The organism is Vibrio sp. F13, assembly GCF_020806305.2.
Lineage (GTDB): Bacteria > Pseudomonadota > Gammaproteobacteria > Enterobacterales > Vibrionaceae > Vibrio > Vibrio crassostreae_C.
The window spans coordinates 2,995,248-3,052,918 of record NZ_CP170175.1; the positions used below are offsets into that span (position 1 = coordinate 2,995,248).

Below are 57,671 nucleotides of genomic sequence, written 5' to 3' on the forward strand. Positions count from 1 at the left end.
TTGTAGAAAGGGATACAGCCTGTGTGGAACGCTTCACCATTACGGATTTCAGAACCAAGCGCACGGATACGACCTGCGTTGATACCAATACCAGCACGTTGAGATACGTAACGAACAATTGAGCTTGCTGTCGCGTTGATTGAATCAAGGCTGTCACCACACTCGATCAGTACACAAGAACTGAATTGACGAGTAGGCGTACGTACACCAGACATGATCGGTGTAGGTAGAGAAATCTTAAACGTAGACGATGCGTCGTAAAAACGTTTGATGTAGTCAAGACGAGTCGATTTCGGGTATTTAGCGAATAGACACGCAGCAACTAAAATGTAAAGGAACTGAGCACTCTCGTAGATTTCTTTCGTTACACGGTTTTGCACGAAGTATTTACCTTCGAGCTGCTTAACCGCTGCGTAAGAGAAGTCTAAGTCACGTTTGTGGTCGATGTACTCGTCAAGCTCTTCGAATTCAGCTTTCGTGTAATCTTCCATAAGGTGGCTATCGTATTTACCCATATCAACCAGTTTTGCAACGTGGTCATACAGTGCAGGCGGCTCGTATTCGCCGTACGCTTTTTTACGTAGGTGGAATACAGACAGACGTGCTGCTAGATATTGGTAATCAGGAGTCTCTTCAGAGATTAAATCCGCTGCTGACTTGATGATAGTTTCATGAATGTCAGTAGTGGTGATGCCATCGTAAAACTGAATGTGAGCTTTCAATTCTACTTGTGATACAGAAACATTGTGCAAGCCTTCAGCTGCCCATGTAATCACGCGATGGATCTTCTCTAGATCGATCGTTTCTTTGCGCCCGTTACGCTTGGTAACAGTAAGTTGTTGGTTCATTCTGCTTAATTTCCCTAACAAAACTGAACAAGGCCGTGTTTTTGTGTATTTCTGTGTAATTTTTGTAAATTACGTTTCGGCTTTGTGATCTTGGTCTACCCATACATTGTAGTTCAAACACAACATATAGGGGTCATTTGTTTGTTGGGTTACAAGATAGTGCTACAACTGATATTTTTCAAGGTAAAGAAATGGGGTTGCTTGTGGATAAGTGGTGGATTGAAAAAAAACTGTAAGTGACCACTAACTGATGAGGTTATATGTGACTTGATTGTATAAAAGTCGGCTTTTAATGATGCTTTATTTTTGCACGCCCATAAAAAAAAATTCCTTGATCTTTGGCCAAAATGGGCGATTGATTTTAGGCGATTAAATTTAAATCGAGGTGGTCAAAATGGAAGCTAGCGCACGAAATTTAGACTGAAAAAAGTCGCAAAGTTATGGTAATTGCAACTCTTTTCATTCGTCTTTTTTACAAAAGGTTTTACGGTAGGGCTACCGATATTTTTTAGCCAAAGTTTTGCGTGTGGACGATGTAGTTTACGTCTACATTTGTGCCTAAACGATAAGTGTCCGTAAGAGGATTGTAGTGCAGCCCTGTAATCCCTAGTTCTTGCAGCGGAGTGTTATCGACCATCTTGATAAGTTCTGCAGGGCGAATGAACTTCTCGTGCTCATGAGTGCCCTCAGGAACAATCTTAAGTAGCTTTTCTGCACCAACAATAGCGAACAGGTAAGATTTGAAGTTACGGTTCAAGGTAGAGAAGAACACGTGGCCGCCCGGTTTCACCAATTTCGAACAGGCAGTGATAACAGATTGTGGGTCAGGAACGTGTTCAAGCATTTCCATGCACGTTACCACATCGTACGTCTGTGGGTTCTGTTCTGCGTGGTCTTCGATAGTGCTCTGGATGTAATCGAGCTTGGTGCCCGTTTCTAATGCGTGAAGGCGCGCGACTTCTAGCGGTTCTTTACCCATGTCTAGGCCTGTCACTATCGCACCTTCAACCGCCATGCTTTCTGCAAGAATACCGCCGCCGCAGCCAACATCGAGGACTTTCTTACCAAATAGGCCTTCAGTCTTCTCTAATACGTAATTTAGTCGCAGTGGGTTGATTTGATGTAGTGGCTTAAATTCGCCTTCTAGATCCCACCAGCGTGACGCCATGTCTTCGAATTTCTTGATTTCTGCTGGGTCTACGTTCTGTGATTTAGTCATAATCGGCATTTCCAAGTTAAATAATGCATCCATGAAATTGCAGGCATTATAACTTGCCTTTTCGCGCTGACCAGAAGATCTACAATTTTGCTAGTTTATTGGATGTAAAGTGACCATGTTTCAGCAAGATATGATGCGGAGGTGCAATTTCTCATCAATTGATTGGCTACAAGGGTCACAAGATGGTAAAAGGAGAGGGAAAGTGATGCCTCCGTAGGTAAATTTGTGTTATATTTTTCGGTCTTATACGTATTCAAAAATACGATCTGACTATAGAGGGAAAATGGCTCTATGAGCGATCTAGCGAAAGAGATCACGCCCGTAAATATTGAAGATGAGCTTAGAGGTTCATACCTAGACTACGCGATGTCCGTCATCGTTGGTCGTGCCCTTCCAGATGTGCGTGATGGCCTAAAACCTGTACACCGCCGCGTTTTGTTCGCGATGAATGTACTAGGTAATGATTGGAACAAACCATATAAAAAGTCTGCTCGTGTAGTAGGTGATGTAATCGGTAAATACCACCCACATGGTGATAGTGCTGTATACGATACTATTGTTCGTATGGCGCAACCGTTCTCACTGCGTTACATGCTAGTTGATGGCCAAGGTAACTTTGGTTCTATCGATGGCGACTCCGCGGCTGCAATGCGTTATACCGAAGTTCGTATGGCGAAAATTGCTCACGAGCTCCTGGCTGACCTTGATAAGGAAACTGTGGATTACGTACCGAACTACGATGGTACAGAACAAATTCCAGCAGTACTTCCTACAAAAATTCCTAACCTATTGGTAAACGGTGCTTCTGGTATCGCAGTAGGTATGGCTACCAACATCCCACCACATAACCTTGGTGAAGTTGTTGATGGCTGTTTAGCATTTATCAATAATGAAGATATCACTATTGATGAGCTAATGGACTATATCCCTGGTCCTGACTTCCCAACAGCAGCACTTATCAGTGGTCGTAAAGGCATCGTAGATGCTTACAAGACTGGCCGCGGTAAGGTTTACATGCGTTCAAAAGCGGATATCGAAGTAGAGAAGAATGGTAAAGAAACCATTATCGTTACTGAGATCCCTTACCAAGTAAACAAAGCTCGTTTGATCGAGAAGATTGCTGAACTGGTTAAAGATAAGAAAGTAGAAGGCATCAGTGCACTGCGTGACGAGTCTGATAAAGACGGTATGCGTATTGTTATTGAATGTAAGCGTGATGCAGTAGGCGAAGTGGTTCTTAACAACCTATACGCTCAAACTCAACTGCAAACGACTTTCGGTATCAACATGGTTGCGTTGAATAACGGTCAACCACAGTTGTTCAACATCAAAGACATGCTTAAGTGCTTCGTAGACCACCGTCGCGAAGTTGTGACTCGTCGTACTATCTTCGAATTGAAGAAAGCACGCGACCGTGCACACATCCTTGAAGCATTGTCTCTAGCACTTGCTAACATTGATGAAATCATTGAACTGATCAAGAGCGCGCCAACACCAGCAGAAGCTAAAGTTGGTTTAGTGTCTCGTGGTTGGGATCTTGGTAACGTTGCTTCAATGCTTGAGCGTGCAGGTACTGACGCAGCTCGTCCTGATTGGTTAGAAGACCAATACGGCATCCGCGATGGTCAATACTTCCTAACGGAAACACAAGCACAAGCTATTCTAGAACTTCGTCTTCACCGCCTAACAGGCCTTGAGCACGAGAAGATTCTAGACGAGTACAAAGCCCTTCTAGAAGAAATCGCTGAGCTAATGCACATTCTTGCAAGCACTGAGCGTTTGATGGAAGTTATCCGTGAAGAACTTGAAGCAGTACGTGAAATCTATGGCGACGAGCGTCGTACAGAAATCACAGCGGCAGTTCATGACATCGACATGGAAGAGCTGATTGCTCAAGAAGACGTTGTAGTAACGCTTTCTAACGCAGGTTACGTTAAGTACCAAATCCTAAGCGACTACGAAGCTCAGCGTCGTGGTGGTAAAGGTAAGAGTGCAACTAAGATGAAAGATGAGGATTACATTGAGCGTCTGCTTGTTGCTAATACTCACGATAACATCCTATGTTTCTCTACTCGTGGTAAGACATACCGTCTGAAAGTTTACCAACTGCCATTAGCAAGTCGTACTGCTCGTGGTAAGCCTATCGTTAACATTCTTCCTCTAGAAGAAGGTGAGCGTATCACGGCTATCCTGCCTGTTTCTGAGTTCTCTAACGAGAAATTCATCTTCATGGCAACGGGTGACGGTACTGTTAAGAAGACATCACTGGATCAGTTCGCAAACGTACGTGCTAACGGCCTAATTGCAGTTAACCTACGTGACGATGATTCACTGATTGGCGTTGACATCACTAACGGTGATAGCGACATCATGCTGTTCTCTAAATCGGGCAAAGTTGTTCGTTTTAACGAGGACAAAGTACGTGCAATGGGCCGTACTGCCTCTGGTGTTCGTGGTATGAAGCTTCCAGAAGACGATCAAGTAGTATCGTTGATTGTTCCTTCTAACGAAGGCGATATCCTAACTGTGACTCAAAACGGTTACGGTAAGCGTACTGAACTAGCTGAATACCCAACGAAAGGCCGTGCAACGCAAGGTGTGGTTTCTATCAAAGTCTCTGAACGTAATGGCCCAGTTGTTGGCGCTGTTCAAGTTGAAGAAGGCGACGAAATGATGATGATCACCGACGCAGGTACGCTAGTACGTACTCGCGTTGCGGAAGTGAGCCAAGTTGGTCGTAACACTCAAGGTGTAACACTGATTCGTACTTCTGACGACGAGAACGTTGTAGGTCTACAACGTATCGACGAAGTAGAAGAAGCTGAGGTTGTTGAAGGCGAAGCTGAAGTAGCAAACGCTGAAGCAGCAGTCGTTTCTGAATCAAGTGAAGAGCAAGCATCAGACGCTTCTGATAGCGAGCAAGACACTGAGTAATCTTTCACTTCTATAAATAGAAGTTGAGACAAAAAGCCGAGCCATTGTGCTCGGTTTTTTATTACCTAGAATTTGGCTGTGACTTGTTTAAAAGCCAATAGCTAAACCTCGATCAATATTGTTTTAGTGAGAAAAAGGTACAGTAAAGCGTCAATGAAAGGAGAATGGAATGGATATCTGGTTACTGATTGCTTTGCTGCTAATGAGCCTATTTCTAGTGGCAATCGTGATCGCATCAAACAGAAAAACCAGTCATCTTAAAGGCAACCTCCTTATTTCATGTGTGGCGATATTAGCCAGCATTCTGGTTTGGTCTCAGATGAAACAAGAAGCCCCTCAACTTACTTCAAGTGACGACAGCAGCTATACAGCAACAGATTTCCAAAATGAACTTCAGCAGAGCCTGGAGGAGGACCCTAATCAATCAGACCTTTGGTTTAAGCTTGGTGGTGTTTATATGCAGAAAGGGGAGTTTGACGCTGCATTTACCTGTTACGACTATGCGATTCGTTTAGACCCACAGGCGCCTTCAGGGCTTTATGCAGCTAAAGCGAGCGCCTTGTATTACCTAAGTTCACAGGCGATGAGTGATGATGTGAAAGTGCTCTTAAATCAATCCATGGAGCTTGATCCCAACGATCGTACGGCATTGATGTTGATAGCGACCGATCACTTCATCAGTATGCGCTACCAACAAGCGATCGATGCTTGGACTCAAATTCTCGATTCTAACCAGAAAGGCATTGATCGTGTCTCTATTATCCATTCGATCAACCAAGCTAAGCAAATGATCCGTTAAACGGGCACTATCTGTAATTTCGAGATTATTTGCTTTCTTGCATCTCAATTAAACCGCCAGCGTTGTGGATCTGTGTAAACCCTTGAGCTTTCAAATACTGGTAAGCTTGTCCTGAGCGGTTACCACTGCGGCAATACAAAACGATAGGTTGAGCTTTGTCTATGCTGGCAAAGTGCGTAGCGACTTCAGAAAGAGGGTAGTTAATCGCATTGTCCAGATGACCTTGCTTGAACTCTCCTGGTGTCCTGACATCAACGACCAGCGCACCTTCCTCAATCATTTCCCACCCAGTTTCTGCTCGTTCTGAGGCGTGAAGTCCTGAACTTGTTAATGCGATGCATAATGCCGAAAGCGAAAGTAAGTGCTTCATTCTTTGTTCCTTGAATTAGCTAAAAGGTAATGTGAAATTGGGACGGTTGAGTGCGCCCAAATCTAAAAAACCAGCCACACCTTTACAGTGTGACTGGTTTTATCTTATTGGTCTATTTGAAGGAACTAGTATTCGTAGTTAGCTTCACGCTTTTCAGCTTGCTCTTCCCACTTAGGAACCACGGTGTCTAAGAAGTGTTGCTTCTCAGCATTCATCTTATCCATGTCCATTCCAAGCGCTTTTTGAGCCGCTTCTTTGGTCGAAATATCTGGAATCTCGATTGGATCAGTGATGCCTTTCTTCGCCAGTAGACGAACAATCTTAGTTCGAGCATCGGCTGCGCGGTCAACGGCAGTACCTAGTACTTCTAGAGCGATTTCAGGGGCGTGCATATGAACACCATGAGATGCAATAGCGTAGTCCCAGCGCCATTGAGCATGACGAATATCCAGTAGGATAGGTTCCATCTCTTGCTCGGTCGCACCCGCTTCCCATGCTGCGCCAGCTTCAAAGTGAGCGGCTACGATTTGTTTCTCAGCAGTCAGCTTCATGTTCAGCACTTGCGCTTTACGGCTTGAAACGATGTTACGCATGGTCTCTTTAGATTGAGTGTGACAGTTTGCACAGGTATCTTCGAAGCGGTCGAATGGGTTACCCACTTTATGGTCGGTATAAACGGTGCCATCTTCTTTGGTCACTTTCGGCATATGACAGTCAGCACAAACGACTTTGTTCTTACCGTGGATGCCTTCGCGCCATGTTTCGAAGCCTGGGTGCTGTGCTTTCAGCATTGGCGCTTTCGATACTTTGTGCGTCCAATCTTTAAAGCCGATTCCATCGTAATACTCTTCCATTTGCTCAACACGAGTCCCTTTGTCCCAAGGGAACTTCACGCCTTTAGTTGGCCCTGTGAAGTAGTATTCCACGTGGCACTGAGCACAAACAGAAGCTTGTTGGTCTAAACGGCTTTGCTCATCAAACTTTTTACCAATCGCTTCAAATGCACGTTCAACATAAGGGCGTGTCACCTTCAGTGCTGGCTCACCATTTTTAAAGCCTTCGCTTTGGGTATCGTGACAATCTGCACAGCCAATAGGATTCACAATCTCGTTGCCAAGACGTGCCCATTTACCTTCAAAATAACCGTCTTCACCACGCTCTTCGATAACACGTGCTACGTCTGGGCTTTTACAACTCCAACACGCCATTGGCATAGGGCCTGAGCTTTCGTCGGTCGGACCGCCAGTACGCAAGGTTTGTCTTACATCGTCAATCGCATAGAAGTGGCCGCGCGCTTTGTTGTAGTCTTTTGCGAACCCGTAGCCAGCCCACATGATCACCATATTTGGATCTTCTTTTAGCGCATCTTCAATAGTTTCACTTTCTGACGTTTGTCTCCATGAGTGGTATTGATCAGGGTGGTTTTGCTCGAACTGGTCGTTACGAGGATCACCAATTTCTTTTTGTTCAGACGCAGCAAAACTGGTCGCGCTTACTAGTGATGCGCTAACCATTAATAATGCTGTGACGGAATTACGTATCCAATGCTTTTTCACAGTGATATCTCCAATATACTGATTTTTATACCAAGCGTTGTGAGTTTGCTATTCAAATTAAGAACTGGAGAATTGCTGTTTATATTAATTCATAAATAAACACATTTTGTTACGTGTCGGATGTTTGCTTGTTTTAGATCAATTAATGACAGTGACTTCAATCACGTTGAAGTTTATATAACCCTAAAGGGGTATGTGGACATCAAGTTAGACTGGTCTTATTGAGAATTATTATCATATATAACAAATAATTACCCGACATGCCCTCACTATAAATAGGGTGATTGTGTTCACATATTACCCTTTGTATATTTCGCTTTACCTAATTAGGGGTATATTCTAAATATAGAAAGCGTTGTGGCTTATCCAAAATAAGAATTGATATCATTTAAGCGGTAATAATATCGTTTAAGGGTACTTTTGTTTAACCGGAATATTATTTAGTTGAGAGTTAAATAATGCCGGTATAAGGAAAGGATAAAATGGGCAATATTAAATTGGCCATAGTCATAATGCTTAAATCCCTTCTAGCATTCTGCCTCTATGGTTATTCCATTCATGCTGTTGCAGAGCCTGCTGTTACGCCAGTAGGAGAGTCAACAAGACATGAAGTCGAATTAATACGTGACAAAGATTACAAGTGTGTCCAATGCCATAAAGATTCTAAAGAAACGGTATTTGGTTCACATGGTGAGAGTGCGCACGCTTTGCTTGGCCGTGAAGTGAATTGCACAGATTGTCATAGTTCTATTGGCCCCGATCACCGTGATGGTGCACCTGAGGTGGTGAAGTATCGCGCGGCTCAATCACAACCCGGAACCGAAAAGGTTTTCCTCGATCCTAGCTTAATCCTAGATGCCAACAGCCAATGTATAGATTGTCATAAGCCTGATGATCTGCGCGAAGCGAGCTGGACCCACGACGTTCATGCGCAAAACTTAACGTGTTCAAACTGTCACGATGTGCATGCGAGTGAAGCGAAGGTGCTTGGCTTAGATAAGAAGCAAACCATCAAGCTGTGTGTGGATTGCCATTCAGACTTCAACCAGAAGAAAGAAGGGGAGTAATCTATGAGCTGCTCAAGAAGAAACTTTTTAGCTGGCGCGGGTGCCGTTATTTTTACTACAGGTGTTGCGGGAACCGCAGCGGTGACAAGTCGTAAAACGTTGGCCAATGTTCAAGAGGATGGGGCTAAACGTTATGGAATGATTCATGACGAAACCGCGTGTATTGGTTGCACAGCTTGTACAGAAGCTTGTCGTGAAGTAAACAAAGTACCTGAAGGTGTATCGCGCTTAGAAATTATTAAGAGTGAGCCCCAAGGCGAATATCCCAATGTTGATTACCGTTTTACTCGTAACTCTTGCCAGCATTGTGATAACGCACCTTGTGTGATGGTTTGCCCAACAGGCGCGGCCTACAAAGATGAAAAAACCGGCATTGTCGACGTTCATCAAGAGAAGTGTGTCGGTTGTGGTTATTGTCTATTGGCTTGCCCATATCAAGTGCGCTTTTTCCATCCTGAGAACAAATCCGCAGATAAATGTAACTTCTGTCGTGATACCAATCTTGCACAAGGGAAGTTGCCTGCTTGTGTCGAATCTTGCCCGACCAATGCGCTGGTCTTTGGCGATCTAAATGACCCTGAGAGTGAGATAAACCAGGTGCTTCAATCTGAGGTGGTTTACAGAGATAAAGCTTATCTAGGTACTCAGCCAAAACTCTATAAAGTGCCACACCAAAAAGGGGAGATTTGATTATGAGTGCATGGGACGCAGCTTTTCAGTCTGGTACCGTGGTATGGGACTGGATTATAGCAATCTATCTATTTCTCGCGGGGATGTCGGCGGGTGCCGTAATGATCTCCATTTACCTAAAGCGTAAGGTTATTGAAGGCGATCCTGCTCATAATGGTGTGCTAAAGGCCACGGCTTTTCTTGCGCCATTTGGGATCATTTCAGGTCTGCTTATCTTGGTTTTCCACCTGACAAAACCGTTATCCTTTTGGAAGATCATGATCTTCTATAATCCAACGTCTGTGATGTCGATGGGTGTGATCTTATTCCAAGTATATATGGTGATCTTATTCCTTTGGATCGGTATTATATTTAGAGATCAAATAGTCGTGTTCTTGAATGATCAAGCATGGCTAAAAGGGCGACTTGATTTTGTCGGTAATTGGATTGGCAAATTAGAAGTGTTTGAGAATGCTCTGGAAATATTCTTAGCTGTTCTTGCTCTTATGCTTGCCGCTTATACCGGATTCTTGCTTTCAGCTTTAAATACTTTCCCACTATTGAATAACCCAGTACTGCCGATTTTGTTCTTGTTCTCGAGTTTATCTTCGGGTGCGGCGGCGTGTATTTTATTTGGTGTGTTGGTCTTTAAAGAATCACCTCATAGCCCGAGTATTTCATGGATCCACGGATTTGAACGTCCGGTAGTGATGTTTGAATTGTTTGTTCTGATTACTTTCTTTACTGGGCTGATCTTTGCTGGTGGTCAAAGTGAGCAAGCAGTATGGAATGCAATTGGCAGTGGCTTCTGGGCAAGTTGGTTCTGGTATGGCGTCATCGGTGTTGGGATGGTTTTACCGTTGTTGCTGAATGCCGTTACGCCGACTTCAATTCGCCATAGCTCGGTGTATATTTTCTCCGTGACTTCGCTAAGTCTAATGGGCGTATTAATGCTGCGAACTTTTGTCCTTTATGCAGGGCAGTTAACGATAGCTTAATTTTGCTCAAGTTTATTAGTGAGCAGATGTTGGATACTAAATATCTGCTTATTAATGAACATGCTTTAAATAAACATGAGATGCGTGTTCAGATCGGCTCTGCTCAAGCGGAGCCTTATTGAGGTGATATGGTCGGTTCTTTGGGGCTGTTTAGTTTAGTGTTGGTTGCTGTACTCAGTAGCATTATTGGTGTGCATTCGTTTTATCAAATGCTAAACAAACGGACGCAAAATATAGGTTTAATCCGCAGTTTCTCTCTTTCAAGTGCATTGTTTTCTCTCACTTCTGTCACATTGCTTGGCTATGCTTTTGTCAGTGATGACTTCTCTATTCTCTATGTCGCTGAACATTCAAATACTCAATTACCCTCATTTTTTAAGCTCGCAGCCGTATGGGCTGGCCATGAAGGTTCCTTGTTATTTTGGGTGCTGACGATCAGCGTCTGGTCTGGCGTGATCGCCTTACAAAAACACTATTCGAATGAATACCAAAGCCGAGTGCTGTGGGTGATGAACCTACTGCTCGCGATATTTGCTTGGTTCACGTTATTCGCATCAAATCCGTTTGAAATGAACTCGATCTTGCCGCTAGAAGGGCGTGACCTTAACCCAATGTTGCAAGATGTCGGTCTGATCTTTCACCCGCCATTACTTTACCTTGGCTATGTCGGCTTTTCTGTGGTGCTGGCATTTGCAGTTGCCGCTTTGCTGGTTGATCCAATTGAATTTGATTGGGTTGCTCATTGTCGCAGTTGGTGTCTAGCCGCTTGGATCTTTTTAACTGCAGGGATCATTCTTGGTTCTTGGTGGGCGTATTACGAATTAGGCTGGGGCGGCTGGTGGTTCTGGGATCCTGTTGAAAATGCCAGCTTGTTGCCGTGGCTTACTTCAACAGCTTTACTGCACAGTCTAGGCGTTGCTAAGGGCAAACAACAGCTCTTGAAATGGTCTCTCAGCCTTGCTTTCATTACGTTTTGTTTGAGTATCTTAGGCACCTTTATTGTTCGTTCTGGCGTATTAACGTCGGTGCATGCTTTTGCTGTTGACCCAACCAAAGGTATCGCACTGCTACTTATATTAGTGTTGGTACTGGTGAGCTCATTTTCTCTGCTTATCATCAGAGGAGAGTCTTTTGAATCTAACCCGATTACTAGCTTCGCGAGTAAGAGCTTTTTAAGTTTAGTCGCGGTGCTCATCTTTGTCCTGGCGACCGCTGTTGTGGTGTTTGGTACGTTTTATCCAATGGTCTTTGAACTGCTTGGGTTGGGGAACATATCGGTAGGTGCGCCTTACTTTAATCTGTTGATTGCTCCTTTGGCTTTGCTTGCGTTAGCCGTCGTCGGCTTAGCCCCTTTACTGAGTATTAAACCTCAAGCGACTAAAGGTGTTATTTCATCGCTAGCTGTGGCGTCATCGGTACTTGGTTATGCTTGTTATTCTTGGCAAGTAGAACAGGTACAACTACAAGTGATGGCACTGCTGACTTGGGGCCTCGCATTCTGGGTGTTACTCACTCATGTTTACGGCTTAGTGGTTACCCGAAGTTCTAAGTTCCAACGCAAAGTCTGGGTGATGACCTTTGCCCATGTTGGGGTTTCAGTGTTAGCGGTAGGTGCCGCGATGAATAGCTACCACTCGTTTGAGCGCAGCTATAAGTTAAGCCCGGGTGTAGAACAGGTGGAATTCATGGACTGGACGCTTTCTCATCGTGATACCGAGCTCTATGTCGCCTCCAACTTTACTGCAGAAAAAGCGATACTCGAATTAGATGCTAGCGAGCAAAGCTTTTCCATCGCGCCAGAAAGAAGACACTACCAAGTTCGTGTTATGAACATGAGTGAGCCTGCAATGAAGTGGTTCTGGCATGGCGATGTTTATATCACCATGGGCGAGAAAGTCGATTCCACCGCTTACGCATTTCGTGTTCAGTATAAGGCGTATGCGCGCTGGATCTGGTTTGGTGGGCTGTTCTCCATTATCGGCGCTTTGCTCTCATTGACTCATCGTAAAAAGAAAACCGTTAAGGCGTCACAGTATGCATACCAGCGTTCGTAACAAGCTAATTACTCTAATTGCCTTAGCATTGATTGTGGTGCTGGGATTTGTCTTTGCGCTTGATAATAAGCAGCAGTCGACCATTGTGTCTGAACAACAAAGGGCATTTCCAGAATTTACATCGACTGCGTTAGTGAATAGTGAAGGCGTCAATGGTCAGCAGAAAATTACGCTTACTGATGTCACGCAGCACCCTTATCAACTGGTTAATGTATGGGCATCTTGGTGCGGGATATGTAAAACCGAACATTCATTTTTGCTTCAACTTCACGATAAAAGCATTCCCATCGTTGGGCTCAATTATCGAGATAACTCTGGGGCTGCGATTAACGTGTTATCGAACGATGGCAACCCGTACTCAACCGTGATCAGTGACCCTCAAGGCAAGTTAGCATTAGAGTTGGGCGTAATCGGCACACCTGAAACGTATTTGGTTGATGCCAATGGCCAGATCATTAAAAAGCTATTGGGCGTGATTAATGAAATGGTATGGAAAGATGAGCTTGCGATGTATTTTGATGGTGTGAATGGATGATGAAGTCTCTAGTACAAACCTTGTTTATGCTGTCAGCTCTTTTAGTGATTAGCCTTTCAACCATGGCTGAAGATCTGTTTACTGCCAGTAATAAAGAGACGAGTATTCAAGTTGAACTGTTTGAGTTTGAAAACCCAGAACAACAGCAACGTGCTATTAGCTTGGCGAAAACGTTACGCTGCCCACAATGTCAAAACCAAAATCTGATTGAATCCAACTCACCAATAGCAAAAGACTTACGCTTTGTTGTGTTCAATATGGTGAAAGCAGGGAAGAGTAATAATGAGATTACTCGATATATGACGGAAAGATTTGGTGAATTTGTACTTTATAAGCCGGCGATGAAGGTTTCAAATCTATTACTTTGGTTGCTACCGAGCCTATTATTTCTCTTATTTATATATTTATCAGTAAAAAGTGTTAGGAAGAGCTCATAAAAATTGTGTATTACTGTTTACCAATTGACCTGTATTTTGTAACATTGACCGATTATAAAGGCTAAGCACTGCTATATAAGGATGTATCTGTGGATAACGTAATCTCAAATTTAAAGAAAGAGTTCCATACTCATGTCCGATCTGATAAATGGGCAGAAAAATACAGTGCAAAGTCGAGCATTTCTACGCTTACTCAAGAAGAGTTAACCGAATTAGAGAACGCTTGGGTTCAGCTTGTCATCTGGAAGCAAACTCAAGTAAGTTGATCGTTCTGTAAAAAATCGTAGTCTTAGTCGCAACTGATTAATTTATAACCCCATGTTGGTCATCCCAATGTGGGGTTTTTTCTTATGTGAAAAATAATTGTTATATTATAACAATTTGTACGAGGTCGACCTTGAAAAAAATTGTTAACAGCCTCATAGTGTCTATCATTAGATAGTTAGCTACAAAATATTGCCTAGACATATAATGTAGTGTTGTTAAATACATCGAATTTTCAAGTGAGTATAGCTATGGCGGAAGTGCGTGCCAGAATAGATTTCAAAGTAGGAGTAACAAGCAGTATAGATGCTGAACTTCTGTCTTTTCATGGATTGAAAACAGATAAAGAGCATGTTGCTGTGATATTTAAATCAGCAGACAAGACACAAGACATACCTCTTGTTCGTATGCACTCTGAGTGCCTGACTGGTGATGTTTTCCATTCTTCTCGCTGTGACTGTGGCGAGCAGTTAGACGAAACCATTAGAATTATGGGTGAGACGGGTGGGGTGATCCTTTATCTTCGCCAAGAAGGTCGTGGTATTGGCTTGTACAACAAAATCGATGCGTACCGTCTGCAAAGCGAAGGCATGAACACCTATGAAGCCAACAACCACCTAGGTTTTGGCGATGACCTACGCGATTTTACTGAAGCTGCTGAAATGCTACGCGCCTTAGGTACTACAAAAATCCGCTTAGTCACCAACAACCCTAAGAAGATCAATGAGCTAAAATCTTTTGGTATTGAGATTGAAGAAGTGGTGAATACCTCTGCTCATATCAAATCGGGTAATGAAAGCTACCTGAAGGCAAAAGTCTCACACGGTAAGCATAATCTGGATATCTGATTAGCCTCTTTGTTACGCTTAACATAAAAATGTTTAAAGACCTCACATATGTGAGGTTTTTTTGTATTTATCTTGCAATAAAATTGTAAGTTTGTATTATTCCAATCCGTAGTGCAAATGATAATGGTTTGCACTATTACTACGAATAATAATTTAAAGCTCAACAAGGATGCTTCATGACCATTAAATCTTTAGTGACAAAAGCCGTAACTTCGTCACTCATTTTTGCCTCTGCTTCTTCTTTCGCAGCAGTAACTCAAGATCAAGTTGTAGAACATTACGCAGATATTGCGCATGCAGTGTTTGCAGATTCAGTAATTACAGCAAAAGCGTTGAACTCTTCTATTGATACCTTCTTAGCTTCCCCTTCTGCTGGCAACTTCGAACAAGTAAAACAAGCTTGGCTTGAGTCTCGCGTACCATACCAACAGTCAGAAGTTTTCCGCTTCGGCAACGCTGTTGTTGATGATTGGGAAGGCCAACTGAACGCATGGCCACTTGATGAAGGCCTGATTGATTATGTTTCGACTGATTACCAATATGAACTTGGTAACGAAGGCGCTAGCGCAAACATCGTGGCTAACAAGACTTTCCAAATTGGTCAGACTACCGTTGATGCAACCAACATCACCCCTGAGCTAATCGCAGACTTGAACGAGATCGGTGGTTCTGAAGCGAACGTAGCGTCTGGCTACCACGCAATTGAATTCCTACTTTGGGGCCAAGATTTAAACGGTACAAACAGCGGTGCAGGTGAGCGTGCTTACACTGATTTCGTTGTTGGCGCTGAGTGTACTAACGGCAACTGTGACCGTCGTGGCGCATACCTAAAAGCATCTGCTGAGCTACTTATCCAAGACCTAGAGTGGATGGAAAAGCAGTGGGCTGAAGGCGAGAAAGGTAACTACCGTCAAGAACTGCTTTCTGAATCTAGCGAAAACGGCCTACGTAAAATGTTATTCGGCATGGGTTCACTGTCTCTTGGTGAGCTTGCTGGTGAGCGTATGAAGGTGGCTTTAGAAGCTAACTCTACTGAAGATGAGCACGACTGCTTCTCTGATAACACGCACAACTCTCACTACTACAACGAGCAAGGCATCTACAACGTTTACACGGGTCTATACAAGCGTGAAGACGGTACTCTGCTTTCCGGCCCAAGCCTGTTCGACCTAGTAGAGCAAAAAGATGAGCAAGCTGCGAAAGAGATTCAAAAGCAGTTTGACCTAGCACGTGCACAAGTAGGCGAATTAGTAACGTCTGCAGAGAAAAACAACCAGCACTTCGATCAGCTAATCGCTGCTGACAACGCTGCGGGTAATGCACTAGTAAACAAAACAATTGTTGCGCTAGTGTCTCAAACAGCGGCTATTGAGCGTGCTGCGGGTGTGATTGGCATTGATAGCCTAAACCCAGACACAGCGGATCACGAGTTCTAAGAACCCGAGCCGACACAAATGTAAGGGCTCTGATTGAGCCCTTAATTGTTTGATCCTCAAGAAAGCCACACCCACATAAAAACTAAAATCAAAAACACAGCAAGGCAATGTATGAAGTCGTATCTCTCAGCCTCACTATTAACCGCACTGTTTTTAGTATCTCCATTACACGCTCATGAAACCTACTCTGGCGGCAAAACGACCGTGAAGAAAGAAGGAGCGAACGCTTTTTCCCTTCCCGCAGCCAATCTACCAATGAGTAAGCGCTTGGATTTCAGCGTAGGTAATAGCTTCTTTAGAAACCCTTGGGTTCCTGCACCGTCATCAACCGATGCTCGTGATGGGTTAGGACCACTATTTAATACTAACGGCTGTCAAAACTGCCACATCAAAGATGGTCGTGGTCACGCGCCAGAAGAAGGAGATGAGAACGCAGTATCCATGTTGGTTCGTTTAAGCATTCCGGCTGAAACGCCTGAGCAGCGACAAGCCTTCATTCGAGATGGTGGAATTCCAGAGCCGACGTACGGCGGTCAGCTACAAGATTTTGCGCTTCAAGGTGTAAAACCAGAGGGCAAAGTGAACATTAGCTACACGGATGTTCCTGCTGAATTCAAAGACGGCACCGTCGTTACTCTGCGTAAACCCACTTTAAATATTACTGAACTTGCTTTCGGCGAGATGCATCCTAAGACCGAGTTTTCAGCTCGAGTGGCGCCGCCAATGATTGGTCTTGGTCTGCTTGAAAGTATCCCACAAGAAACGATTCTAGGATTTGCAGAGCAGCAATTTGCTGACAAGCAAGGTGTGTCGGGTAAAGCTAACTATGTTCTTGATGTTCAAACCAATGAAATGGCGCTAGGTCGTTTTGGTTGGAAAGCCGGGCAGCCAAACTTAATGCAGCAAAACGCGGCGGCATTTAACGGTGACTTAGGCCTGACAAGCCGCTTATTTCCGAATGAAAACTGCACATCAGCGCAATCAACCTGTGATGATTTTCCAAATGGTGGCGAGCCAGAAGTCAGTGACAACATCTTAGATTTTGTTGAGTTCTATTCGCAGCATCTCGCGGTACCTGTTCGTCGTAATGTCGATAACCCAGCGGTTGTTCAAGGTAAAAATCTGTTCAAAGAGATTGGTTGTCAAAGCTGTCACCAAGCTGAAATTCGCACGGCAGAGCGAGAAGGTCTGTCTGCATTATCTAATCAATTAATTAGCCCATATACCGATATGTTACTGCACGATATGGGAGAAGGCTTAGCCGACAATCGCCCAGAGTATCTAGCAAACGGTCAAGAGTGGCGTACCACACCACTTTGGGGATTAGGTTATACCAAAGAAGTGAACGGTCATACGTTCTTACTTCATGACGGTCGCGCAAGAAACGTTATGGAAGCGGTACTTTGGCATGGTGGTGAAGCAGAAATGGCAAAACAAAAAGTATTAGCTTTGAGTAGCAGTGAACGCGAAGCACTACTAGCGTTTTTGGACTCATTATAGGCTGTCTTGAATTCAGTTAAGCCAACGGCTTAGTTACTTAAGAAAACCGCTAAAAAGACTGACTACCGCTGAACTTGTAGGAATACGAGGCCAGCGGTCGTTTCATATTTATTGAACTCATATAATTAAAAGAAAAACTAGGAAGTAAGGTAACAGCATGGCACATAAATTTTTGTTAATGCCCTTGTCGGTATTAATCATGGCAGGCTGCCAGTCATCGGGTGAGCAAACGGCTTCATCTGAGGTTAACGGTGTCTCTTATCAAGCAGACACGACTGCTCATATCAGCCGTAGCGTGTATCAACAAGAGTTTGATTCAGCCGTGCTATTCGCTAAGCAAGCCGGTGAGCTGGAAGTCTTGATGCAGGGTTACTGTGAAACCAACAATATTGAGCTGGATGCGTTGGAAAATCAGTGGCAGCTCACCATGAACAGCTGGATGGCACTGCAAGGACAAGAAAGAGGCCCAACAGCGGCATTGGAACAGAGCTGGAATGTTCAGTTTTGGCCAGACAAAAAGAACACCACAGGTCTAAAAATGCGTCAACTGACTCAGCAAGATAAAGCTTGGTCACAAGATGAAATCGCACAGCAGAGTGTGACTGTTCAAGGGCTTGGCGCCTTGGAGTGGTCTCTGTACGACGAGCAATCTCCATTGCTTCAAGACAAAGCTTCAGGTTGTCTATCTTCACAAGCTATCGCACAAAACCTGGCGATGAAATCGGCCTCTATTGCTGAAGCTTGGCAGGTTAACCCGTGGTTAGCACTGGACGAGATGCGTTGGGAATCGGAGTACATCGCTTTGTTGACCAATCAACTTGATTACAGCATGAAAAAACTGAGTCGTCCGATGGCTAAAATTGGTCATCCACGCCCTTACTTCTCGGAATCATGGCGCGCTCAAACCTCAATGACTCAGCTGAAATCGAACGTAGCGGCGCTAGAGAAATTGTACTTAGCAGATGGTAATGGTCTTGATGGTTTATTGAGAGAAAAGGGCTTAAATGACCTTGCCGATCGTGTAGCTGCCCAGTTCACGCTAACCTTAGATACTTGGCCTACAGACTCTAGCTTGTTTACTCTATTACAGAGCAAAGAGGGCTACCGAGAGGTGCTGACTCAATACAACAAACTAGAACGTTTGAAGTACCTGATTCATGAAGAAGTAGCGATAGAGCTTGGCGTGGTAATAGGATTTAATGCTACCGATGGTGACTGATAATACGCGAAGATCGTTACTCAAGGCTGCACTGGGTTGTGCAGCTGTTCCATTGCTTCCGTTTGGGTGTGCGACTCGAAAGGATGGGGTGAGTGCGTCGAACGATCCCCAACTGATTGGCTGTGCGCTTAATGGTCGTGGTCAATATTCTGCAGTTGTGGCTGACGAATTTGGCATGCCACTGAGCCAACTTCCCATCCCCAATCGTGGCCATGGCGTCGCGATTTGCCCAACCTCATCGCATGCGGTGGTTTTTGCCCGTCGTCCTGGTGACTATTTTATGGTGTTTGACTACAAAAACGGTCAGCAGATCAAAATGGTGGTGAAAGGTAACAACCGCCACTTCTATGGTCATGGCGTTTACTCATTAGACGGCACACTATTGTATGCCACTGAAGGGAAAACCGACACCAGTCAAGGCGTGATTGGCGTTTACGATGTCGCGCAAGGCTATCGTAAGGTCGAAGAGTTCAGCGGTTTTGGTATTGGGCCTCATGAAGTGATCATCATGCCGGATGGTAATCTCGCGATCGGCGTTGGTGGCGTTCATACTGATGGTAGAACACCGAAAAACCTCGATTCGATGCAGCCGAGCTTGAGTTATGTTTCTCCTGAAGGTGTGTTACTTGATCAGGTTGAATTGTTGGATAAGAAGCTGAGCATTCGACACTTAGCCCATGATGGTGCTGAAACCGTGCTTTGTGGCCAGCAATATCGTGGTGAACCAGATGAGTATCCTTCGCTATTGGCGATGCATACTAAAGGAGGCCAGTTTGAATCACTTAACGCAGAGCCAGAGCAATGGGCAAGGTTCAATCACTATATCGCCAGTATTGCGGCGTCAGACGATTGGATTATTGCGACTTCGCCAAGAGGCAACTGCTACGGTATTTGGTCTAAAGAAACCAAAGAATTAGTAGAACTGTCTGCATTATCTGACGCTTCTGGTGCTGTGCTGCTTGATGGTGAGTTTCGATTAAGCTCTGGGGCGGGAAGTGTGGTAAGCCAGAGCAAGCCTTATGAGAAATCAACTCAGCAATCATCGGTCCAGTGGGATAACCATTGGAGTTCAATCTGATTTATAAAGCCTCTTAAAAATAACATGCTTACTCCGATTTCTTTGCCATACTTATGAGATGGTTGGTGATGGAGTTAAGCATGTTCGCAAAATACTTCTGTGGATTATTAGTTCTAGTTTCTGTGCACGCATGGAGCTATACGAGTTCTGACGAGAGCCGATTTCTTCCGGCTGATTCGGAGCTCTCTTTTATGCTGATTTATCCAGAGCTTACCCAGAGTATTTATCAAGACTCATCTCTGCCTATTCTTTGGGATTCACCTGAACTTGTTAAGGCGTTTGAATTTCAATTGTCGCTTCTCGAACAAGCTCAAATGGCACCACTCTTCGATCGACAACTCAAGCAAATTCGTCACTATCAATCCCATGCTCAATGGCAAGAGTTGGACATATTACTCACCGATACTTTTATCTACTACCTGAGCTACGTTGAAAATGCGCCGCTTGCCGGTAAAGAGTGGTACTTCTCGGGCAAGCTGCATTCCAAATTACCAGCGCCTTCTCCGCATATCCTGATGAGATTAAAAAGCAGCGTCGCCAATGATTACTTATTGGAGATGGTGTTGTCTTACGCGCCGCCTGTTGGGGATTTTGACCAATTCAAAGCAACCTATTCGGTGTTAGAAACCGCCTCTGAACTCAATATTGAACGATATAGACAGAAAGGTTTGAAGCGCTTGGGTGACGAGCTTTCAGACAAGACGGTTCTTGTTGAGCGCATTGCTTTGGTTGGTGTTGATACCTCGATGATCGCGGTCGATTTTCCCAAGTTCGATCGAGATCTGCAAAAGGCGATTAAATCTTTCCAACGCATGCACGGTCTTACGGATGATGGGATCATCGGGCCAGACACGATCAAATGGATCAATATGGGCTTTGATGATCGACTTACTTCCCTAGCATTGAACGCCGAGCGTGCCCGCTTATGGCCAAGAAATAGAGACTCACTGATTGTGGTGAATGTACCTAGTTTTGATATGAAGTATTGGGAAGATGGGGAAGAGGTTTTTGAATCTAAAGTTGTGGTTGGGAGAAAATCGAGAAAAACACCACTCTTAGAGATAAAGCTTGATTCGGTTATCTTAAATCCGACTTGGAACGTGCCATGGAAAATCATGGTTAAAGATATCTTGCCTAAAGTAAAAGCCGACGAGAGTTATCTTGAAACACACAATTTTCAAGTGATCGATGGTTGGCGTTCGATGGAAACTGTCGATACTACCGAGATAGATTGGCAAACGATTAACTTTAACTCTTTTCCTTATCGAATGCGCCAGCAAGCAGGCTCTAGTAACGCATTGGGTTTGTATAAGTTCAATACGCCCAACAAGCGAGCCATCTATCTCCATGACACCCCAAGTAAAAGCTTGTTTAACGATGACTTCCGCGCCTATAGCTCTGGTTGTATTCGTGTTGAGCATGCCGAGGAACTCGCGGAGTTGTTATTTGCGACTAAGGTAAAGAAAGTGCCGAATCAGGATGATGAACTTGCGCCCAATACTAAGGTTCGTCTCAAGAAGCGAATTCCAGTGCATATCATTTATCAAACCGTGTTGTTTGAAGAAGGAGGCATACAATACCGCGGTGATATCTACCAATATGATAAAGAGGGCGGTTGATTGAAATATGGTCAAGAAAGGTGATCTTGACTGAAAAATGACAACCAAGCTTCTATTGATAAAATTATAATGAGTATCAATAACTAACCGTGCAAAGGTTACAAATACTAACGTTTTGCACGGTTTTTGTACGTTGACGCAGCAAATTCCATTATGTATCGTGCATTTTTCGTTCGATCTAATTGGTTTTTTTGCTGTATGTCTCAAAGTTTATTTTCACGCCGTCAGTTTCTGACTTACGCTGGTGGTACTGCTGTAGTCGCCTCTCTTACTCCTTCTATCGCTTTCGCTTCATACCCGGATCAACCAAGAACGATTAGCATGAACAATCTTCACACTGGTGAACGATTAGAGACTTGTTATTTCGATGGCACTAACTATGTTGGTGACGAGATGGCACGCCTTAGCAAACTGTGCCGTGACTTCCGCCGCAATGAGATTCATCCAATGGATAAGAACCTGTTTGATCAGATCACTCAGATTCAAAATGTACTGGGTATTCAAAAAGAAGTTCAAATCATCTCTGGCTACCGCTCTCCAGCAACCAACGAAGCGTTGCGCTCTAAGTCGAGTGGTGTCGCTAAAAAGAGCTATCACATGCTTGGTAAAGCGATCGATTTTCGTATCGATGGTGTTGATTTAAAGGAACTGAGAGACGTAGCTAAAAGTCTGCAAGCAGGTGGTGTTGGTTATTACGCTCGTAGTAACTTCATCCACATTGATACTGGTCCAGTTCGCAGCTGGTAGAGCTAAGCTGAGTTATTGAGTGATACGGTAGGCACTTGTCAAAGTAGACATCCAATGTCATAGTTTGCCCAAATTTCAGTTTGTTCTAATAATTCGGTTTATTGCTGCTCAGTTTGTTGCTGTTTAGTTTGTTATTGTTGGGTTTGTTGCCAATAACATAGCGATATTCGAGTTGTTCACCAGATTCGCTCTTTAAGGTTTGTATATGTCTCTTAAGTATCAAGTTGTACCTGTTACCTCTTTTTCTCAGAACTGCTCGATTGTGTGGTGTGATGAAACCATGGAAGGCATCGTTGTCGATCCGGGCGGTGATGTTCAACAACTCGCGGCTATCATTGAAGAACTCGGTGTTAAGGTTGTGAACTTGGTACTGACGCACGGTCACTTAGATCATGTTGGCGGTACGGTACCACTTGCTGAGATCTTGAAGGTTGAAATTGTGGGCCCGCATAAGGCAGACAACTTCTGGCTACAAGGTCTAGAGAATCAAAGTCAGATGTTTGGTTTCCCACTGTGTAAAGCTTTTGAACCAAACACTTGGTTAGAAGAGGGCGACAAAGTCACTTTTGGTAATCAAGTGATTGATGTGATTCACACGCCGGGCCACACGCCAGGTCACGTTGTACTGTTCAGTGAGCAAGCTCGTTTAGCGTTTGTGGGTGATGTGTTGTTTAACGGCGCAATTGGCCGTACTGACTTCCCACAAGGTGACTTCAATACGCTTATCGCTTCAATCAAGACTAAGCTTTGGCCACTAGGCAGTGACGTAACATTCGTTCCGGGCCATGGTCCTGAATCGACATTCGGTCGCGAGCGTGCATCAAACCCGTTCGTCGCAGATGAAATGCCTCTGTACTAATTAAATCTTTGATTTTCCAACCGATTATTTGTGTCGATTGATTGAAAATGAAGCTTAGCTTTTGTCCTGAAAGCTAAGCTTTTTTATTGTGTGTGAACTTACTGGTAAACCTTAATCAGAAAGACGTTCAGCGGCAGCCAAGTAGCGTCGAGCCAGCCCCACAAACTCTTCTCCACTCATATTCAAATCATGGGTTGATATGAAAATGTCATAACCGTGGAAGCCCCTTTGATATTTCATTCTGTTGGCAAGCATCGCCTGCAATCCAGAATAGTTTTTAATCACCGCGTTTGGACTGTTTGTCTCATTCGGTGAATCAAGGTTGTCCTGTGATTGGTTATCGTTGAAATTTACGTTGTCGGTATTCTGCGACTCTTTGTATTGGCTTAGTTCGACACAGCCACTTTCAGTACAACGCGCATGGTAATGCGATGAGTCGAGAACCATATCCTCAAAGTTGGACTCTTTGCCTGCTTGTTTGGCTCCTAAGTACAAAAGTGCTCGTTGGCTGAGCAATAATTCACAAGTTATTTTAGGGCAAATCGAATCGAGGTAGGGCGAGTAATCTTTTACTTTAATTCCGACCCAGGGCAGAGGTTGATGCCAACCATCTTGTTCATAAGTGCAAAGACCAATTTTTTGGATGTTACTCCATTTTAAAACCCAACCCCCTTTGTAAAAGTGCTGCTGAAAATGAGTCGGGGTAAGTGTGAACATCACTCGGCTGCGCAGCATCAAATAGTAGCCAGTTCCCAGAAGCGCAATACTGCAAAAAGCACCCACGATCAGTAACTTTGGATTGTCACTGTAGAGCGAAACGATCAAGCAAATGAAGCCTAAAATAATGGCGAGGATACGGTACGAGCGAGTGAATGAAGGCAAAGAGAAATTACTAAGGTGACGAGTGTCCATAGGTAACACCAAGTTTTCATATTTTTGTCTGGATGGATAACCAGTGTATATGACCCTGAATTGATAAGTCGATGTTTAAATAATAGACGCTAGTAGACAATATCGGTATTTTTCGTCGACTTTCGACGCTTCACTCTACAAATAGCTCCTGTTTTTTGGTATAAATCGCGCTTCAAATTTTCACCACTGCGAAAAGAGCAGTGAACTGGAGAAATATTCAATGAGACTTGCTCATAAGCGTAAGGTGCAGGCTAAACTGCAGAAACGCACTAAAGCGGCTGTAGTTAAAGCAGTGGCAACGCCGAAAAAAGCGAAGCCTGTCGCAGAGAAAGTTGTAGCAGAAAAAACTGTAGCAGCAAAACCAGCGGTAGAGAAAGCAGTAGCAGCAACTAAAGAAGTTGCAGTAGCACTGACTCCTAAGCAACAACAAGTTCTAGACATCGTTGTTAGCAATGCTGAAGGCATTAACCCTAAAGGTATCGGCCTAGAAGCTGGTCAAGAAGACGCGAAAGCAGCTTCATGGGCAACAGGCGCATTGAAAAAACTTCTTGAAGAAAACCTAGTAGCGAAAGAGCAGCTAGCAGGTAACAAGGTTATCTACAAAGCTATCTAATCCTGTGGGATTACATTCGCTTCGTTAAGTTTTTAAGCCTCGATTTTCGAGGCTTTTTTGTATCTGGCACATTATGCCAAGTCCGAGCCCAAATCCAAGCCTAAACCTAGGCTCTATAATCTCAATTCCAATTCGATATACGGCTTAACTGATTAGTGTTGTCTCGTGTCAGTGCTTCGAATCAGCAAGCACTAAAGTAGGGCGTTAGCTAGGTAGAGTAAGAGAGCAAAGCCTTGATTGCTTTCCCTAAAATACAGCAATGAATAGAGCTTCATCACGAAATGGCAATCAATTGTTAAGAGTATTTAATTATTAATACTTAGGTATTTATCAATACGCATTGTCTTGGTGAATATCCAAACTCCTTTGAAATCGACACTATTCAATCATCTCCTACGTAGTTCTACTTAATCCTTTGGTCTAATACGTAACTTTGTTAACGCCATGCGTGCGTGCTCTCCCTGATATCTTGTTGCCTCATCACGGTGCACTCTTATGTTGAATCATAAAAAATGCTCATAGAAAGAGTGTTAACCCAACAAAGGACGTGAACATGAGTCTCATTTCTAACTCCCTCACACGAGTTTTTAAAAACGTTGCAGTAACTGCTGCGGCTTGTTTAGCTTTGGTCGCTACTGGTGCTACAGCCGCTGATAAGGTTTACCGTTTAAAACTTGCGGAAACTTGGGGACCAAACTTCCCAGTTTTCGGTGATGCAACCAAAAACATGGCGGCGATGGCAGAGAAGATGTCGAATGGTCGACTGCAAATCAGAATCGATTCAGCAAACAAACACAAAGCACCTCTTGGCGTTTTTGACATGGTTAAGTCTGGTCAATACGACATGGGTCACTCAGGCTCTTACTACTGGAAAGGTAAAGTTCCAAACACTCTTTACTTCACTTCTATGCCTTTCGGTATGACGCCAGCAGAACAATACGCGTGGTTCTATCACGGTGGTGGTATGGAGTTAATGGAGCAGGTTTACTCTCCACATAACTTGATGTCTTTCCCTGGTGGTAACACGGATATCCAGATGGGGGGTTGGTTTCAAAAAGAGATCAACAGCGTTGAAGATCTACAAGGTCTGAAAATGCGAATCCCGGGCTTTGCAGGCGAGATTCTTGCTGAGCTAGGTGCTAAACCGACGAACATTGCCCCAGGTGAACTTTACACGTCTCTAGAGCGTCGCACGATTGATGCACTAGAGTGGGTAGGTCCATCGCTGGATTTACGAATGGGCTTCCACAAAATCGCGCCTTACTACTACACAGGTTGGCACGAGCCGGGTTCAGAGCTTCAATTCCTAGTGAACAAGCGTACATGGAACAAGCTGCCTGAAGACCTACAAGAAATCTTACGTGTTGCAATGCGTACTGCGGCTTACGACATGTACACACAAGCAACGCACGAAAGTGGTAAGAACTGGGTTTCAATGAAGACAGAATACCCAGATGTACAAGTGAAAGATTTCCCACCAGAGGTTATGTCTGCTCTGAAAGAAGCGAACGATCGCCTACTGGCTGCACATGCTGAGAAAGATGAGCTAGCAAAAGAGATTCAAGCTTCACAAGCAAGCTACCTAGAGCAAGTACGTTCATGGACGGATATTTCACATAGAGCTTATCTAAATAGCCAAGCGAAATAATCGACAGTTGTTGAACTGAATCTAAATGAACCCGAAGCTTTTCTTATTGAGTATTTAAGAGTGAATAAGCCGAGGGTTCATTTAAAACATAATAACTAAGCAGGATAAATCCTGTATTACGCTCAAGAACCTTTTCTACGTCCTACAGCTCGTTACCTCAGCTGCGCGATGTCTTTTCAAATTCCATGGAGTCGGGAATGCGAAGTCTAATTTATATTGAACGCCTGTTTAATCGTATCGGTGACGCACTGGGATGGCTTTCCAGTATGTTGTTTATTTTACTTATCGCCAACGTCGTGTATGACGTTGTCATGAGATATGCCTTCAACGATGTCTCTATCGCCTTCCAAGAGATGGAATGGCACCTTTTCTCCGCCGTTTTCCTACTCGGTGTTCCTTATGCCATCAAGGCTGGTGGCCATGTTCGAGTTGATGTGTTCTACGAGCAACTGAGCTTTAAAGCACAAGCGATTATTGACCTGCTTGGCACGCTTATCTTTCTACTTCCGTTTTGCCTGCTGGTGGCTTGGTTTGGTATCGATGTTGCCAAAGAGAGTTATGAACTGGGTGAAACCTCAGGCGATCCCGGTGGCCTGCCGTATCGCTGGATCATCAAAGCTATGATCCCGCTGTCATTCTTTTTGATGGCACTCAGTGGCGTAGGTTTGATCCTGCATTCACTGAATAAGATTTTTAATCCGCATCTTATCCATGCAAACAATATTCATACAAAAAACAAGTAGAGGCTGAACATGATTGGAATAGTAATGTTTTTCGTAGCCTTGTTTGCGCTTTTACTTGGCTTCCCAGTGGCGTTTACCTTTGGTGGTATCGCGTTAATCTTTGGTGTTTGGGCTGAGGGCATTGAAATGTTTGCCTTCATGCCATATCGAATTCAATCCATTATGGAAAACACGGTTCTGATGGCCGTTCCATTGTTTGTTTTTATGGGGCTCGTTCTACAAAAGACCAAGCTTGCTGAGCAGTTGCTTGAGTCTATGGGGCGACTGTTTGGCGGCGTTCGTGGTGGTATCGCGATTTCAACCGTATTAGTAGGTTCACTACTTGCGGCTTCTACTGGCGTGGTTGGTGCTTCTGTTGTTGCTATGGGACTTATCTCCCTACCTGTAATGCTCAAGTACAATTACGACAAAGGCTTAGCCTGCGGCACTATTTGTGCGTCTGGTACGCTAGGGCAGATCATTCCACCCTCCATCGTATTGATTCTATTGGGTGATGTTCTAGGTGTTCCTGTAGGCGACTTGTTCCAAGCGGCGATTTGGCCGGGCGTGATGCTGGTCGGCGCGTACATCGTTTATATCTTGATATACGCAAAGCTACACCCTGAAGCGGCTCAACCTATTGAACGTGATGACTCCATCAGCCGTAAGCAGGAAGTGTTTAATGCACTGAAAGCGATTCTTCCGCCTCTAGCGTTAATCATTGTTGTACTGGGCTCTATCTTCGCAGGTGTTGCTACGCCAACAGAGTCAGCCGCATTAGGTGGCGCGGGTGCGATGATACTTGCACTGCTTTACGGTCAATTTAGTTGGTCGATGGTGTACGAGGCGTCGAAAGAGACGGTGAAAGTAACGGCGATGGTATTTGCTATCTTGTTGGGTGCAACGGCATTCTCAATGGCGTTTACCTACACTGGTGGCGACTATCTGGTTGAAGAGTGGATGCTACAACTGCCAGGTGAAAAATGGGGCTTCCTGATCATTACCATGCTGGTGATTCTGATTCTGGGTTTCTTCATCGACTTCGTAGAGATCTGTTTCATCATCGTGCCGATCATTGCGCCAGTTGCTGAACTGATGGGCATCAACATGACATGGTTCGCTATCCTTATTGCGATGAACCTACAAACTTCCTTCTTAACGCCGCCATTTGGTTTTAGTTTGTTCTATTTAAAAGGCGTAGCACCTAAAGGCGTGACGACTAAGGACATCTACCGAGGTGTGATGCCGTTCATTCTGATTCAAATCCTCGTACTTGGATCACTTCTCGCTTTCCCATCTTTCTATGGAATGTGAGTGAAGCCAAGAATGTGAATGATATGTTTCAACGGCTATCTATAAATTGCTAAAGTAAAACGGCTTATTGATGTTCAGTAAGCCGTTTTTTGTGAGGGAAAGGAATGCCTCTAAAAGCCAAGCTGATTTTGCTGACGTTGCTCCCGTTGCTGCTGGTAACGGCGAGTATTAGTTGGATCTCGCTGCACCAGACTAAGACGTTAGGCGCTAAAGAAGTCGAGATCTTTAGAGACAGCCTAATCAAGTCGCGTGAAAACGCCCTCAAAGACACGGTTGATCTCGCGTTCGACGCCATAGAACACGTCTATAACGATCCAAATATCCAAGAAGCCCAAGCCAAAAAAAAAGTTCGAACCATATTGTCTAAACTTAGATATGGCTCTGATGGGTACTTCTTCGCATACGATCGCCTCGGGACCAACTTGGTTCATCCAATTCAGCCAGAATTGATAGGCCAAAACCTACTCCAACTGCAAGATGAAGATGGCGATTTTCTGATAGAGGCTCTGTTAAGAGAAGCGCAAACCGGAGGCGGGTTTCACCAGTATTTGTGGCAAAAACCGTCGACGGGTGAGGTGGTGTCTAAGCTGAGCTACGCCGCTTGGTTAGAGCGTTGGGACTGGATGATTGGCACCGGCTTGTATATTGAAGACGTACACCAAGAAGTGGCTTCGATGCAGGCTGCGATAAATAAGAATATTGAAACCACGTTCTTTTCGATTGTGGTGATTTTGAGCGTAACGGTCGCGGTCATCATCGTGCTGACCTTGGCTATTAACATGCATGAACATCGGATTGCTGATAACAACTTAAAGGAGCTGGCGCATAAGACGGTGATGTTCCAAGAAGACGAGAAGAAGCATCTAGCGCGTGAGTTGCATGATGGTATTAACCAATTATTAGTGTCGAGTCGTTGCCATTTGGAACTGCTCGGTAATAAGCTACAAAATGAAGACCTTAAAGCACATTTGAATAAGTCGCAGCATTCACTGATGCGAGCGATCGAAGAAGTGAGGCACATCTCGCATCAACTTCGTCCAAGTTCATTGGATGACATAGGCTTAGAAGCGGCATTGTCTTCATTACTGTTAGATTTTCAGGCGCACTCGGGCATAGAAGTCGAGACCATGTTTGCTACTCAACCTGGTAAGTTAAAATCAGAGGCGGCGACGACCCTATATCGAGTCGTGCAAGAGTCGCTGAATAATATAGAAAAACATGCACAAGCGACCAAAGTAACGGTTATCGCTCAGCAAATTGGTAATGTGTTGCAACTACTGATTCAAGATAACGGTGTCGGTTTCAACACCTATAAAGCGATGGAAAAACGAGGGATCGGGCTGCGTAACATGAGAGAGCGAGTGGAGTTCATCGGTGGTGACTTTGAATTGATGAGTGAGATTGGCCTCGGAACGGAAATTACAGTGTTACTGACACTAGAGGGATTAATGAATGAGTGAAGTTATTCGAGTTGTGATTGCTGATGATCACCAAGTGGTACTGGATGGCTTTATGGCGAGATTGGAACTCGAGCCAGATATTAGCGTGATAGGTACGGCCAGCAATGGACTAGAAGCGGTAGAGGTCGTTAAGTCTCTGCGCCCTGATGTGGTGTTGATGGATATCAGCATGCCTATCATGAATGGCATTGATGCCACCCATCTGATTAAAGAAGAAGACCCAGAAGCCAAGGTCCTGATGCTGACCATGCATAACAACCGTGAATACATCATGAAGGTGATGCAGTCGGGTGCTGTCGGTTACATGTTGAAAGAGATTTCGGCTGAAAAAATGGTACAGGCAATCAAAACGGTCAATCAAGGATCGACCTATTTCTGTGAAAAAGTCACGCAGAATTTGTTTACTCAGCCGATTACTCCCACGCCATCTGTCAAGAATCCATTGAGCAGACGTGAAGAGGCTGTGCTGAAATTAGTCGCAAAAGGGGAGAGCAGTAAAGAGGTCGCAAAGGCGCTGAATATCAGCTATCGAACGGTAGAAACCCATAGGCAAAATATTAAGCATAAGCTCGATATTCACTCTACGGCAGAGCTTGCTAAATATGCGGTCAGCTCCGGGCTTGTGGAATGATCTTACGCTAAATAACGTTAAATGTGTAATTTAATTACTAAATGTGTAATTTACGCCTCCTTTATGGAGGTTTTTTTAGTATTTTTGCGACAGGTTGATATTCTTCTTTTCGAAATTTAAGCGCCGAATGCAATGTTGCAAACTGTGCGCTGCAAATTAGAGAGGAAGCATGGAGCCTGTAAAAGATAGGTATAGTATTGAAAATACCGATTATACAGTAGGACAAGATAACGTTCAGAAATGGGGTTTTGATGTTCATAACCCAGTATTTGGAATCAGTGCAGGGGCGATCATTATCTTCCTGTTGGCACTTCTAGTCGCAGACCCTGAAACCGCAAAAGTGGCGCTTGATGGAATCAAATGGAAAGTCATTGGTAACTTCGATGGTTTCTTCATGTGGGCAGCAAACATCTTCGTAATTTTCTGTTTTGCCCTCATTGTCTCCCCGTATGGCAAGATACGTATTGGTGGCAATGATGCCAAAGCAGAGCACTCAAACCTATCTTGGATGTCGATGTTATTCGCCGCAGGAATGGGTATTGGCTTAATGTTCTGGGGTGTTGCTGAGCCAGTAGCTTATTTCACTGGCTGGTATGAAACACCACTAGGTGTTGAAGCTTACTCTCCTGAAGCGGCGAAGTTGGCTCTTGGTGCAACCATCTACAACTGGGGTCTGCACGGTTGGGCGATTTACGCGGTTGTTGCTCTAGCGCTTGCCTTCTTCACCTTCAATAAAGGTTTACCTCTATCAATCCGCTCTATTTTCTACCCTATCTTGGGTGATAGAACTTGGGGTTGGTTTGGTCATATTGTTGATATCGTCGCTGTGCTTGCAACGCTATTTGGCCTTGCAACTTCATTGGGCTTAGGTGCTCAACAAGCAACAAGTGGTATTAACCATGTATTTGGTACCGATGGCGGTATTGGCATGCAGCTGATTGTTATCGCTGTGGTTACTTTCTTAGCGACAATGTCCGTGGTTCGTGGCATCAACGGTGGTGTAAAGCTTCTGAGTAATGTGAACATGCTGGTTGCTTTGGGCTTACTTATCTTCGTTACCATCGCTGGTGGCATGGCGGGTATTAAAGCAATCCCAACCGCGCTAATGGGCTACATTGAAAACTTCATTCCCTTAAGCAATCCTCACGGTCGTGATGACGAAACGTGGATGCAAGGTTGGACGGTATTCTACTGGGCATGGTGGATGTCTTGGTCACCATTCGTAGGCATGTTCATCGCTCGTATCTCTAAAGGTCGAACTATTCGTGAATTCATCGTTGCTGTATTGTTCATCCCAACGACAGTAATCATCATCTGGATGGCTATTTTCGGTGGCATCGCGATTGATCAAGTGGCGAACAAGGTGGGCGAGATTGGTGTGAATGGTCTGCAAGATATTACACTTTCTCTTTTCCATACTTACGATGCTCTGCCAATGAGCTCTGTGCTTTCAGTGGTATCGATTGGTTTGATTATGGTGTTCTTTATCACCTCTTCTGATTCAGGCTCATTGGTTATCGATAGCATTACCTCTGGCGGTAAAGTGGATTCACCTGTTCCTCAACGTGTTTTTTGGGCGTTGATGGGCGGTGCGATTGCTGCGGTTCTATTGTGGGTTGGTGGCACAGAATCTATCCAAGCATTGCAAGCCGGTACCGTTTCTATGGCACTTCCATTTGCGTTCATATTATTGCTTATGTGCCTAAGCTTATTACTCGGTTTACGAACTGAAAATCAATTGGTTAAGCACCAAAATGCTTTGAGTTAAAAGTATTTTTGATAAAAAGGTCGACAGGGTCGACCTTTTTTTCGTCATAAACTTGAGTAATTACGTGAATATTGTTTGAAATTCCATCGAACCGATTCTAGTTTACTGAAAACAACAAGTTAACCTGCTAAACTTCAGACATCCAAGTATTTGAATTATTGTGACAACAGCTTGTACTACTTGGATCGTAGGTTCGAGTTTGTAATTAAGTCGCAGGTAAGTAAGGAATACGAGGTCAATAGACCCTAATAGAATTCCGTAGAGAGGGATGATGACTAAAGGTATAGATAAATACAGTATCGACAGTACGGATTACACTGTCGGTCAAGATAACGTCCAAAAATGGGGTTTTGATGTTCATAACCCAGTATTTGGTATTAGTGCGGGACTTATCGCTTTGTTCCTGATCGGTGTTCTTATTACAGATACCGCTTCAGCAAAGGCTGCGCTAGATGGCGTTAAAGGCCAGATTATCAATTCGTTTGATTGGCTTTTCATCTGGTCGGGTAATATTTTCGTAATTTTCTGCTTAGGTTTGATTGTTTCTCCGTACGGCAAAATCCGCCTTGGTGGTGTTGATGCGACGGCAGATTACTCATTCTTCTCTTGGCTATCGATGCTGTTTGCCGCAGGTATGGGTATCGGCTTGATGTTCTGGAGTGTGGCAGAGCCAGCGGCTTACTTCACGGGTTGGTTTGAAACTCCGTTAGGTGTTGAACCAAACACACCAGAAGCTGCAAAACTGGCATTGGGCGCAACCATGTATCACTGGGGTCTACACCCTTGGGCGATTTATGGCGTAGTAGCACTGTCACTTGCGTTTTTCTCTTACAACAAGGGATTGCCTCTTTCTATCCGTTCTATCTTTTACCCAATTTTAGGTGATAGAGCTTGGGGCTGGGCAGGTCACATTGTTGATATTCTTGCTGTACTTGCAACGCTATTTGGTCTGGCGACATCGTTAGGTCTTGGTGCACAACAAGCGGCAAGTGGTATTCAGCATGTATTCGGCATTGAAGCGGGCTTAGGTCTGCAAGTTATTGTGATTACAGCGGTGACTTTATTGGCGGTAGTATCAGTACTTCGTGGTATTGATGGTGGCGTTAAAGTTATCAGTAACATCAACATGTTGGTGGCTTTCCTACTGCTTATCTTAGTGGCTCTAATCGGCTACGCGGTGACTTTAGGTTCTATCCCAACGACATTGATGGCATACATTGAAAACATCATTCCGTTGAGTAACCCTCACGGTCGTGAAGATGAAACGTGGATGCACGGTTGGACTGTATTCTACTGGGCTTGGTGGATCTCATGGTCTCCATTCGTAGGTATGTTTATCGCACGTGTTTCTAAAGGTCGTACCGTTCGTGAGTTCATCACAGCAGTACTGATTGTACCGACTACAGTGACTATCATTTGGATGTCAGTATTCGGTGGCATGGCGATTGACCAAATCGTGAATAACGTTGGTATTCTTGGTCAAGACGGCCTAACAGATGTATCACTAGCAATGTTCCAAATGTTTGATGCACTGCCGTTCGGGACTCTGCTTTCAATCATTGCGGTTGTATTGGTTCTAGTCTTCTTCATTACATCGTCTGACTCAGGCTCTCTAGTAATCGACAGCATCACCGCGGGTGGTAAAGTTGATACGCCTGTACCTCAACGTGTGTTCTGGGCGTTCCTTGAAGGTGCAATCGCTGTCGCTCTATTGTGGGTTGGTGGTACTGAAGCAGTACAAGCTCTACAAGCGGGTGCAATCTCGACGGCATTGCCATTCACCATCATTCTATTACTGATGTGTGTGAGCTTGCTAATGGGTATGCGTACAGAAAAACGCTAGGCTTTTTAAGCTGAAATCTACTGCAATTTATACGCAGTAGAACGGTAAATAATATGAAGGCAGAAGAGGAAACTCTTCTGCCTTTTTTGTTTCTTCTTTACCGTGTTTTTTTGTCTCTTTTTAACATGTGAAGTGCGATAAAAATTCTAATAACCGTAGAGGTAATGCCGCCTTAAATTTGGCGACAAGCCAAGGAATTGACATTAGGTAAGCTTATGGTTTGCTTAAAATTATATTCCGATATTAAATTATAAAATCGCTCGAATTTAATACTGATTTTGGGTAGTATGCGCGAGATTTCCCACCACTCGTGAAACTTTGACATGAAACTAACACTAAAGCAGAAGTTGATAGGTGCTAGCCTATCTGCTGTTGTCGTTATGGCTACAGCGTTGACTTGGTTGTCAGCAAACCAATTATTTGAACAGACTCGTAATGGCGTATACCTACGAGCTGAAAGCGTATCTGAAGCAGCATCTGAAGGTATTAAAAACTGGATTGATATCCGTACTGATATCGCATCAGCATTTAATGACTTTTCACGAGAGGATGATGTTGTTCCTTTCCTTAGACAAGCTCGTGTAGCGGGTGGCTTTGACGATATCTTTTTAGGTACTCCAGAAGGTGGAATGTACCGTTCACATCCTGAACGTAATCGTGCAGATTACGATCCTCGTCAACGTCCTTGGTACCAAGAAGCAAACGCTGCAGGTAAGCAAATCATTACTACGGCTTACCAAGATGCAATCACCAAAGCACTTCTAGTAACGATCGCAGAACCTGTTCGCCACAACGGCCAACTTGTTGGTGTTGTTGGTGCAGACGTACTGATCGACCAGTTGGTTAACGATGTAATCAGCCTTGATGTTGGTGACAACGCTTACGCAATGCTAATTGATGCCTCTGACGGCACATTCCTAGCACACCCAGATTCAGCACTAAGCTTGAAGCCGGTAAGCCAGCTTTCAAACGATATCTCTATGCCTATCATCGAAAACGCAGTGCGTACGGGTAGCATCGAGATCATCAAAGAGCGCGGCGCAGACAAGCTGCTTTACTTCACGAAGGTGCCTAACACTAACTGGATCTTCGCGGTTCAGATGGACAAAGCAACAGAAGAAGCGAACCACTCAACGCTACTTACTCAGCTGATCATCACTGCTGTCGTTATTACGCTCATCGTAATCGTACTCGTGTCTTGGTTAGTAAGCTTCCTATTCCGCGACCTAAACCGCGTTTCAGCAGCACTTGAAGAAATTGCTTCAGGTGAGGGCGATCTTACTCAACGCCTTGAGCCTAAGAGCGACGACGAAATTGGTCAGCTTGCAGCAAACTTCAACCGCTTTGTGGGTAACATGCACACCATGGTGATCAAGCTAAGCGAAGTATCTGCTGCGCTAGGCGACCAAGCACGTCAAACGGCTTCTCAAGCTGAAGAACGTAGTGCTCGTATCCAAATGCAACAAGACGAGATCAACATGGTAGCAACAGCCGTTAACGAAATGGCTGCAGCAACACAAGAGATCGCAGGTAACGCAGACCACACTGCACAGAACTCATCTGAAGCGGTTGGCGCGTGTGAGCACGGTACTGGTCAAGTGACACAGACTCAAAGCTCTATCCAAAACCTTGCTCAAGAAGTTCAAATCGCAACTAACGTGATTCTCGAGCTTGAAGAGCACGGCAACAGCATCAACGCTATCTTGTCTAACATTCAAGGTATTGCAGAACAAACGAACCTACTTGCACTTAACGCCGCTATTGAAGCAGCACGTGCCGGTGAGCAAGGTCGTGGTTTCGCAGTAGTAGCGGATGAAGTTCGAGTTCTGAGCCAACGTACACACGGTTCAACGCAAGAAATTCAACAAACGATTGAGTTGCTGCAAGGTACAACAGGCAAAGCGGTTAACATCATGAACGATAGCCGTATACTTGCTGAAACCAGTGTTGATGACGCGAACTCAGCGGCTGCAAGCCTAACGCAAATCCATGCTGCTGTTGAACGCATCAGTGACATGGCAACACAGATTGCTTCTGCTGCAGAAGAGCAAGCGTCAGTAACGTCTGAGATTACTCGTAACACTGAAGGAATCCGTGACGTATCTAACGAGCTAGCAGACGAAGCACACCAAGCTGCAGAGCAAGCTGCTCAGTTATCTGAACTGTCTCACGAGCTAGAAAGCGAAATCAGCCGCTTCAAGCTGTAAGCGAAGCCAATATAACAAAGCCCCGACCTAGGTTGGGGCTTTGATGTATCTGTACAATCTAGACTAACGAGTTATTTAAACTCAAATTTGCCCTTCATGATTGCCCAGTGGCCCGGGAATGAACATAGGAAAGAGTAGTCGCCACCGGCTGTCATTTTCTCTGTGCTGAAAGTGATTGAGGTTGACTCGCCACCACCGATAACACGAGTGAAGGCGTAAACGCGGCTGTCGTCAGGTTTTACGTAGTTATTGTCGATACCTGCCGACATACCATCGATGCCCACTGCTTGTAGCGACGCAGTGTCTGTTATAACGACGTTGTGACCCATTGATTGGGCTGGCATAGAACCAGTATGGTTTAGCGTCAGCTTCACTTCTTTACAGCTCGCTGGAACGCTTAATGTGTCAGTTGAAAATTTCATTTGATCACTAGCATCAATCGATACTTCACATTCCGAGCTCGCTTGAGCGGTAAAGCTAGCACCTACAAGCGCTATCGTTGTTGCGATTAATCGTAAAGACATACACTGTTCTCCATTATTTTAGGGGGAGGTTATTCCATGAGATTGATCAATACGTATTATCCTAGAAAGATGATCATAGTAATGTGCTACGACTTGAATTATGCGCAACTCGTTACTTATAAATGGTAAGTTTTTGTAGGAAAGGGCAAAACTAATCAGCGCATGAACAACCGTTTAGGGGGGAATGGTTGCTCGAGACTAGAATCACAGACACAAAAAAGCCCGAGTATAAACTCGGGCTTTGAATGGTTTTCTTTATAACTTATGAGGAGCTATATTGCCTGACGAAGTTGGAAGTAACGTCCTTCTTCGTTTAATAGCTTCTCGTGAGAGCCGTTTTCAACAATCTCGCCTTGTTCAATCAGAACGATGGAGTCCATCGATTCCAGACCAATCAAACGGTGCGTAATGAAGATAACAGTCTTGCCTTCAAAGTGCTTCTCGAACAGTGCCATGATGCTGTGTTCTGTTTGCTTATCTAAGCCTTCTGTTGGCTCATCTAGAAGCAGGATAGGGGCATCATGAAGAATGGCACGTGCTATACCAATACGGCGCTTCTCACCACCAGACAGTTGACGACCACCGTCACCTAACCAGCTATCAAGTGCGTTATTCTCAAGCAACTTTTCTAGGCCAACGTCTTTTAGGATATTGGCTAAGTGATCATCGGTTGCTTCTGGTCTTGCAATCAACAAGTTGTCACGCAAAGTACCATTTAGAATGTCGACACGCTGGCTTACGACACTGATTGATTCACGAAGCTGTGATTCATTCCACTGAGTCAGTTCAATGCCCGCGATTGAGATGTAACCCTTTTTAGGATCCCAGTAGCGAGTCAGAAGCTGAATCAGTGTCGATTTACCAGAACCCGTTTGACCCACAATCGCGACCTTGTTGGTAGCAGGGATCGTTAGGTCGACAGCGTTCAGAACACTGCGCTCAGAGTCAGGGTAGTTGAACGTCACGTTTGAGAACGTAATATCCAGTGGCTTGTTGATGTCGAGCTTCTCTTCAGCAAACTGAACTTCAGGTTCTGACAGAATCACTTCGTTCAAGCGACGAGCTGAAGACAGAGTTTGACCTAAATGCTGGAATGCACCTGCAATTGGCATTAATAGCTCGAAGCTTGCCATGGTTGCGAATGCCATTAGCGCGATGAACGGGTCTGGTGCATTACCACCCACGCCGTCAGCCGCAAGCCAAAGCATAAGAACCAGCGTCAAACCGTTGAACAGCATTAGCGCTGCTGAAGCCATACCGGTTAGGTTAGCGTTCACAAACTGATTCGCCATCAGCTTGCGTTGCGTTTCTAGAATCGCATTACGGTAACGCTCCTCAGCACCGAACAGAGTTAGCTCGCTGTAGCCTTCAATCCAATCCAGAGTGGTAACACGAAGATCCGCTTTGTTTTGTGTCAGTTCACCGCCGTTACGTTTACCCAGCTTGTAGAACAAGATTGGCCAAACCAACAGCATGACAAGAAGGATAGAACCTAAGATTAAACCTAGTGAGCTATCAAACCACATCAAGAACAGAGTCAGGAAGAAGATCCCAAACACACCCACCGTCACTGGGCTTACTAAGCGCAAGTAAACGTGGTCCATTGCATCGACATCAGCAACCAAACGGTTCAGTAGGTCAGCATCACGAAGGTTTGAAATACGACCTGGGATCAGCGGAGCCAGCTTCTTAAAGAAGAAGATACGCAGATCAGTCAGTAGTTTGAATGTCGCATTGTGGCTCACAACACGTTCACCCCAACGACCCGCAGTACGGCTCATTGCCAAACCACGTACACCACCACCCGGCAGCATGTAGTTGAAGGTTTCACGCGCAATCGTAAGGCCAGCAACCGCAGAAGCTGAAATGAACCAACCCGATAGCGTTAACAAGCCGATAGAAGCCGACAGAGTAGCAAAAGCCAATAGCATGCCTAGCGATAGGCCAAACCAATGCTTTTTATAGAGTTTCAGGTAAGGCAGTAAATCACGCATCTAAATTACCCTTATTGTCTTGTTGAGCTAAGTTCGCGTTCAGCATCTCTTCGAATAAACCACCCGCAGTCGAAAGCTGAGAGTAATGACCTTGTTCCACAAGACCACCATCGCGCATAACCAGAATGTTATCGACCGATTGAAGAGGAGCAAGTTGGTGCGTCACAAGCAGGGCAGTGCGACTTTCGATGTTGCTATTAATGCCTTTCATCACTAACTGCTCACTGCGAGTATCTAGGCTGGCAGTAGGTTCATCTAACAACCAGAATTGGCCGTCTTGAATCATTGCGCGAGCCAAAGCCAAACGCTGAGATTGACCAACAGATAGGCCACCAGAACGGTCAGAAATCATGTAATCCAAGCCGTGCTCGGTTACAAATTCGTTAGCAAAAGATTGCTCTAGTGCGTTTTGAACTGTTTGATCGGTAATATCTTGCTTACCTAGAGTGACGTTGTCACGAATGCTGCCGTGAAGCAACAGTGGGTTTTGACCAACCCAGCTGATCGTCTTACGCCAAGATGCCAAGTCTAAATCACGCAACTCAACGCCATTGATTTTCAAGCTTCCTTCATAAGGCATGAAACCAAGGATGGCGTTGATCAAACTTGTTTTACCCGCACCGCTTGGGCCAACTAACGCAGTCGATTGGCGAGTGTTAAGTGCGAACGAGATAGGACCAACCAGTTGAACACCTTCAGGGCTCAATACTTTCAGATCTTGAGCTTCAATATTGATGCCTTGAGCCGGGTCTAACTGAGTGTCGCCTGATTTAACTTTAGTGATGTCTGTTTCTAGGAACTCGACAATACTTTCCGCTGCGCCAACCGCTTGTTGTTTCGCATGGTAGAAAGTACCTAAATCACGCAGAGGTTGGTAAAACTCTGGCGCCAAGATAAGGATAAACAAACCTGCGAATAGCGTAATGCCAACGCCGTAGTGGCCGAAGTTAAGCTCGCCGATGTAAGTGAAACCAAAGTAAACCGCCGTCATCGCAATCGAGATAGACGTGAAGAACTCAAGTACTGCAGACGACAAGAAAGCGATCTTCAATACATCCATGGTGCGCGTTCTGAACACCTCAGATGCACCTTTCAATACTTCTGTTTCAGCGTTTGTGCGGTCAAATAGACGGATGGTTGTCATTGACTGCAAACGGTCGTAAAAGTGACCAGAAAGACGTTGCAGTGCTTTGAAGTTTTTACGGTTTGCATCGGCTGCTTTCATACCCACAAGTGCCATGAACATTGGTACCAGTGGAGCAGTAATCAAGAAGATCAGTCCTGCTGCCCAGTTTACTGGGAACACCACAACCAAAATAATGAATGGAATCATTACCGACAAAGACATCTGAGGTAAGTAACGAGAGAAGAAGTCTTGCATGTCTTCGACTTGTTCTAGCAACAGGGTTGCCCACGTACCCGCAGGTTTGCCTTTGATATAAGCAGGGCCCAACTCACGTAACTTATCAAGGATCAGTTGCCTGATGTAGACACGGATCTGTTCACCACAGCGATAACCTGCGATCTCACGTCCCCATGTACAGCCAGCACGGCCAACGACCGATAATGCCAAGCCTGCGAAATGACCAACCAGTTCAGACTTATCGACATTTTCGATGATCAGCTGGTGAAGAATAGAGGCGAGAAGAGCTGCTTGAGCAATTAAAAACACGCTTGAAAGTACGCCAAGGCTAATCGCAATCATAAGCCAGCGTTTCGCTAACTTACTCTGTTGCTTAAGCCACTTGTTCAAGCTGCGTTGTTTTTTCTTATCCATTATGAAGGCTTAATGATAATTATTATTTGTTGAGGGCGGCTAGTATACAAAAGAAAGCCCAGTGGATATACCACTGGGCTCTAGGGATTTACAACAAAATGTGATGACGCCCTGCATCTACTGAGGCGAGAGCACCGATAATCAAATCTGCAATCTCAGATTTACTTATCGTTAAGGCCATCTAGGAAGCGTTCAGCATCCAGTGCAGCCATACAACCTGTACCAGCAGAAGTGATTGCTTGGCGGTAGTTGTGGTCCACTACATCACCTGCAGCGAACACGCCTGGGATGCTGGTTTGTGTCGCGTTACCTTCAAGACCAGACTGAACAATGATGTAATCATCTTTCATGTCGACTTGGCCTTTGAAGATTTCAGTGTTTGGTTGGTGACCGATAGCAATGAATGCGCCCATTACTTCGATATCTTCTGTCTTATCAGACTGAGTATCTTTAATACGAACGCCCGTTACGCCCATGTCGTCGCCCAGAACTTCGTCTAGCGTGCGATCAGTGTGAAGAACAATGTTGCCGTTCTCTACTTTGTCCATTAAACGTTTCACTAGGATCTTTTCAGCGCGGAACGCGTCACGGCGGTGAACTAGGTGAACTTCAGATGCGATGTTAGACAGGTAAAGTGCTTCTTCAACAGCCGTGTTACCACCACCAACTACCGCCACTTTCTGGTTGCGGTAGAAGAAACCATCACACGTTGCACAAGCAGAAACGCCACGGCCTTTAAATGCTTCTTCAGAATCTAAACCTAAGTACTTAGCCGATGCACCCGTTGAGATGATCAACGCATCACAAGTGTACTCGCCTGAATCGCCTTTAAGACGGAAAGGGCGGTTAGATAGGTCGACTTCGTTAATGTGGTCGAACAGGATCTCTGTTTCAAAGCGCTCTGCGTGCTCTTTCATGCGATCCATTAGAGCTGGGCCCGTTAAACCTTCAGGATCACCCGGCCAGTTTTCCACTTCTGTCGTGGTTGTAAGCTGACCACCTTGCTGCATACCGGTAACAAGTACTGGGTTTAGGTTTGCACGAGCAGCGTAAACTGCAGCTGTATAGCCAGCAGGGCCAGAACCAAGAATCAATAAATTACAGTGCTTTACGTCGCTCATGAGGACTCCGAAATTGAATTTGTTTTAATTTATAATCGCTTAGGATTGTATGGAAAATATGGAGGCAATAAAAGGTTAAACAAGGGCAGAAGTGTAATTAATCGTTATACGTTAGAACATAACCGAACTAAATGATGGTCTTGTAATCCTGTGTCTTAGATCAATAGCGATAAGTCAAGGAAAGTGCTCTTGCAAACAGCTATGCATATTGCTCACTTTTAGGGCCTTCTTGATCATGGTGTTTCTATAGCAGTATTTACTTTTTTGCGTATACATTGATGAGTAGAAAAACAAGAGAACCTGAATCCTATGTTTTATTTTAAAAAGTTTGCGTTAAAAGACGCTGCAAGAATTCATCAAAATTAGCGTGCAGATAAGCGACCACAAGACGCACTTTTAGTATGAACGGCATGATTACAAACAGGTGTAATGTTGGTTAATACTTGAACTGTTGAGTGTTTCTCAGTTGTTATTTTTTTGTATGTGTTATTATTGATATTTATATATTGCGCGGAATCATTTGAACTCTATGCAGATTCTAATCCTTTTTATCAATGTGTTTATTGTGTGCCTGAATTCGGTTTTTGCTTCTCCGCTGCAGGTCAGCGGGGAACAATCTGTGTTAGCTAATGAAGCTGTAAGATGGTATGAAATGCCTTTGTTATCTGATCCAGTCGATTTTCCCATATTAAAAAAACACATTGAATCCTCTCCAAGGATTGAAACGATATTTGGTGGTGAAGGGGCGTTTGGGTTGAGAGTTGATTTGGCCAACTCCGATATCAAGTCGTCACAACAAATAGTTACACTCCGTGCAAACTATTTGGATCAAGGTTGGGGGTACTGGCAATCAACAAATGGTCAAGTAAGGCGAATACTTGATTTTGGCCAATTAAGTAACAAGAGTATCTTGCATCTGCATAGGCAAAGCTTCCCGTTAATATTGAATGCGGAGGAATCTGGAACACTTTGGCTCTACTTGGAAGCAAAGAAATTTCCAAAGGCAGTTAACTTCACTCTTCAACCTGAATATCCATTTTATATTCACGTTTTCCGCAACAATACGCTCACATTAGCTTCTATTACTGTCATGCTAACGTTGGGAGTTTTCGCTCTTTTTTGTTACTTTCAAACTAAACATCCAGTCACACTGGCTTGTGCTGGTTATGTTGGGCTACATGGCCTGGGATGGTTCGCCGCTTCAGGCGCTTGGGGGTACTTATTATCAAGCCAAAGCTGGAACCCAGTTTATTTTGGAATGGTATTGTTTCCGTTTGCGGTTGCTTTTTCTTGCTATTACACAAGATTATTGTTTGGATTTCCGCAGCATTTTATTCGTATTAATCTTACCTTTCAGGCCTTTAGTTGGCTGTGTGTCATTATCGGGTTTATTAATGTCTTTGCCCCGTTTTCGTTGACTTTTGTTATGTCCCATTTAATTGCGGCAATCTGGGTGCCGACAATGATAGTGACTGGCGTATTGATGGTTTATCAACGAAACTTTGTCGCTAAATATTATTTGATCGGTGGTCTTTGTTATGGCACGGCTTTGGTATATTACATTTTTGCGCATTTTGCACCATTGCCGACTCAGAGATCGACAGAAGTCATCGTTGTTGTTGCATTAGCAATAGATTGTACCTGCATTTTATTGTCACTGACTGAATGGTTGCGGATTCAACAACATCAACATCAGAAAACCTATATCCAGTCGAGGGTGGATAGTTTAACGGGGCTTGGAAACCGGCTGGATTTTAATGATGCGAGTAAACAATTAGTACATCATTCCTATTGTATCGTCTTCATCGATTGTGATGGCCTTAAATCGATTAATGATACTTATGGTCATGATGAAGGGGATCGCTTTTTAGAATACACCAGCCGCATGATGCGAGAAAAATTTACAGACCTTGGAATGGTTTATCGAGCTGGTGGCGACGAATTTATCTGGTTGTTGAAAGTGGGTAAAGAGAAACAAGTTGAGGCTCTCTATTCTCAGATTGAGCTTAGAGTGACTCAGGTGGAAGAGCAAATTCGCAGTGCTGATTGGCCTCAGTCTGGCCTCAGTTTTGGAAGCGCATCTAGTTTTGAATGTGTCAATTTTTCTGAGTGTTTGAGCTTAGCTGACCAGCGAATGTACCAGCAGAAGCGCTCGAAGAACGGTTTTAAAAATCAGTCCAGTGAAATTGAGTGTTAGCTAAATTCCCTATTTTCTAAGTGAATCGTTTTAAGTCTAGTTAACTTATTTTCGTTTTGACTTTTGGTGTAAATGTCACCAAAGGTGGCTCTTTTAGCAACCAACCTTTCAAGCTTGCTTACCCTCTCATCTGTTTTGTGTAGAACATTCCCAATCTTTATAGTCGCCTATTTTTAACGAATTCTAAGTTAGGACATAAAGGCAGACCATCATATTCCAAATAAACGCATCATTTATAATTGTAGGTTTTATTAGAAAGCACTCTATTTGAGGGCGGCCGAGTTCCCCCCGAACTCGACCTGTTCCAGACGCGCAAGCAAAGGCGTTTGGTTTCTGGCTTAGTCATAAATTAACCAATTTCAGTTTGTTGTGTAAATAATCAATAGCTTGGCAACTGATAGGTAGGTCGTATTTTGCTGTGCAAAAGCATAGAAATGAATGATGGCGAGAGTGATGCCTGAGCTCATGCAAGGAGGCTGGCGTATTGAAGCAAAAGGGCTGACACAATATGAAACCTGGCTTGCTAGTTAATAATATCGTTAAATTTAAATTTGTAGGGATTTATAACTAGCTAGTGGAGTGTGCTAGTTTTAAGAGTTGGTCATCTTTTATTCTGGTGTTATACACTGCTTTTGAATCTCAGGTTAGATTTAGTGTCTGAATTATTAAATCTGACGGGATAAATGATTGTTTAATGTTGATTTGGCAAGATCTTCAAGTATCCTTTATGTAAATAAAACGTTAAATATCGAAAGTTAATTAACAATCATTAAGGAGTCGATGATGTTACATGCTCACGAAAATACCCTACATATTACCCACCTCAGTAACCACGCGGTTAAGGAGTTGTCACCATCATTCTCTAAGCTACCAAGCACAGAGCATGCGGATGGCCAGTTCCGATTGAGAAGGTACTCAGTGGTTGAATTCAGTAATGGACAAGTCGTTGAGCTAGACAAACATAACTTTGTTCAGTCTGAAGACATTAATCACTTTCAAGGTGACGTTGTTCGTCAGTTCGAGCCGATTGAAGCGACTATTCTAAGCAGTGAAGGCATGCAAGAAATGTGTGAACTGTTTATTGAAACCAATGGGCTTGAAGACGGGCAAGAAATCGAAATCCATCAGATCCGCATTGCCGCTATTTTTGAAGAAACTCAGGTTGCCCCTGAAGGTGTTCACCAAGATGGTTTTGACCACATCGCGATCATTGGTGTTACTCGCCACAACATCGTTGGTGGTGAAGTGATGCTGTACCAAGATTCTCATGAAGCACCGTTCTTTAGAAAAGTGCTTGAAGACGGCGAAGTTGCAATGCTTGCAGACAGTAAGCTATGGCACAACGCACAGCCAATTCGTACCATAGACCACGGCGAGATGGGCTACATGGATGTGTTTGTTCTAACGGCTAAGGATGCGCGTAATGTCCTTCACTCTTAATGATGTGCGCCAACAGTTTAGCGCGTTAGGCCAATATCATAACGGCAAACCTGTGACCTTTTTTGATGGGCCAGGCGGATCTCAGGTGCCTGAGAATGTTTTAGCTTCAATGACCGAATACCTAGGGCATTTCAATTCAAACCTAGGTGGCCACTATTTTTCTAGCCAAAAGACCACGAGCTTAATGCAGCAAGCAAGAGAAGCGGCGCAAGCACTGCTTAATGCGGAGTCTTCTGGCAATGTTGTGTTTGGTGCCAACATGACTTCGCTGACATTTCAGCTTAGCCGAGCGATCAGCCGAGATTGGAAAGAGGGCGATGAAGTTATCGTCACGGCTTTAGATCATTATTCGAACGTGTCGAGCTGGCAGCAAGCGGCAGACGACAAAGGCGCGATTGTTCGCCAAGTCCGTGTCGACGAGTCGGATTGCAGTTTGGATATGGCGCATTTTGAGTCTTTGCTGAACGAGAAAACAAAGCTTGTCGCGGTGACGTTTGCTTCGAATACGACTGGCTCTATTGTCGACATGGCAAAAGTTATTGAGCTTGCACATCAGCGTGGTGCGCAGGTTTATGTCGATGCCGTTCATTACGCACCGCATCACTTGATCGATGTTCAGCAATTGAATTGTGATTTCTTAGCGTGTTCAGCGTATAAGTTCTTCGGCCCGCATGTGGGCATTGCTTATGTTGCGCCTCAATGGCTACACACGTTAAAGCCTTACAAGGTTGAGCCAGCGACAAACATTGGCCCAGGCCGTTTTGAAACAGGTACGCAAAGCTTTGAAGGCCTTGCCGGTGTGATTGCTGCGGTTGATTACTTGGCGCAGTTTGGTGAGCCAACCGACTCATTGCGTTCTCGTTTAGAGCAAAGCTACGCGCTGTATAATAAGCATGAAAGCCAGCTCAGTGAGTACTTCCTTAAACGCTTGTCTGATCTTGAAGGGGCAAAGCTTTACGGGAAAACCGAGTTTAACTCGAACCTAAGAACGCCAACCTTTGCGGTTACCTTTGAAAACCATTCTCCAGAGTTCATAGCCAAGAAGCTGGGTGAACATAATATCTGTGTGTGGAATGGTCACTTCTACGCACTAGGGTTGGTGAAGCAGTTAGGTATCGAAGAGCAGGGCGTGGTGCGTATTGGTTGTATGCATTACAACTCGATTGAAGAGATCGACTTGCTGTTCAATGTGCTTGAAGGGATCTTGCGAAGTCACTAGCAAGAAGTAACTAACACCTAGATGGTTACAGAATTAGAAAAGAGCATACTTCTCTCATGAATATTGAGGTGGAAGTATGCTCTTTTTTTGTTTCACCGCGCTTATTACTTATTTGAGTAAGGCCAGTGATTCGATTAAGACCGCTATTTAATCAAGACAGCGATCTAACTAAGACAGCTGCTTAACCAGAGATGCACCTACAGCGTGTGCGCTAGTTGGGTTCTGGCCTGTAATTACTCGTTCATCAACAATCACAAGCTCTTGCCAAGGTTGAACCTTGTTGAAACGCGCAGCGCTGCGAGCAAGAGACTCTTCGAGTAGGAATGGAATGTCGTTGATGGTGCCAAAGTCGATCTCTTCTTCACGTGTAAAGCCAGTCACCGATTTAGAACTCAGTAATTTCTCACCGTTGCTCAGAACTATTGGAAGCAGCGCCGCAGGGCCGTGACATACTGATGCAATCACACCGCCATCTTCATAGTGCTTAGCCGCAATAGCAGCGAATTGCTCGTTGGTTGCTAGGTCTGAAAGCAAGCCGAATCCGCCTGGGTAGAAGATAGCATCGTAGCTTGCTGCATTAATTTGGCTTACAGGAATCGTATTGTTGATGCGGTTTTGGAAGTCATCATCAGCCAAGATCTCCGCGTTTACTGAATCCCCTTCAATATCGGTTCCGTACAATGGGCCTTTGCCACCCTTGATAGACGCGATGTCGTACTCAAAACCCGCAGCAATGATCTCTTTCAGAGCATGAGTCAGTTCAGGCGCGTAAGTACCGTTCGCTTGATCTGTATCGCCTAGTGTTGCGTGGTTAGTTACAGGTATTAGTATTTTTTTCATGATTCGTCCCTTTGAGCACGTTTGTTTGGTTTCAGCGTCGTTGTTTAGACATCCGCGTTTTTAGGACAGACATCAGTCTTTTTAATAGAGATGCCGCTGTTTCGTTACCTGTAATACTAGTAGTAAACCATTTGAGTGATAATATGCCGAATAGACAAAACATTATTGCTATATAGCAACAGTCGAATGAGAATTAGTCGGATGTGAACTCGTTAGATGTAAACAGGTGAAGTATGGACAGCTTTGAAGGGATTAATGAGTTTGTTGCGGTTGCTGAGTGTCATGGCTTTTCTGCAGCAGCAAAACAACTGGGTTGCAGTACCAGCCATGTCAGCCGCCAAGTTTCAAGGTTAGAAGAGAGAGTGGGTGTGGCGTTGCTTGCGCGTTCAACACGGATGGTGAGCCTGACCGAATCGGGTCATACCTATTATCAGCAGTGCAAAGACTTGGTCATTGGGCTGCAACAAGCGAATGAACAAGTCACGTCTCAACAAACTCAGCTTAGCGGTACATTACGTGTTAGTGCTGCGGGTGCATTTGCAGAAAATCATGTTGCGACAGCGCTGATGGAGTTTGCCAAAGATCATCCTGAGCTCACCATCGAAATGAACTTCAATACTAAGATGGTTAACTTCATCGAAGATGGTATCGACTTCGCCATTCGTTACGGCCGGTTGGACGATTCAGGTTTGGTGGCAAGAAAGCTCGTCGATCGCCCAATGGCGGCCGCAGCCAGCAAAGATTATTTAGAGCAATTTGGTACGCCCACTCATCCAGAGCAGTTGAAAATGCACAGCTGTATTATCGCCAACAGTGATCAGTGGCTATTTGAGAAAGAGGGCAAACCGTTAAATGCAGTGCGAGTGCATGGGCGCTGGCGCAGTAACAATTCGAGCGCAGTACTGAAAGCATGTGAAGAGGGGCTTGGTGTTGTCTACCTTCCCAAAAGCAGTTTCAATGGCGGCCTGACTAATGGAAAGCTTGTCCCGGTGCTTGAAGATTATTGGGGAGCAGGAACCAGCAGTTGGGTCGTATATCAAAATCGTCGTTTTTTACCCCAGAGAGCACGGTTAGCGATCGACTTCTTGGTTGCTTATTTTTCGGATTGGAATGAATAACCGACGAGGTTTTAAGCGAACAGCCAACAAGATGGAAGTGAATAATTAACGGAATTGAAAAGAGTCGTAATTATCGCTAGCTACCTACTTTAAGGTCGAAAACAGAAAAGCTAATGCTTACATAGATATACGTTATCTTTTTTTGTTTTTTTTTTAACGCGCGTAATAGGAATGAGAGACTTGTCTACTTTTGATAACTGGTGTTAGCGATTGAATTGTAGAGAAGCCCGCAACAGTACGATATACTAGATACCATATTAATGTCCCTAACGCGTGATAGATTCTGTGGAAGCGTTGGCGGGATATGTTGTTATGCTCCAGTTTATGAAGTATAGCTAGAGTGCGGAGTTGGCAATGTCTTCAATAAATTTCGAATCCACGTACGGTGTAATAACTATTCAAGATATGAATGTAGTTAGTGTTGACGCTAACTATGCTCGCATCTATGGATACCAATCGCCCGAAGAACTACTTTCTAATATCGATAGCTTTCTAGATCTAATCTCAGAAGATTTTCATGTTCTCGCCTATCAAAATTACCTTGAAACGGTCAGTGGTCAACGCGACCCTCAGGTTCACACCTATACCAATGTTGATCGTAATGGCAGAGAGTTCACCGTGTTTTCTATCGACCATGTGACGGAGTGGCAGGGAAGACCTGCACTGCAAGTCACGGTGATCGATCTTTCCCCTGCGATTCAGCTGCAAAATGCGGTGCGTGAGCAAGATAAGATGTATCACGACATGATCATGCAATCTGGGCAGGGCATCTTGGTTCACCGAGATTTCAAGCCGCTGATGGTTAATCAATCTTGGGTTAACATGCAAGGCGCTGCTTCCATCGAGCAAGTATTAGAGCTGGACTCTATCCTTGAACTGGTACCAAAACAGAATGCCGATGGCATCAGCAAGCACTATCACGCGATCGTATCGGGTGAGTTGTCTGGCACGAGTACAGTGGTTGAAAATATCGGCTTTGACGGCGTTCATCGGTTCTTCAATATTTACGACAATGCGATTACTTGGAAAGGTCAGCCAGCCGTTCAGGTTGTACTCGAAGATGTGACTCAAAAGGTGATGTTGGAAAAGCAATTGGTTCATCAAGCGAATTACGATGAAATGACCGACTTACTTAACCGCAGAGCGATTTATGAGTGGTTGAGAGAGCACATGTCCTCTAACAACTACCTTGTGTGTATGCTGCTGGATATCGATGATTTTAAGTCGATTAATGACACTTACGGTCATATGGTCGGTGATGAGGTCATTTGTGCTTTGGCTAATATTACCAAGCGCAGTGCCGAGAAAGCCGGCGGAGTCGCAGGCCGTTGGGGTGGCGAAGAGTTCATTATATTTATCCCAAACACGTCTCTTGAAACAGCACACGAAGTGTCAGAAGAGATTCGCCAACAGTTCAATCAAGTTGAATTCAGAATCGATGAACAGTTACGATTTAATTCGAGTGTCAGTATCGGAATCAGTGATAGCCAAGCCTGTGAAGACGGTGTCACGATTGATGCACTCGTGAATTTAACCGATCAATCTCTCTATCGCGCGAAAGCCAACGGCAAGAATTGTGTAGACGGAGATGTGGTTGCGCTCTAACGCCTAAAATCGTCATCGAAAGCGAATAGGATCGACAACGAAAAATGCCCTCAAGTCATCACTTGAGGGCATTTTAGTTTTTGGCTATTCACTAAGCGCTTCTAACTATAAGAAACGCCTCTAACTATAAGAAACGTTTAAGTTCTACAAGTTATGCAGACACTTCCACTTCGTAAGAGCCAAATTTACGGATGTTAATCACGCCCGTATCTAAGATTAGGTATTGGCCTTTAATACCTTGCAGCACACCAGATACTTCAGGGTTCTTGTCAAAGTTATGCGAAACAATCTTCACTGGGTGTTGCTCAACTGGGTAGCTCAATGAAGTGATGTTTTCGCTCAGAATCTCGATTGCATCGTCACCAAACTTTGCTCTGATCTCTTGGATTTTATCCTCAACCAATGGCAATAGTTCTTTGGCTTTTTCTACCAACTCCATATCGTCGCCATCGCCTTTTAGCAGCGTGCGCCAGTTGGTTTTGTCAGCAATGTGCTTCGCTAACTCAACTTCGATCAGGCCAGAGATCTGACGTGTTTTTACCTTCAAGATAGGCAAACCTTGAGTCGCGCCTTGGTCAATCCAACGGGTAGGGATTTGAGTATGACGAGTGATACCCACCTTTAGGCTTGATGTGTTTGATAGGTAAACGAAGTGATCAACCATGCAGTTCTCTTCACCCCATTGAGGCTCGCGACACGTGCCTTCATCGTAGTGACAAGTCTCTGGCTTCATGATGCACATGTCGCAGCTTGCTAGCTTTTTCATGCACACAAAACAGTGGCCTTGAGAGTAGCTCTTCTTAGTTTTCTTACCACATGAGCAGCAAAAAATATTGCCGGTGTGAGTGAGGTTGATGGTTTTACCAATCAGAGGGTTTAGCTCTACAAACTCTTCGCCTACAGGCAAACGGTAGGTAACCGCGCCATCAAGGGAAGCACTCATCTTTTTGAGTGTTCCTTTTGCTAATAAAGACATGACATTACTCGTTGTATTTTGATTATTATTTCGTCGACTCGATTGCGCTGTGAGCAGGCAGTACGGTTAACGATGATTATGCGATGAGTATAACAAATAGAGCCTGTTTTTATACGCAATATTACTTGATTATTGCGATGGATAATTGATGAGTAAACGCTCGTTAAAAATTATGGTATGACATTTTGTTCAGGCGTGATATAACGTTTTTTAGTAAATTATTGGCATTAAGATCACTAATTTACCTAACTTATTTTCTATCGTGAAATCCCAACTATAGGGACCTTAAGCCGGAAGCTTAGACGTGAAGTGGATCCATAAAATAGTCATCTTTTTAGTTATCATGACACTGGCGATTGTCCAGTATTACCGTGTGAGCGGAAATCGTGTGATAACGGCAATTACGCCGGATAAATATGAATTTATCGCGACCAGTGATCAAGTTGATAGGGGAGTCAGTACATCCCAATTATCCTACGAAAATGGGCAATATATTCTCGACTGTGAACTTAAAGAGTCGGAATACCCTTGGCCTTATTGCGGCCTATCGATTCGTATCAACCCAGATATTACCGAAGGTCTTGATCTCTCTCAGTATCACACCTTTAGAGTGAATATTGATTACCATGCGGAAGCGGATTCTAGTGGCCGTTTGAGAACTTACCTACGCAACTACAATCCTGCTTATTCTGTTCCTGATGACGAGTACACACACAAGTACAACGGCATGGAGTTTTCTCCAGGAATCGATGGCGGTGTGATTGAAATCCCAATCGCCAATCTACAGGTGATGACATGGTGGTTAGCCGACAATGATGTGGCATTAGAGCACTCTGCACCTGAATATTCGAATGTGAATATGGTCGAGTTTGCTACCGCATCGGGTGCGAAGCTAGGCCATCATCGAATTGTTATTCGCAGCATCGAGTTTGAAGGCTCGTATATCTCTGCGGAAAGCTTGTTCTTGATCTTGCTGTTTATCTGGGTCGGAACAGGTACTGTGTTCTTACTTTCAGAATTGCATCGTTCAAGAAAACGCATGGTGATCGCAGAGAAAAGACATCACCACTTAAAGAACGTCAATCGCGCACTGAGAGAACAGAATTTTGAATTTTCAGAGATGGCCCATCGTGATGAGTTAACCGGAATACTAAACCGCCACGCGATTCGTGATTGGTTGAAAATGCAGTCACAACATGTGAAGCAAGGACATGGCAAGCTGGGTATGTTGTATCTCGATATCGACTACTTCAAGAGTGTAAATGACAAGTACGGACATCAAATGGGTGACCATATTTTACGCGAGTTCAGCATGGTGGTGGGCAGTTCGATCAGCGCTACCGACAAGTTGGTGAGATGGGGTGGTGAAGAGTTCATTGTTTTTTGCCCTGAGACCGAAGCCGGAGAGGCGCAGATAAAAGCTGAACGCATTCGATTATTGGTTAGCCAGCACCTTTGGGTTCATGGCGATCCGCTGACATGCAGTATCGGTGTTGCCGAGATGAAGCAAGAGCGAGTGACAGAGACCATTGCTCGCGCTGATGAAGCTTTATATCAAGCAAAGCATTCAGGTCGAAACCAGGTGATCTTGAGTCACTAATCTGAAAATTGTTTTGATGAGTTTATAAGCCACACGTGCATATGTGACGTGTGGCGTTTTTATGGTTCTTCTCCCAAAAGCCAAAACAAAAAAGGTGGCGCGGGGCCACCAAAAGGGAAAGCGTTTCTTGTTTTTATATGCCCGTTCAGTGCTTGCTTACGCTGAACGGGCATTTTTGTCTTGGTTGAACCGGGGGAAGTTCAACCAGTTTAGGGGAGCATTCCTGTAAGCATGCGCTTATAGAACGTTAGTGTTTACCAGAAGATCCAAGCGAACAGAGTCAGAACTAGGATACAAACTAGGTTCAACACCATACCGATTCGCATCATCTCTTTCTGCTTGATGTGACCCGAGCCAAACACGATTGCGTTTGGTGGTGTTGCAACAGGAAGCATGAAGGCACAAGACGCAGCAACAGCGATCAGTGCAGACAAAATAACTGGCGACATACCAAGTGCTTCAGCGATGGTTGCGAATACTGGCACCAGAAGTGCTGCACTCGCTGTGTTACTCGCAAATTCCGTTAGGAATACCACGAACGCTACCACGGCTAGAATCGTAAGCAGTACGCCAGCTGTTTCTAAAAATCCGCTTAGTGAGTGTGCTAAGAATACGCTGGTTCCTGTCGCTTTTAGAATGTTACTTAAGCAGATACCACCACCGAATAGGATAAGAACACCCCAGTCCGTTGTCTTCTCAACGTCTTTCCATTCCACCGCTCTAGAAGCGCCAAGCAGTACAATTGCGCCAATCGCTACTAAGCTATCAAATTTAGAGAATCCGCCAATCATTGCGTTGATTGGTTTACCGAATATCCAAAGCGTTACGGTTAGAAGGAAGATAGACAGTGTGATTTTCTTGCTGTTTGTCCATTCAACTGGGGCATGGTCTAGCTCGAATTTGTGGTCAAGCTTCGGCTTAGTCATCACGTAAAGAATAATCATCGCGATTGGCAGTAAGATCATTGAGATTGGTAGGCCAAGTGCCATCCACTCTGTGAAGCTCAAGCCAACTTCTGCCGCCGCAATTGCGTTTGGTGGGCTACCAACCAAGGTTGCGATACCACCGATTGAAGCACAGTAAGCAATACCCAGTAGTACGAACACGTAGGTGTTGCGGTCTTCACTTTGGTCAACTTTGTTCATGATGCCAAGAACAAGGGGAAGCATCATTGCAGTCGTTGCTGTGTTCGAAATCCACATCGACAAGCCTGCACTCACACCGAACAACATGAACACAGCGACCGACATTCTGCCTTTTGCTATCAGCAGTACTTTGTCAGCTATCGCTTTATCTAGCTCTTGCTTGTTCAGTGCGGCTGCCAATGCGAAGCCACCCATGAATAAGAAGATGATTGGGTTTGAAAAGTTAGCCAGCGCTGCGGGCGTGTTGAATACACCAAACAAGACAGCCAAGAGTGGAACGAGCAGAGCGGTGATGCTGACATGAATAGCTTCGGTTAACCATAGAACCGCAACGAACACGAGAATACTCAAACCAGTATTGACTTGTGATTCGAAAGGAAGGGTGTTGAGCAAGAGTGCGAATAGCGTGAAATTACCAATTAATATCATGCTGTTGCGGGTGAACAACCAGTGTTTCAGTGTAGTAACAAGTGCCGTCATAAGACGCTCCTTTTGTTATCCTCGTTTTATTGGTGCACGACTTCATTGAGTCGTGCTTATTATTTTCGAGGTATATAGCTTGATGTAGGGTCAGACTTTGTTGGGAGAATGTTACTTAAGTTAATAAAGGCGTGTTGGTGTGTTTTTGTGTAACAGTGGGGAAATGTGAGGCAACAAATTCAAAATGTGTAGTTTTCTACACATCTGTCTCTGCTGGGTCTGCAATAGGGTTTGTTGTAGGATCTACAACAGGGTTTACAGAGGGGTCAGTCATAGGGTTTGGAATCGGAAATGATTCCGGTTTTGGACTCGATTGAATGGGCTCTTTAGGTCCAAGGAACTTTGGCGTTGTCCCCATAATATACAAATCTAAGAAGGCTTTGGTACGCGCAAAAACTTCACGTAAACGGATAGAGGTGCCTGAATGATGAGTAGGGCCTGAAACCGCTAAACATTGTGCATGAATATCGTAAGAATTAGCGATAAATAGTGCTCTTTCACAGTGGAATTTCTGAGTAATGATCAGGAAGTTGTCGGTGTCGAAGATCTTTTTAGCGCGAACAATCGAGTCTAAGGTTCTAAAGCCTGCGTAATCGAGGTTAATGCGTTCATCGGGTACACCCGCTTTCAGCAAGTCGCGTTTCATCGTCCACGGCTCATTGTAAGAGCGATGAGCGTTATCGCCGCTCAGTAGAAATTGGTCCACTTTTTCACGATCGAACAGCTCAATCGCGGCTTCGATTCGGTGCTTATAATAGTCGTTGAGTGTTCGACCCAAATATTTGCTCGTGCCAAGCACAACGGCGACCTCAAGCTCGGGCACTTCATCTATATCGTAGATGATGCGATCTTCCGCTTGCCATGAAACCCAATAATCGATCGCAATAACCGCAGCGCTGCCTACTAAGAACACGAGGAAAGCGCCAAACAGAAAACCTTGCAGTTTTTTGTAAGCTTTTTTTATGTAGCTACGGATAATGTGAGAATCAAATTTCACTCTCGGTATGGTCCTTTCACTGAGCATTAATTTTTGAGTGCTCGATAATACCAAATAAAAATGAGAAAAATCAGTTAAAAAGACAAGACAGTTTAAAGAAAAAAGCCCCTGCAATTGCAGAGGCTCATATAAGAGTCGTTAACGCTCTTTATTCCAAGCGCAGTACGCTTTATTAGAATGCCGTGCGCTTGTAGCGACGGTAAACTGGCTGCCAGAAGTGCTGGTCAATCGCTTGTTGCAGTGCTTCTTCAGTGATCTCTAGAGCAACGCCCTGTTCAATCGCCTTTTTACCTACCGCAAGAGCAATTTTCTTAGATACCGTGTGGATCTCTTCCAATGGTGGAAGTAGAGCACCTGTGCCATTGATTGCTAGTGGAGAACACGTAGCAAGTGCACGGCTTGATTCCATTAGCATTTCGTCAGTGATGCGTGAAGCATTCACAGCCAATACACCAAGGCCAATACCTGGGAAGATGTAGCTGTTGTTACACTGAGCGATTGGGTAAGTTGTGCCGTTGTGAACGACTGGCTCAAATGGGCTACCTGTCGCAACAAGTGCTTGGCCATCAGTCCAACGAATAATGTCGTTTGGCGTCGCTTCAACACGGCTTGTTGGGTTCGACAGTGGGAACACGATAGGGCGTTCACTGTGTAGGTTCATCTCTTTGATGACTTCTTTGCTGAATAGACCTGGAGCACCAGACACACCAACCAATACGGTTGGTTTCGCGTGGCGAACTACGTCTAGTAGAGAGAAACCAGTGCCATCGCTTTCCCAGTCTTTGGTGTTTTCGTTGGTTTGAACCAGACGCTGTTGGAAATCAAGCAGGTTTTGCATGCCTTCTTGTAGCAGACCCCAACGGTCAACCATGTAAACTTGAGAGCGAGCTTGTGCATCGCTGATACCTTCAGACACCATTTGGGCAATGATAGCTTCAGCAATACCACAACCTGCAGAACCCGCACCTAAGAAGGTGATGCGTTGATCTGAAAGTTTGCTGTTTGCTGCTTTACATGCTGCAAGTAGAGAACCAACCGTTACGGCTGCTGTGCCTTGGATATCATCGTTGAAACAACAGATGCGATCTTTGTAGCGCTCAAGCAGTGGCATTGCGTTCTTTTGTGCGAAATCTTCGAACTGAACTAATGCATCAGGCCAACGGCGTTGAACCGCTTGGATGAACTCTTCAACGAATGCATCGTAGTCAGCACCCGTAATACGAGGATGACGCCAGCCCATGTACATTGGGTCAGCAAGACGTTGAGGGTTGTTAGTACCCACATCGAGCACGATTGGTAGCATGTAAGCTGGGCTGATACCGCCACAAGCTGTATAAAGTGCTAGCTTACCAATTGGAATACCCATACCACCGATGCCTTGGTCTCCCAAACCAAGAATACGCTCACCATCCGTAACCACGATAACTTTAACGTTGTGGTTTGTCGCATTGTTCAGTAGGTCATCGATACGATCGCGGTTCGGGTATGAGATAAACAGACCACGGCCACGACGGTAAATATTTGAGAAGTTCTCACATGCTGCGCCAACCGTTGGCGTGTAAATGATAGGCATCATTTCAGAAATGTGGTTTTGAACTAAACGATAAAAAAGCGTTTCATTAGTGTCTTGGATGTTACGAAGGTAGATATGCTTATCCATATCACTTTCGAAGTTACAATATTGTTTGTATGCACGTCCTACTTGCTCTTGGATTGTTTCGGTTGTTTCCGGTAACAAACCTTCAAGGTTGAAAGAACTGCGCTCTTCAGCAGAGAATGCGCTGCCTTTGTTTAGAAGAGGTGTACTTAGTAGAGCAGGACCAGCATAAGGGATATATAGAGGGCGTTTATCGTTGTTCATTAGATGCCTAATATGGGAGAAAGGGTAACTGAAAAATGATAACGGTTTAGTTATTCAATTGTAAATAGTTTCTCCGCGATCTGAGCAAACAAAATGATATTCTTACCTCTGTCCCACACTTATCGAATTTCAACACGATAATTCGTTATACTTTGCTCACACTTTTTCGCTACTCGCCATTTTATGTCATTACTTCCCATCGATGCTTATCAAAACGTATTCCACGAACAAATCGCTAATTCTCACCTTGTCGTAGAGGCGGAAACCGGATCAGGTAAATCAACGCGCCTGCCACTTTGGGCCTCTCAACATGGGCGAGTGTTAGTGGTGGAGCCAAGACGCATCGCGTGTACATCACTGGCTAAATATCTCGCGCAGCGATCAGGCGAGAAGTTGGGTAGCAAAGTGGGCTATGCGATTAAGCTTGAGTCGGAATACAACGAGCAAACTAACGTTGTTTTTGTGACGCCCGGTATCGCGCTGCGTTGGTTATCAGAAGATGGACTCGCTAGTTTTGATGTGATCGTGGTGGATGAGTTTCATGAGAGGCGCTGGGACATTGATCTGCTGGTGGCGATTCTGAAGCAAAAAGCGAGTCATCGT

At 44.5% G+C, this 57,671-nt stretch carries 47 protein-coding genes (2 of these 47 cut by a window edge); 33 read left to right on the top strand and 14 right to left on the bottom strand.

The window, feature by feature from the left end; all coding sequences use genetic code 11:
• Both nrdA and ubiG read right to left on the bottom strand, forming a co-directional pair.
• Nucleotides 1-848, bottom strand: partial view of a class 1a ribonucleoside-diphosphate reductase subunit alpha gene (gene nrdA, locus LMH68_RS13830; protein WP_017060992.1) — the 5' portion only. 1,435 nt of this gene lie to the left of the window's left edge; 848 of the gene's 2,283 nt are visible here — the first part of the coding sequence; it begins with the start codon at nt 846-848; its stop codon lies beyond the left edge, outside the window.
• 508 nt (nt 849-1,356) lie between these two features.
• Entirely contained in the window at nt 1,357-2,100 is a 744-nt protein-coding gene (gene ubiG, locus LMH68_RS13835) for a bifunctional 2-polyprenyl-6-hydroxyphenol methylase/3-demethylubiquinol 3-O-methyltransferase UbiG (protein ID WP_170926849.1), read from the bottom strand.
• A 258-nt stretch (nt 2,101-2,358) separates the two neighbouring features.
• Between ubiG and gyrA the strand changes: the two genes are divergently transcribed.
• Nucleotides 2,359-5,001 carry a DNA topoisomerase (ATP-hydrolyzing) subunit A gene (gene gyrA, locus LMH68_RS13840; protein WP_017072500.1) on the top strand — a complete coding sequence of 881 codons (2,643 nt, stop codon included), beginning with the start codon at nt 2,359-2,361 and terminating at the stop codon, nt 4,999-5,001.
• Nucleotides 5,002-5,170: 169 nt separating this feature from the next.
• Complete coding sequence (locus tag LMH68_RS13845) at nt 5,171-5,800, top strand: tetratricopeptide repeat protein (RefSeq protein WP_136973602.1); 630 nt, start codon at nt 5,171-5,173, stop codon at nt 5,798-5,800.
• 25 nt (nt 5,801-5,825) lie between these two features.
• Here LMH68_RS13845 and LMH68_RS13850 read toward each other — a convergent pair whose 3' ends face one another.
• On the bottom strand, nt 5,826-6,170 hold the full coding sequence (locus tag LMH68_RS13850) for a rhodanese-like domain-containing protein (protein WP_017063559.1): 345 nt from the start codon (nt 6,168-6,170) through the stop codon (nt 5,826-5,828).
• Between the two features lie 125 nt (nt 6,171-6,295).
• Nucleotides 6,296-7,726 carry an ammonia-forming nitrite reductase cytochrome c552 subunit gene (gene nrfA / locus LMH68_RS13855; RefSeq protein ID WP_229647076.1) on the bottom strand — a complete coding sequence of 477 codons (1,431 nt, stop codon included), beginning with the start codon at nt 7,724-7,726 and terminating at the stop codon, nt 6,296-6,298.
• Between the two features lie 482 nt (nt 7,727-8,208).
• Between nrfA and nrfB the strand changes: the two genes are divergently transcribed.
• The 15 genes from nrfB to LMH68_RS13930 all read left to right on the top strand — a co-directional run bounded on the left by nrfB (nt 8,209) and on the right by LMH68_RS13930 (nt 23,056).
• A complete protein-coding gene (gene nrfB, locus LMH68_RS13860; RefSeq protein ID WP_008222036.1) occupies nt 8,209-8,793 on the top strand; it encodes a cytochrome c nitrite reductase pentaheme subunit in 585 nt (194 codons plus the stop codon).
• Between the two features lie 3 nt (nt 8,794-8,796).
• Complete coding sequence (gene nrfC, locus LMH68_RS13865) at nt 8,797-9,483, top strand: cytochrome c nitrite reductase Fe-S protein (protein ID WP_061040186.1); 687 nt, start codon at nt 8,797-8,799, stop codon at nt 9,481-9,483.
• A 2-nt stretch (nt 9,484-9,485) separates the two neighbouring features.
• Nucleotides 9,486-10,460 (top strand): cytochrome c nitrite reductase subunit NrfD, encoded by a 975-nt coding sequence (nrfD, locus tag LMH68_RS13870; RefSeq protein WP_029222996.1) that lies wholly within the window; start codon nt 9,486-9,488, stop codon nt 10,458-10,460.
• A 128-nt stretch (nt 10,461-10,588) separates the two neighbouring features.
• Nucleotides 10,589-12,514, top strand: a complete 1,926-nt coding sequence (locus tag LMH68_RS13875; RefSeq protein ID WP_229647075.1) for a heme lyase CcmF/NrfE family subunit — start codon at nt 10,589-10,591, stop codon at nt 12,512-12,514.
• Nucleotides 12,495-13,049: a DsbE family thiol:disulfide interchange protein gene (locus tag LMH68_RS13880; protein ID WP_229647074.1), complete on the top strand. Its 555-nt coding sequence runs from the start codon at nt 12,495-12,497 to the stop codon at nt 13,047-13,049. The genes LMH68_RS13875 and LMH68_RS13880 overlap by 20 nt, the downstream gene beginning before the upstream one ends.
• Complete coding sequence (gene nrfF, locus LMH68_RS13885) at nt 13,046-13,486, top strand: heme lyase NrfEFG subunit NrfF (RefSeq protein ID WP_229647073.1); 441 nt, start codon at nt 13,046-13,048, stop codon at nt 13,484-13,486. Before LMH68_RS13880 ends, nrfF begins: the two co-directional genes overlap by 4 nt.
• An 89-nt stretch (nt 13,487-13,575) precedes the next feature.
• A complete protein-coding gene (locus LMH68_RS13890; RefSeq protein WP_017063565.1) occupies nt 13,576-13,752 on the top strand; it encodes a hypothetical protein in 177 nt (58 codons plus the stop codon).
• 249 nt (nt 13,753-14,001) lie between these two features.
• Entirely contained in the window at nt 14,002-14,598 is a 597-nt protein-coding gene (locus LMH68_RS13895; protein ID WP_009848836.1) for a GTP cyclohydrolase II, read from the top strand.
• 176 nt (nt 14,599-14,774) lie between these two features.
• Nucleotides 14,775-16,034, top strand: a complete 1,260-nt coding sequence (locus LMH68_RS13900) for an imelysin family protein (RefSeq protein WP_017063566.1) — start codon at nt 14,775-14,777, stop codon at nt 16,032-16,034.
• A gap of 111 nt (nt 16,035-16,145) precedes the next feature.
• Nucleotides 16,146-17,534 (top strand): di-heme oxidoredictase family protein, encoded by a 1,389-nt coding sequence (locus tag LMH68_RS13905; RefSeq protein ID WP_229647072.1) that lies wholly within the window; start codon nt 16,146-16,148, stop codon nt 17,532-17,534.
• A 157-nt stretch (nt 17,535-17,691) separates the two neighbouring features.
• Nucleotides 17,692-18,753: an imelysin family protein gene (locus tag LMH68_RS13910; protein ID WP_102332081.1), complete on the top strand. Its 1,062-nt coding sequence runs from the start codon at nt 17,692-17,694 to the stop codon at nt 18,751-18,753.
• Nucleotides 18,743-19,831, top strand: coding sequence for a DUF1513 domain-containing protein (locus tag LMH68_RS13915; RefSeq protein ID WP_229647164.1), 1,089 nt, complete (start codon nt 18,743-18,745; stop codon nt 19,829-19,831). The genes LMH68_RS13910 and LMH68_RS13915 overlap by 11 nt, the downstream gene beginning before the upstream one ends.
• An 80-nt stretch (nt 19,832-19,911) precedes the next feature.
• The gene (locus LMH68_RS13920; protein ID WP_229647071.1) at nt 19,912-21,450 is read left to right on the top strand and encodes a L,D-transpeptidase family protein; all 1,539 of its coding nucleotides are present in this window, start codon (nt 19,912-19,914) and stop codon (nt 21,448-21,450) included.
• Between the two features lie 198 nt (nt 21,451-21,648).
• A complete protein-coding gene (locus tag LMH68_RS13925) occupies nt 21,649-22,197 on the top strand; it encodes a YcbK family protein (protein WP_017060953.1) in 549 nt (182 codons plus the stop codon).
• 205 nt (nt 22,198-22,402) lie between these two features.
• Complete coding sequence (locus LMH68_RS13930) at nt 22,403-23,056, top strand: MBL fold metallo-hydrolase (protein WP_017060954.1); 654 nt, start codon at nt 22,403-22,405, stop codon at nt 23,054-23,056.
• A gap of 111 nt (nt 23,057-23,167) precedes the next feature.
• Here the strand turns inward: LMH68_RS13930 and LMH68_RS13935 are convergent, their stop codons facing one another.
• Nucleotides 23,168-23,968, bottom strand: coding sequence for a DUF2982 domain-containing protein (locus LMH68_RS13935; protein WP_017060955.1), 801 nt, complete (start codon nt 23,966-23,968; stop codon nt 23,168-23,170).
• Nucleotides 23,969-24,188: 220 nt separating this feature from the next.
• Between LMH68_RS13935 and LMH68_RS13940 the strand changes: the two genes are divergently transcribed.
• The 9 genes from LMH68_RS13940 (at nt 24,189) to LMH68_RS13980 (ending at nt 36,174) form a co-directional block, all read left to right on the top strand.
• Nucleotides 24,189-24,581, top strand: coding sequence for a hypothetical protein (locus LMH68_RS13940; RefSeq protein WP_017060956.1), 393 nt, complete (start codon nt 24,189-24,191; stop codon nt 24,579-24,581).
• 553 nt (nt 24,582-25,134) lie between these two features.
• Nucleotides 25,135-26,229 carry a TRAP transporter substrate-binding protein gene (locus LMH68_RS13945; RefSeq protein WP_017060957.1) on the top strand — a complete coding sequence of 365 codons (1,095 nt, stop codon included), beginning with the start codon at nt 25,135-25,137 and terminating at the stop codon, nt 26,227-26,229.
• 197 nt (nt 26,230-26,426) lie between these two features.
• Nucleotides 26,427-26,972, top strand: coding sequence for a TRAP transporter small permease subunit (locus LMH68_RS13950; protein ID WP_017060958.1), 546 nt, complete (start codon nt 26,427-26,429; stop codon nt 26,970-26,972).
• A 9-nt stretch (nt 26,973-26,981) separates the two neighbouring features.
• Nucleotides 26,982-28,265: a TRAP transporter large permease gene (locus LMH68_RS13955; RefSeq protein ID WP_029235146.1), complete on the top strand. Its 1,284-nt coding sequence runs from the start codon at nt 26,982-26,984 to the stop codon at nt 28,263-28,265.
• A 104-nt stretch (nt 28,266-28,369) separates the two neighbouring features.
• Nucleotides 28,370-29,725 (top strand): cache domain-containing protein, encoded by a 1,356-nt coding sequence (locus tag LMH68_RS13960; RefSeq protein ID WP_017063573.1) that lies wholly within the window; start codon nt 28,370-28,372, stop codon nt 29,723-29,725.
• The gene (locus tag LMH68_RS13965; RefSeq protein ID WP_229647070.1) at nt 29,718-30,356 is read left to right on the top strand and encodes a response regulator transcription factor; all 639 of its coding nucleotides are present in this window, start codon (nt 29,718-29,720) and stop codon (nt 30,354-30,356) included. The genes LMH68_RS13960 and LMH68_RS13965 overlap by 8 nt, the downstream gene beginning before the upstream one ends.
• Before the next feature lie 169 nt (nt 30,357-30,525).
• Nucleotides 30,526-32,124 carry a BCCT family transporter gene (locus LMH68_RS13970; protein WP_017063574.1) on the top strand — a complete coding sequence of 533 codons (1,599 nt, stop codon included), beginning with the start codon at nt 30,526-30,528 and terminating at the stop codon, nt 32,122-32,124.
• Nucleotides 32,125-32,395: 271 nt separating this feature from the next.
• Complete coding sequence (locus tag LMH68_RS13975) at nt 32,396-33,967, top strand: BCCT family transporter (protein ID WP_017060963.1); 1,572 nt, start codon at nt 32,396-32,398, stop codon at nt 33,965-33,967.
• A gap of 323 nt (nt 33,968-34,290) precedes the next feature.
• Nucleotides 34,291-36,174, top strand: a complete 1,884-nt coding sequence (locus tag LMH68_RS13980) for a methyl-accepting chemotaxis protein (RefSeq protein ID WP_229647069.1) — start codon at nt 34,291-34,293, stop codon at nt 36,172-36,174.
• A gap of 71 nt (nt 36,175-36,245) precedes the next feature.
• On the opposite strand, the gene azu is transcribed toward LMH68_RS13980, so the two are convergent.
• From azu to trxB, 4 genes are all read right to left on the bottom strand, one after another.
• Nucleotides 36,246-36,698, bottom strand: a complete 453-nt coding sequence (gene azu, locus LMH68_RS13985) for an azurin (RefSeq protein ID WP_017063577.1) — start codon at nt 36,696-36,698, stop codon at nt 36,246-36,248.
• Between the two features lie 272 nt (nt 36,699-36,970).
• Nucleotides 36,971-38,692: a heme ABC transporter ATP-binding protein/permease CydC gene (gene cydC / locus LMH68_RS13990; RefSeq protein ID WP_229647068.1), complete on the bottom strand. Its 1,722-nt coding sequence runs from the start codon at nt 38,690-38,692 to the stop codon at nt 36,971-36,973.
• On the bottom strand, nt 38,685-40,469 hold the full coding sequence (gene cydD / locus LMH68_RS13995; protein ID WP_229647067.1) for a heme ABC transporter permease/ATP-binding protein CydD: 1,785 nt from the start codon (nt 40,467-40,469) through the stop codon (nt 38,685-38,687). The genes cydC and cydD overlap by 8 nt, the downstream gene beginning before the upstream one ends.
• Before the next feature lie 161 nt (nt 40,470-40,630).
• On the bottom strand, nt 40,631-41,590 hold the full coding sequence (trxB, locus tag LMH68_RS14000) for a thioredoxin-disulfide reductase (protein WP_229647066.1): 960 nt from the start codon (nt 41,588-41,590) through the stop codon (nt 40,631-40,633).
• A gap of 529 nt (nt 41,591-42,119) precedes the next feature.
• Here trxB and LMH68_RS14005 point away from each other — a divergent pair.
• From LMH68_RS14005 to LMH68_RS14015, 3 genes are all read left to right on the top strand, one after another.
• Nucleotides 42,120-43,787, top strand: a complete 1,668-nt coding sequence (locus LMH68_RS14005; RefSeq protein WP_229647065.1) for a GGDEF domain-containing protein — start codon at nt 42,120-42,122, stop codon at nt 43,785-43,787.
• A 783-nt stretch (nt 43,788-44,570) separates the two neighbouring features.
• The gene (locus LMH68_RS14010) at nt 44,571-45,227 is read left to right on the top strand and encodes a 2OG-Fe dioxygenase family protein (RefSeq protein WP_229647163.1); all 657 of its coding nucleotides are present in this window, start codon (nt 44,571-44,573) and stop codon (nt 45,225-45,227) included.
• Nucleotides 45,211-46,446, top strand: a complete 1,236-nt coding sequence (locus tag LMH68_RS14015) for a cysteine desulfurase-like protein (protein WP_229647064.1) — start codon at nt 45,211-45,213, stop codon at nt 46,444-46,446. The genes LMH68_RS14010 and LMH68_RS14015 overlap by 17 nt, the downstream gene beginning before the upstream one ends.
• Nucleotides 46,447-46,614: 168 nt before the next feature.
• On the opposite strand, the gene LMH68_RS14020 is transcribed toward LMH68_RS14015, so the two are convergent.
• Complete coding sequence (locus LMH68_RS14020; protein ID WP_229647063.1) at nt 46,615-47,286, bottom strand: type 1 glutamine amidotransferase domain-containing protein; 672 nt, start codon at nt 47,284-47,286, stop codon at nt 46,615-46,617.
• A 233-nt stretch (nt 47,287-47,519) separates the two neighbouring features.
• Here LMH68_RS14020 and LMH68_RS14025 point away from each other — a divergent pair, with 233 nt between their 5' ends.
• Nucleotides 47,520-48,404, top strand: coding sequence for a LysR family transcriptional regulator (locus LMH68_RS14025; RefSeq protein WP_017063584.1), 885 nt, complete (start codon nt 47,520-47,522; stop codon nt 48,402-48,404).
• Nucleotides 48,405-48,758: 354 nt separating this feature from the next.
• Nucleotides 48,759-50,009 (top strand): sensor domain-containing diguanylate cyclase, encoded by a 1,251-nt coding sequence (locus tag LMH68_RS14030; RefSeq protein WP_229647062.1) that lies wholly within the window; start codon nt 48,759-48,761, stop codon nt 50,007-50,009.
• Nucleotides 50,010-50,160: 151 nt separating this feature from the next.
• Here the strand turns inward: LMH68_RS14030 and LMH68_RS14035 are convergent, their stop codons facing one another.
• Nucleotides 50,161-50,985: a DUF2797 domain-containing protein gene (locus LMH68_RS14035; protein ID WP_029235797.1), complete on the bottom strand. Its 825-nt coding sequence runs from the start codon at nt 50,983-50,985 to the stop codon at nt 50,161-50,163.
• Between the two features lie 304 nt (nt 50,986-51,289).
• On the opposite strand from LMH68_RS14035, the gene LMH68_RS14040 reads away from it, so the two are divergent.
• Nucleotides 51,290-52,585, top strand: coding sequence for a GGDEF domain-containing protein (locus tag LMH68_RS14040; RefSeq protein ID WP_229647061.1), 1,296 nt, complete (start codon nt 51,290-51,292; stop codon nt 52,583-52,585).
• Nucleotides 52,586-52,839: 254 nt separating this feature from the next.
• Here LMH68_RS14040 and LMH68_RS14045 read toward each other — a convergent pair whose 3' ends face one another.
• The 3 genes from LMH68_RS14045 to LMH68_RS14055 all read right to left on the bottom strand — a co-directional run bounded on the left by LMH68_RS14045 (nt 52,840) and on the right by LMH68_RS14055 (nt 57,068).
• The gene (locus tag LMH68_RS14045) at nt 52,840-54,210 is read right to left on the bottom strand and encodes an SLC13 family permease (protein WP_017059762.1); all 1,371 of its coding nucleotides are present in this window, start codon (nt 54,208-54,210) and stop codon (nt 52,840-52,842) included.
• A 196-nt stretch (nt 54,211-54,406) separates the two neighbouring features.
• Complete coding sequence (locus tag LMH68_RS14050; protein WP_017063589.1) at nt 54,407-55,207, bottom strand: vancomycin high temperature exclusion protein; 801 nt, start codon at nt 55,205-55,207, stop codon at nt 54,407-54,409.
• A gap of 172 nt (nt 55,208-55,379) precedes the next feature.
• Complete coding sequence (locus LMH68_RS14055; RefSeq protein ID WP_017059764.1) at nt 55,380-57,068, bottom strand: NAD-dependent malic enzyme; 1,689 nt, start codon at nt 57,066-57,068, stop codon at nt 55,380-55,382.
• Nucleotides 57,069-57,251: 183 nt separating this feature from the next.
• On the opposite strand from LMH68_RS14055, the gene LMH68_RS14060 reads away from it, so the two are divergent.
• Nucleotides 57,252-57,671 carry the 5' end (the start) of a helicase-related protein gene (locus tag LMH68_RS14060; RefSeq protein WP_229647060.1) on the top strand. Its footprint extends 1,959 nt past the window's final position, so only the first 420 of its 2,379 coding nucleotides appear in the window; its start codon is at nt 57,252-57,254; its stop codon lies beyond the right edge, outside the window.

Coding starts and splice junctions, on each gene's coding strand:
- ubiG (WP_170926849.1), bottom strand. CDS start 2,100: ATGGATGCATTATTTAACTTGGAAATGCCGATTATGACTAAATCACAG.
- gyrA (WP_017072500.1), top strand. CDS start 2,359: ATGAGCGATCTAGCGAAAGAGATCACGCCCGTAAATATTGAAGATGAG.
- LMH68_RS13845 (WP_136973602.1), top strand. CDS start 5,171: ATGGATATCTGGTTACTGATTGCTTTGCTGCTAATGAGCCTATTTCTA.
- LMH68_RS13850 (WP_017063559.1), bottom strand. CDS start 6,170: ATGAAGCACTTACTTTCGCTTTCGGCATTATGCATCGCATTAACAAGT.
- nrfB (WP_008222036.1), top strand. CDS start 8,209: ATGGGCAATATTAAATTGGCCATAGTCATAATGCTTAAATCCCTTCTA.
- nrfC (WP_061040186.1), top strand. CDS start 8,797: ATGAGCTGCTCAAGAAGAAACTTTTTAGCTGGCGCGGGTGCCGTTATT.
- nrfD (WP_029222996.1), top strand. CDS start 9,486: ATGAGTGCATGGGACGCAGCTTTTCAGTCTGGTACCGTGGTATGGGAC.
- LMH68_RS13875 (WP_229647075.1), top strand. CDS start 10,589: ATGGTCGGTTCTTTGGGGCTGTTTAGTTTAGTGTTGGTTGCTGTACTC.
- LMH68_RS13880 (WP_229647074.1), top strand. CDS start 12,495: ATGCATACCAGCGTTCGTAACAAGCTAATTACTCTAATTGCCTTAGCA.
- nrfF (WP_229647073.1), top strand. CDS start 13,046: ATGATGAAGTCTCTAGTACAAACCTTGTTTATGCTGTCAGCTCTTTTA.
- LMH68_RS13895 (WP_009848836.1), top strand. CDS start 14,002: ATGGCGGAAGTGCGTGCCAGAATAGATTTCAAAGTAGGAGTAACAAGC.
- LMH68_RS13900 (WP_017063566.1), top strand. CDS start 14,775: ATGACCATTAAATCTTTAGTGACAAAAGCCGTAACTTCGTCACTCATT.
- LMH68_RS13905 (WP_229647072.1), top strand. CDS start 16,146: ATGAAGTCGTATCTCTCAGCCTCACTATTAACCGCACTGTTTTTAGTA.
- LMH68_RS13910 (WP_102332081.1), top strand. CDS start 17,692: ATGGCACATAAATTTTTGTTAATGCCCTTGTCGGTATTAATCATGGCA.
- LMH68_RS13915 (WP_229647164.1), top strand. CDS start 18,743: ATGGTGACTGATAATACGCGAAGATCGTTACTCAAGGCTGCACTGGGT.
- LMH68_RS13920 (WP_229647071.1), top strand. CDS start 19,912: ATGTTCGCAAAATACTTCTGTGGATTATTAGTTCTAGTTTCTGTGCAC.
- LMH68_RS13925 (WP_017060953.1), top strand. CDS start 21,649: ATGTCTCAAAGTTTATTTTCACGCCGTCAGTTTCTGACTTACGCTGGT.
- LMH68_RS13930 (WP_017060954.1), top strand. CDS start 22,403: ATGTCTCTTAAGTATCAAGTTGTACCTGTTACCTCTTTTTCTCAGAAC.
- LMH68_RS13935 (WP_017060955.1), bottom strand. CDS start 23,968: ATGGACACTCGTCACCTTAGTAATTTCTCTTTGCCTTCATTCACTCGC.
- LMH68_RS13940 (WP_017060956.1), top strand. CDS start 24,189: ATGAGACTTGCTCATAAGCGTAAGGTGCAGGCTAAACTGCAGAAACGC.
- LMH68_RS13945 (WP_017060957.1), top strand. CDS start 25,135: ATGAGTCTCATTTCTAACTCCCTCACACGAGTTTTTAAAAACGTTGCA.
- LMH68_RS13950 (WP_017060958.1), top strand. CDS start 26,427: ATGCGAAGTCTAATTTATATTGAACGCCTGTTTAATCGTATCGGTGAC.
- LMH68_RS13955 (WP_029235146.1), top strand. CDS start 26,982: ATGATTGGAATAGTAATGTTTTTCGTAGCCTTGTTTGCGCTTTTACTT.
- LMH68_RS13960 (WP_017063573.1), top strand. CDS start 28,370: ATGCCTCTAAAAGCCAAGCTGATTTTGCTGACGTTGCTCCCGTTGCTG.
- LMH68_RS13965 (WP_229647070.1), top strand. CDS start 29,718: ATGAGTGAAGTTATTCGAGTTGTGATTGCTGATGATCACCAAGTGGTA.
- LMH68_RS13970 (WP_017063574.1), top strand. CDS start 30,526: ATGGAGCCTGTAAAAGATAGGTATAGTATTGAAAATACCGATTATACA.
- LMH68_RS13975 (WP_017060963.1), top strand. CDS start 32,396: ATGACTAAAGGTATAGATAAATACAGTATCGACAGTACGGATTACACT.
- LMH68_RS13980 (WP_229647069.1), top strand. CDS start 34,291: ATGAAACTAACACTAAAGCAGAAGTTGATAGGTGCTAGCCTATCTGCT.
- azu (WP_017063577.1), bottom strand. CDS start 36,698: ATGTCTTTACGATTAATCGCAACAACGATAGCGCTTGTAGGTGCTAGC.
- cydC (WP_229647068.1), bottom strand. CDS start 38,692: ATGCGTGATTTACTGCCTTACCTGAAACTCTATAAAAAGCATTGGTTT.
- cydD (WP_229647067.1), bottom strand. CDS start 40,469: ATGGATAAGAAAAAACAACGCAGCTTGAACAAGTGGCTTAAGCAACAG.
- trxB (WP_229647066.1), bottom strand. CDS start 41,590: ATGAGCGACGTAAAGCACTGTAATTTATTGATTCTTGGTTCTGGCCCT.
- LMH68_RS14005 (WP_229647065.1), top strand. CDS start 42,120: ATGCAGATTCTAATCCTTTTTATCAATGTGTTTATTGTGTGCCTGAAT.
- LMH68_RS14010 (WP_229647163.1), top strand. CDS start 44,571: ATGTTACATGCTCACGAAAATACCCTACATATTACCCACCTCAGTAAC.
- LMH68_RS14015 (WP_229647064.1), top strand. CDS start 45,211: ATGTCCTTCACTCTTAATGATGTGCGCCAACAGTTTAGCGCGTTAGGC.
- LMH68_RS14020 (WP_229647063.1), bottom strand. CDS start 47,286: ATGAAAAAAATACTAATACCTGTAACTAACCACGCAACACTAGGCGAT.
- LMH68_RS14025 (WP_017063584.1), top strand. CDS start 47,520: ATGGACAGCTTTGAAGGGATTAATGAGTTTGTTGCGGTTGCTGAGTGT.
- LMH68_RS14030 (WP_229647062.1), top strand. CDS start 48,759: ATGTCTTCAATAAATTTCGAATCCACGTACGGTGTAATAACTATTCAA.
- LMH68_RS14035 (WP_029235797.1), bottom strand. CDS start 50,985: ATGTCTTTATTAGCAAAAGGAACACTCAAAAAGATGAGTGCTTCCCTT.
- LMH68_RS14045 (WP_017059762.1), bottom strand. CDS start 54,210: ATGACGGCACTTGTTACTACACTGAAACACTGGTTGTTCACCCGCAAC.
- LMH68_RS14055 (WP_017059764.1), bottom strand. CDS start 57,068: ATGAACAACGATAAACGCCCTCTATATATCCCTTATGCTGGTCCTGCT.